This is a genomic window from Streptomyces sp. ISL-94 (assembly GCF_018614075.1).
Lineage (GTDB): Bacteria > Actinomycetota > Actinomycetes > Streptomycetales > Streptomycetaceae > Streptomyces.
In genome coordinates, this window is the sequence record NZ_JAGGOZ010000002.1 from 54,210 (window position 1) to 111,586 (window position 57,377).

52 protein-coding genes and 1 pseudogene (2 of these 53 cut by a window edge) are annotated in these 57,377 nt (G+C 71.7%); 31 read left to right on the forward strand and 22 right to left on the reverse strand.

Features of this window, described 5'->3' with window-relative positions:
* Together J7E94_RS00330 and J7E94_RS00335 are read left to right on the forward strand one after the other, a co-directional pair.
* On the forward strand, positions 1-230 hold the 3' portion of the coding sequence (locus J7E94_RS00330) for an AMP-dependent synthetase/ligase (protein WP_215011151.1). It extends 1,669 nt beyond the left edge of the window; 230 of the gene's 1,899 nt are visible here — the last part of the coding sequence; its start codon lies beyond the left edge, outside the window; the stop codon is at positions 228-230.
* A gap of 454 nt (positions 231-684) precedes the next feature.
* Positions 685-2,070: an alpha/beta hydrolase gene (locus tag J7E94_RS00335; protein ID WP_308344308.1), complete on the forward strand. Its 1,386-nt coding sequence runs from the start codon at positions 685-687 to the stop codon at positions 2,068-2,070.
* A gap of 10 nt (positions 2,071-2,080) precedes the next feature.
* Here J7E94_RS00335 and J7E94_RS00340 read toward each other — a convergent pair whose 3' ends face one another.
* Positions 2,081-3,232 (reverse strand): lipase family protein, encoded by a 1,152-nt coding sequence (locus J7E94_RS00340; RefSeq protein WP_215011156.1) that lies wholly within the window; start codon positions 3,230-3,232, stop codon positions 2,081-2,083.
* A gap of 365 nt (positions 3,233-3,597) precedes the next feature.
* Positions 3,598-4,608, reverse strand: coding sequence for an AraC family transcriptional regulator (locus J7E94_RS00345; RefSeq protein WP_215011158.1), 1,011 nt, complete (start codon positions 4,606-4,608; stop codon positions 3,598-3,600).
* Positions 4,609-4,799: 191 nt separating this feature from the next.
* Here J7E94_RS00345 and J7E94_RS00350 point away from each other — a divergent pair, with 191 nt between their 5' ends.
* Positions 4,800-6,533: a long-chain fatty acid--CoA ligase gene (locus J7E94_RS00350; RefSeq protein WP_215011159.1), complete on the forward strand. Its 1,734-nt coding sequence runs from the start codon at positions 4,800-4,802 to the stop codon at positions 6,531-6,533.
* A 248-nt stretch (positions 6,534-6,781) separates the two neighbouring features.
* Positions 6,782-8,452, forward strand: coding sequence for a lytic murein transglycosylase (locus tag J7E94_RS00355; RefSeq protein ID WP_308344309.1), 1,671 nt, complete (start codon positions 6,782-6,784; stop codon positions 8,450-8,452).
* A 544-nt stretch (positions 8,453-8,996) separates the two neighbouring features.
* On the opposite strand, the gene J7E94_RS00360 is transcribed toward J7E94_RS00355, so the two are convergent.
* The gene (locus J7E94_RS00360) at positions 8,997-9,200 is read right to left on the reverse strand and encodes a cold-shock protein (RefSeq protein WP_030162033.1); all 204 of its coding nucleotides are present in this window, start codon (positions 9,198-9,200) and stop codon (positions 8,997-8,999) included.
* Positions 9,201-9,437: 237 nt separating this feature from the next.
* Between J7E94_RS00360 and J7E94_RS00365 the strand changes: the two genes are divergently transcribed.
* The 4 genes from J7E94_RS00365 to J7E94_RS00380 all read left to right on the forward strand — a co-directional run bounded on the left by J7E94_RS00365 (position 9,438) and on the right by J7E94_RS00380 (position 14,431).
* Complete coding sequence (locus J7E94_RS00365; RefSeq protein ID WP_215011161.1) at positions 9,438-10,301, forward strand: menaquinone biosynthetic enzyme MqnA/MqnD family protein; 864 nt, start codon at positions 9,438-9,440, stop codon at positions 10,299-10,301.
* Between the two features lie 244 nt (positions 10,302-10,545).
* Complete coding sequence (locus J7E94_RS00370; RefSeq protein ID WP_215011163.1) at positions 10,546-12,435, forward strand: serine/threonine-protein kinase; 1,890 nt, start codon at positions 10,546-10,548, stop codon at positions 12,433-12,435.
* Positions 12,436-12,507: 72 nt separating this feature from the next.
* Complete coding sequence (gene mqnC, locus J7E94_RS00375) at positions 12,508-13,707, forward strand: cyclic dehypoxanthinyl futalosine synthase (RefSeq protein ID WP_215011165.1); 1,200 nt, start codon at positions 12,508-12,510, stop codon at positions 13,705-13,707.
* 52 nt (positions 13,708-13,759) lie between these two features.
* Positions 13,760-14,431, forward strand: a complete 672-nt coding sequence (locus J7E94_RS00380) for a hypothetical protein (RefSeq protein WP_215011167.1) — start codon at positions 13,760-13,762, stop codon at positions 14,429-14,431.
* Here J7E94_RS00380 and J7E94_RS35255 read toward each other — a convergent pair.
* Together J7E94_RS35255 and J7E94_RS00390 are read right to left on the reverse strand one after the other, a co-directional pair.
* Positions 14,397-14,783 (reverse strand): helix-turn-helix transcriptional regulator, encoded by a 387-nt coding sequence (locus J7E94_RS35255; RefSeq protein WP_308344310.1) that lies wholly within the window; start codon positions 14,781-14,783, stop codon positions 14,397-14,399. The genes J7E94_RS00380 and J7E94_RS35255 overlap by 35 nt on opposite strands.
* A gap of 53 nt (positions 14,784-14,836) precedes the next feature.
* Positions 14,837-15,778 (reverse strand): DUF3152 domain-containing protein, encoded by a 942-nt coding sequence (locus J7E94_RS00390; RefSeq protein ID WP_251055895.1) that lies wholly within the window; start codon positions 15,776-15,778, stop codon positions 14,837-14,839.
* Positions 15,779-16,021: 243 nt separating this feature from the next.
* On the opposite strand from J7E94_RS00390, the gene J7E94_RS00395 reads away from it, so the two are divergent.
* Complete coding sequence (locus J7E94_RS00395) at positions 16,022-16,714, forward strand: demethylmenaquinone methyltransferase (protein WP_215011169.1); 693 nt, start codon at positions 16,022-16,024, stop codon at positions 16,712-16,714.
* Positions 16,715-16,719: 5 nt separating this feature from the next.
* On the forward strand, positions 16,720-17,631 hold the full coding sequence (locus J7E94_RS00400; protein ID WP_215011171.1) for a glutaminase: 912 nt from the start codon (positions 16,720-16,722) through the stop codon (positions 17,629-17,631).
* A 149-nt stretch (positions 17,632-17,780) separates the two neighbouring features.
* Here J7E94_RS00400 and J7E94_RS00405 read toward each other — a convergent pair whose 3' ends face one another.
* Positions 17,781-18,329: a GNAT family N-acetyltransferase gene (locus tag J7E94_RS00405; protein ID WP_215011172.1), complete on the reverse strand. Its 549-nt coding sequence runs from the start codon at positions 18,327-18,329 to the stop codon at positions 17,781-17,783.
* 105 nt (positions 18,330-18,434) lie between these two features.
* Here J7E94_RS00405 and J7E94_RS00410 point away from each other — a divergent pair, with 105 nt between their 5' ends.
* Positions 18,435-19,718 carry a geranylgeranyl reductase family protein gene (locus J7E94_RS00410; RefSeq protein ID WP_215011174.1) on the forward strand — a complete coding sequence of 428 codons (1,284 nt, stop codon included), beginning with the start codon at positions 18,435-18,437 and terminating at the stop codon, positions 19,716-19,718.
* Between the two features lie 64 nt (positions 19,719-19,782).
* Here the strand turns inward: J7E94_RS00410 and J7E94_RS00415 are convergent, their stop codons facing one another.
* From J7E94_RS00415 to J7E94_RS00445, 7 genes are all read right to left on the reverse strand, one after another.
* A complete protein-coding gene (locus J7E94_RS00415) occupies positions 19,783-20,229 on the reverse strand; it encodes a DNA-binding protein (RefSeq protein WP_215011176.1) in 447 nt (148 codons plus the stop codon).
* Positions 20,226-20,468: a hypothetical protein gene (locus J7E94_RS00420; protein ID WP_215011178.1), complete on the reverse strand. Its 243-nt coding sequence runs from the start codon at positions 20,466-20,468 to the stop codon at positions 20,226-20,228. Before J7E94_RS00420 ends, J7E94_RS00415 begins: the two co-directional genes overlap by 4 nt.
* Before the next feature lie 163 nt (positions 20,469-20,631).
* Positions 20,632-20,907 carry a hypothetical protein gene (locus J7E94_RS00425; protein ID WP_215011179.1) on the reverse strand — a complete coding sequence of 92 codons (276 nt, stop codon included), beginning with the start codon at positions 20,905-20,907 and terminating at the stop codon, positions 20,632-20,634.
* Between the two features lie 51 nt (positions 20,908-20,958).
* The gene (locus J7E94_RS00430; RefSeq protein WP_374224361.1) at positions 20,959-22,176 is read right to left on the reverse strand and encodes an ABC transporter permease; all 1,218 of its coding nucleotides are present in this window, start codon (positions 22,174-22,176) and stop codon (positions 20,959-20,961) included.
* On the reverse strand, positions 22,173-22,841 hold the full coding sequence (locus J7E94_RS00435; protein ID WP_308344322.1) for an ABC transporter ATP-binding protein: 669 nt from the start codon (positions 22,839-22,841) through the stop codon (positions 22,173-22,175). The genes J7E94_RS00430 and J7E94_RS00435 overlap by 4 nt, the downstream gene beginning before the upstream one ends.
* Before the next feature lie 74 nt (positions 22,842-22,915).
* Positions 22,916-24,463 (reverse strand): peptidoglycan-binding protein, encoded by a 1,548-nt coding sequence (locus tag J7E94_RS00440; protein ID WP_308344311.1) that lies wholly within the window; start codon positions 24,461-24,463, stop codon positions 22,916-22,918.
* Positions 24,460-24,945 carry a hypothetical protein gene (locus J7E94_RS00445; RefSeq protein WP_215011183.1) on the reverse strand — a complete coding sequence of 162 codons (486 nt, stop codon included), beginning with the start codon at positions 24,943-24,945 and terminating at the stop codon, positions 24,460-24,462. The genes J7E94_RS00440 and J7E94_RS00445 overlap by 4 nt, the downstream gene beginning before the upstream one ends.
* Before the next feature lie 507 nt (positions 24,946-25,452).
* Between J7E94_RS00445 and J7E94_RS00450 the strand changes: the two genes are divergently transcribed.
* Positions 25,453-26,442, forward strand: coding sequence for a hypothetical protein (locus tag J7E94_RS00450; protein ID WP_215011185.1), 990 nt, complete (start codon positions 25,453-25,455; stop codon positions 26,440-26,442).
* Between the two features lie 121 nt (positions 26,443-26,563).
* On the opposite strand, the gene J7E94_RS00455 is transcribed toward J7E94_RS00450, so the two are convergent.
* Complete coding sequence (locus J7E94_RS00455) at positions 26,564-27,409, reverse strand: C40 family peptidase (RefSeq protein ID WP_215011187.1); 846 nt, start codon at positions 27,407-27,409, stop codon at positions 26,564-26,566.
* Between the two features lie 780 nt (positions 27,410-28,189).
* Between J7E94_RS00455 and J7E94_RS00460 the strand changes: the two genes are divergently transcribed.
* Genes J7E94_RS00460 through nuoN form a run of 14 tightly spaced genes read left to right on the forward strand, consistent with a single transcriptional unit; the run spans position 28,190 to position 44,093 of the window.
* On the forward strand, positions 28,190-28,549 hold the full coding sequence (locus tag J7E94_RS00460; RefSeq protein WP_008738438.1) for an NADH-quinone oxidoreductase subunit A: 360 nt from the start codon (positions 28,190-28,192) through the stop codon (positions 28,547-28,549).
* Between the two features lie 15 nt (positions 28,550-28,564).
* A complete protein-coding gene (locus J7E94_RS00465) occupies positions 28,565-29,119 on the forward strand; it encodes an NADH-quinone oxidoreductase subunit B family protein (RefSeq protein WP_030162005.1) in 555 nt (184 codons plus the stop codon).
* Positions 29,116-29,835, forward strand: a complete 720-nt coding sequence (locus J7E94_RS00470) for an NADH-quinone oxidoreductase subunit C (RefSeq protein WP_215011189.1) — start codon at positions 29,116-29,118, stop codon at positions 29,833-29,835. Before J7E94_RS00465 ends, J7E94_RS00470 begins: the two co-directional genes overlap by 4 nt.
* Positions 29,835-31,160: an NADH-quinone oxidoreductase subunit D gene (locus J7E94_RS00475; protein WP_215011191.1), complete on the forward strand. Its 1,326-nt coding sequence runs from the start codon at positions 29,835-29,837 to the stop codon at positions 31,158-31,160. The genes J7E94_RS00470 and J7E94_RS00475 overlap by 1 nt, the downstream gene beginning before the upstream one ends.
* Positions 31,157-31,906 carry an NADH-quinone oxidoreductase subunit NuoE gene (gene nuoE, locus J7E94_RS00480; protein WP_215011193.1) on the forward strand — a complete coding sequence of 250 codons (750 nt, stop codon included), beginning with the start codon at positions 31,157-31,159 and terminating at the stop codon, positions 31,904-31,906. Before J7E94_RS00475 ends, nuoE begins: the two co-directional genes overlap by 4 nt.
* Positions 31,906-33,282, forward strand: a complete 1,377-nt coding sequence (gene nuoF / locus J7E94_RS00485; protein ID WP_215011195.1) for an NADH-quinone oxidoreductase subunit NuoF — start codon at positions 31,906-31,908, stop codon at positions 33,280-33,282. The genes nuoE and nuoF overlap by 1 nt, the downstream gene beginning before the upstream one ends.
* Entirely contained in the window at positions 33,279-35,795 is a 2,517-nt protein-coding gene (locus tag J7E94_RS00490) for an NADH-quinone oxidoreductase subunit G (protein WP_215011197.1), read from the forward strand. Before nuoF ends, J7E94_RS00490 begins: the two co-directional genes overlap by 4 nt.
* Positions 35,792-37,150, forward strand: coding sequence for an NADH-quinone oxidoreductase subunit NuoH (gene nuoH, locus J7E94_RS00495; protein WP_215011199.1), 1,359 nt, complete (start codon positions 35,792-35,794; stop codon positions 37,148-37,150). The genes J7E94_RS00490 and nuoH overlap by 4 nt, the downstream gene beginning before the upstream one ends.
* A gap of 3 nt (positions 37,151-37,153) precedes the next feature.
* Entirely contained in the window at positions 37,154-37,783 is a 630-nt protein-coding gene (gene nuoI / locus J7E94_RS00500; protein ID WP_215011201.1) for an NADH-quinone oxidoreductase subunit NuoI, read from the forward strand.
* Entirely contained in the window at positions 37,780-38,598 is an 819-nt protein-coding gene (locus J7E94_RS00505; protein ID WP_215011203.1) for an NADH-quinone oxidoreductase subunit J, read from the forward strand. Before nuoI ends, J7E94_RS00505 begins: the two co-directional genes overlap by 4 nt.
* Complete coding sequence (gene nuoK, locus J7E94_RS00510; protein WP_007265827.1) at positions 38,595-38,894, forward strand: NADH-quinone oxidoreductase subunit NuoK; 300 nt, start codon at positions 38,595-38,597, stop codon at positions 38,892-38,894. The genes J7E94_RS00505 and nuoK overlap by 4 nt, the downstream gene beginning before the upstream one ends.
* Before the next feature lie 12 nt (positions 38,895-38,906).
* Positions 38,907-40,847, forward strand: coding sequence for an NADH-quinone oxidoreductase subunit L (nuoL, locus tag J7E94_RS00515; RefSeq protein WP_215011205.1), 1,941 nt, complete (start codon positions 38,907-38,909; stop codon positions 40,845-40,847).
* 1 nt (position 40,848) lies between these two features.
* Positions 40,849-42,441 (forward strand): NADH-quinone oxidoreductase subunit M, encoded by a 1,593-nt coding sequence (locus tag J7E94_RS00520; RefSeq protein WP_215011207.1) that lies wholly within the window; start codon positions 40,849-40,851, stop codon positions 42,439-42,441.
* Positions 42,442-42,446: 5 nt separating this feature from the next.
* The gene (nuoN, locus tag J7E94_RS00525; protein ID WP_215011277.1) at positions 42,447-44,093 is read left to right on the forward strand and encodes an NADH-quinone oxidoreductase subunit NuoN; all 1,647 of its coding nucleotides are present in this window, start codon (positions 42,447-42,449) and stop codon (positions 44,091-44,093) included.
* A gap of 67 nt (positions 44,094-44,160) precedes the next feature.
* On the opposite strand, the gene J7E94_RS00530 is transcribed toward nuoN, so the two are convergent.
* The 4 genes from J7E94_RS00530 to fahA all read right to left on the reverse strand — a co-directional run bounded on the left by J7E94_RS00530 (position 44,161) and on the right by fahA (position 47,067).
* Positions 44,161-44,760 (reverse strand): Uma2 family endonuclease, encoded by a 600-nt coding sequence (locus J7E94_RS00530; protein ID WP_215011209.1) that lies wholly within the window; start codon positions 44,758-44,760, stop codon positions 44,161-44,163.
* Between the two features lie 59 nt (positions 44,761-44,819).
* On the reverse strand, positions 44,820-45,395 hold the full coding sequence (locus J7E94_RS00535; protein ID WP_215011211.1) for a hypothetical protein: 576 nt from the start codon (positions 45,393-45,395) through the stop codon (positions 44,820-44,822).
* A 94-nt stretch (positions 45,396-45,489) separates the two neighbouring features.
* Positions 45,490-45,735: a HEAT repeat domain-containing protein gene (locus tag J7E94_RS00540; RefSeq protein WP_374224362.1), complete on the reverse strand. Its 246-nt coding sequence runs from the start codon at positions 45,733-45,735 to the stop codon at positions 45,490-45,492.
* Between the two features lie 108 nt (positions 45,736-45,843).
* Positions 45,844-47,067: a fumarylacetoacetase gene (gene fahA / locus J7E94_RS00545; protein ID WP_215011213.1), complete on the reverse strand. Its 1,224-nt coding sequence runs from the start codon at positions 47,065-47,067 to the stop codon at positions 45,844-45,846.
* Positions 47,068-47,208: 141 nt separating this feature from the next.
* On the opposite strand from fahA, the gene J7E94_RS00550 reads away from it, so the two are divergent.
* On the forward strand, positions 47,209-48,027 hold the full coding sequence (locus J7E94_RS00550; RefSeq protein ID WP_215011215.1) for an HAD family hydrolase: 819 nt from the start codon (positions 47,209-47,211) through the stop codon (positions 48,025-48,027).
* 285 nt (positions 48,028-48,312) lie between these two features.
* Here J7E94_RS00550 and J7E94_RS00555 read toward each other — a convergent pair.
* A pseudogene (locus tag J7E94_RS00555) lies at positions 48,313-50,329 on the reverse strand (CocE/NonD family hydrolase).
* A gap of 285 nt (positions 50,330-50,614) precedes the next feature.
* Between J7E94_RS00555 and J7E94_RS00560 the strand changes: the two are divergent.
* The 4 genes from J7E94_RS00560 to J7E94_RS00575 all read left to right on the forward strand — a co-directional run bounded on the left by J7E94_RS00560 (position 50,615) and on the right by J7E94_RS00575 (position 53,883).
* Positions 50,615-51,625 carry a polyprenyl synthetase family protein gene (locus J7E94_RS00560; RefSeq protein WP_215011217.1) on the forward strand — a complete coding sequence of 337 codons (1,011 nt, stop codon included), beginning with the start codon at positions 50,615-50,617 and terminating at the stop codon, positions 51,623-51,625.
* A gap of 286 nt (positions 51,626-51,911) precedes the next feature.
* A complete protein-coding gene (locus tag J7E94_RS00565; RefSeq protein WP_215011219.1) occupies positions 51,912-53,123 on the forward strand; it encodes a sigma-E factor regulatory protein RseB domain-containing protein in 1,212 nt (403 codons plus the stop codon).
* Between the two features lie 143 nt (positions 53,124-53,266).
* A complete protein-coding gene (locus J7E94_RS00570; RefSeq protein ID WP_251055898.1) occupies positions 53,267-53,470 on the forward strand; it encodes a ribbon-helix-helix domain-containing protein in 204 nt (67 codons plus the stop codon).
* On the forward strand, positions 53,467-53,883 hold the full coding sequence (locus J7E94_RS00575) for a hypothetical protein (protein WP_251055899.1): 417 nt from the start codon (positions 53,467-53,469) through the stop codon (positions 53,881-53,883). The genes J7E94_RS00570 and J7E94_RS00575 overlap by 4 nt, the downstream gene beginning before the upstream one ends.
* A gap of 12 nt (positions 53,884-53,895) precedes the next feature.
* Here J7E94_RS00575 and J7E94_RS00580 read toward each other — a convergent pair whose 3' ends face one another.
* The 3 genes from J7E94_RS00580 to J7E94_RS00590 all read right to left on the reverse strand — a co-directional run.
* Positions 53,896-55,224, reverse strand: a complete 1,329-nt coding sequence (locus tag J7E94_RS00580; protein WP_215011223.1) for a M28 family peptidase — start codon at positions 55,222-55,224, stop codon at positions 53,896-53,898.
* Between the two features lie 216 nt (positions 55,225-55,440).
* A complete protein-coding gene (rarD, locus tag J7E94_RS00585; RefSeq protein ID WP_215011225.1) occupies positions 55,441-56,385 on the reverse strand; it encodes an EamA family transporter RarD in 945 nt (314 codons plus the stop codon).
* A gap of 244 nt (positions 56,386-56,629) precedes the next feature.
* On the reverse strand, positions 56,630-57,377 hold the 3' portion of the coding sequence (locus tag J7E94_RS00590) for a 2-oxoacid:ferredoxin oxidoreductase subunit beta (RefSeq protein WP_215011227.1). The gene runs 320 nt beyond the window's last position; the window shows 748 of its 1,068 coding nt (coding positions 321-1,068); its start codon lies off the right edge, out of view; it ends in the stop codon at positions 56,630-56,632.

The window sequence follows — 57,377 nt, forward strand, 5'->3', positions numbered from 1 at the left end:
GGGAGCTGGTACGGGACGAGGCGCTGCGCGCGGACCTCCAGCGGGCGGTGGACGAGGCGAACCGGCTGGTCTCGCGGGCCGAGTCGATCCGCAGCTTCACCGTCTTGCCGGGCGATTTCACGGAGGCGCGGGGGCACCTCACGCCGTCGCTGAAGCTCAAGCGGGGCGCGATCCTGCGGGACTGCGCCCAGCAGATCGAGGAGCTGTACGGGGCCCCGCGCGAGCCCTGACCCCGGGCACGGCCCGACCCCTGGGGCTCCGCCCCGGCGAGACCGGATGTGGTGCAGGTGGGTGGGCCTGGCGGCTCAAGGATCGGGGCTCCGCCCCGGACCCTCCCCCAGACTCCGTCCGGGGGGACCCCCACCCCTCGAAACGCCGGCGAGGCTGGAGAGGTGGGCGGGCGGTGGTGCCGGTGCGCGCTTATGGTGGGCTGACTGGTCCGGGGGGTCACCCGAGGAGGGTGCAGTGCCCCGTACCCGTTTCCGCACCGATTCCCGTACCCGTTTCCGCACCGATTCCCGTGCCGGGATGCGCCCCCTTGTGCGTCCCCGTACGCGCTCCCGTGCCGTTGCCGCCGCCTGTGTGCTGGCCCTGGCGGGGCTGGCGGGCGCACCGGTTCCCCGCGCCCCTGCCCCCGCGCCAGACCCCGCGGGGATCCGGTGGGGAGCCTGCCCCGAGAAGCCCGTGCCCGCCGACATGTGGTGCGGGACCGTGGAGGTGCCGCTCGATTACGCCGCCCCGGCCAAGGGCACCGTCACGGTGGCCCTGGCCCGGATACCGGCCACCGACCGCAAGAAGCGCCTGGGCTCGCTCCTGCTGAACTACGGCGGCCCCGGTAGCCCGGGCGTCGCGAACCTGGCCGCCGACCCCAAGCTCTTCGCCGACCTCGGCGAGCGCTACGACCTCGTCGCCTTCGACCCCCGCGGGGTCGGCCACAGCGAGCCCGTCTCCTGCGGCGGCTCCCTGGAGACCGAGACCTACGCCGACGAGGACGCCGCCGCGCAGCTGGCCGCCCTGCGCGCCGTGGCCAGGCGCTGCGAGCTGGCCTCCGGGCCCGTGCTCCGGTACATCGGGACCGTGAACGCCGCCCGCGACCTGGACGTGATGCGCGAGGCCTTGGGCGACCGCAAGCTCAACTACCTCGGCTTCTCCTACGGGACCCGGCTCGGCGCCGTGTACGCCGCCCAGTTCCCCGGCAGGACAGGCCGCATGGTCCTCGACGGCGTGGACACCCTCACGGAGCCGCTGGCCGAGCAGGCGCTCGCGTCGGCGCGCGGCCAGCAGCGGGCGCTGGACAACTTCCTGGCCTGGTGCGCCCACCGGAAGGACTGCGTGTACGGGACCAACACGCGCAGCGCCAGGGAGAGGGTCGAGGCCCTGGTGACGCGGCTCGACGCGGAGCCGCTGATCGGCCACGACGGCTCGTACGTGACCGGGCAGGACGCGGTCGGGGCCATCGGCAGCGCGCTGTACGCGAAGAGAATGTGGCCCGACCTCGCGGACGCGCTGGCGATGGCCGAGCGGGACCACGACCCGGTGGGACTCCTCCAGCTGGGCGGCCCGACCGGCCCCGAGCCCTCCTCCGATGGCGGCCAGGACGCCGCCGGCCCCGGCACCGTACCCGCCGACAACGCCGAGGCCGCCCTCGCCGCCGTGAGCTGCGCCGACGACCCGGACCGGTCCAACGACACGGCCTCTCCGGCGGCCATAGAGAAGGAACTGGCGGACCTGAAGGACGAGTTCCTGAAGGTGTCCGAGATCTTCGGGCCGAGCCGGCTGATGACGGTGCTCGCCTGCTACGGGCGCCCCGCCGGCACCGACTTCATCCGGAAGATCGACCGCCCGGGCGCCCCGCGCATGATGCTGATCGGCACCCGGGGCGACCCGGCGACCCCGTACGAGTGGACGGAGGAGACGGCGAAGCGGCTCGGCTCGGCGGTCGTCGTGGACTACAAGGGCGACGGGCACACCGGCTACGCCTCCTCGCCGTGCGTGCGCGAGTACGCGGACGGCTTCCTGATCGACGGGCGGCTGCCGGCCGGGACGCGGTCCTGCCCGGCCGGCGAGTGAGCGGCCCCTGCTAGCAGTTGGGGCGGGCCGGGCGGTCGGCGAAGCGGTCCGCCAGCCAGTTCCCGGCCTCCAGGGAGTGGGTGATCACGCCGCTGACGTGCTCACCGACCCAGATGGTGTCGAATTCGAGGTTCGCGCCCTTCGCGCACCAGTCGGAGCGCAGCTGTCGGCCCACCCCGTACGGGATCAACTCGTCGCCGAGGGCGTGGTACTGGTACACCGGCGCGGCCGGGGCCGTCCGCCCGAGCCGGCTCTGGTTGAGGCGGGCCTGCCAGTCGGGTTGGGCGAGCGGGTCGCGCGTGGTGAGGTCGGAGATCCGCTTGAAGGAGCCGGCGATGGCGTCGATGGCGACGCAGCCCTCCTTCATACCGTTGACCAGGAGCTTGCCGGCCGGGTTGAGGTAGGAGTCGAGCCCCAGCTCCGGGAAGGCGGCGTCCTGGCCGGCGGCCGCCATGAAGATGAGGCCGGACCCGTAGGAGCCGTTGTTGAACTCGGCGACCTTCATCAGGTCGGCGGGGACACCGCCGGCCGCCGTGCCCTTGACCTTGAGCTCGGGGGCGTACGAGCCCTGCAACTCGGCGGCCCAGCCGGCGGCCTGGCCGCCCTGGGAGTAGCCCATGATGCCGACGGGCGTGTCCGCCGAGAGCCCAGCCTCCGGCAGGCGGGTGGCGGCGCGGGCGGCGTCGAGCATGGCGTGCCCGGCGGAGGGGCCCACGGTGTAGGTGTGGACGCCCGGGGTGCCGAGGCCCTCGTAGTCGGTGACGACCACGGCCCAGCCGCGCAGGGTGAGCTGCTGGATGAGGTTGGCCTCCATGGCGGTGCCGTACGGGAGGTTGTTGCTCGGCGCGCAGGAGTCGCCCATGCCGACGGTGCCGACGGCGTACGTGACGAGGGGGCGGGGGCCGGTGCGGCCGTCCTGCGGGACGATGACGGTGCCGGAGACGGTGTTGGGGGCGCCGTCGGCGGTGGTGGAGCGGTAGTGGATCTTCCAGGCCTTGGTGTTGGTGGGCTGGCCGGGGAGGGGGTGGAAGGCGGAGGGGACGCTGGTGACGATGTCGCCGGCGGCGCCGGTGGCCTCGCCGGCCTGGGCGGAGGCGGCGGGCATCCAGGCGGCGAGGGCCAGGGCGGCCACGGCGGTGAGGGCGGTGCTGCGGATTCGCATGGGCGGCTCTCCCAAAGACGGTCCGGGTGGGGGCAGGTGAGCCGAAGGTAGTGACCGACCGGTCAGAAGGTCGCTGACCGGGCAGCTCACCTTTCCTGACCCCGCAGGCCACCGGGTCCGCCGCGGCGGTCGCCCCCGAGGTCCGCAGGTGCGGCGCCGTCGCCGGGGGCCAGCCCCCGGACCCCCGCGCCTCAATCGCCGGCGGGGCTGGAATGGGCTGCTCTGCGCCGCCACCTTCACCCACGCACTCGGGCGGGCAACCCCAGCCCCGAATCTTGTGCCTGCGCCCACGCACTCAGGCGGGGCACATTCAGCCTCGCCGGCGCTTGAGGCGCGGGGTGCGGGGGCGGAGCCCCAGGGGTTCGCTAGCCGGCGGATGCCCCGCGGTAGGCGCCCGGGGTGGTGCCCGTCCAGCGGCGGAACGCGCGGTGGAAGGCCGTGTCCTCCGAGAAGCCCAGCCGAGCCGCGAGCTCCGCGATCGGCTCGCCGCCTTCCGCCAGCCCCGCGATCGCCGCGTCCCGGCGGACCTGGTCCTTCAGCCGCTGGAAGGACGTCCCCTCCCGCTGGAGCCGTCGCCGCAGCGTCGCCGGGGACACCGCCAGCCGCGCCGCGACCTCGCCGAGCGCCGGCAGCCGCGGCGAGCCCCGCAGGTGCTGCGTGAGGGTCCGGCGGACCTGTTCCGCGACCGTGGTCCCGTACTCCGGCCGCGACAGCAGGTCGAAGGGGGCGCGCCGCAGCATCGCGTCGAGCGCGGCCTCGTCCCGTACGAGCGGAGCCGTCAGCCAGTGCGCGTCGAACGCGGCGCCCGTACGGTCCTCCCCGAAGCGGACCGGGCAGTCGAAGAGGAGGGCGTACTCGTCCTTGTGCGGCGGCGGGGGATAGGAGAACGCGGCGTAGGCGAGCGGGATGCGCCGCCCGACCAGCCAGCTGCTCAACCGGTGCCAGATCGCGAGCACGCACTCGGTGAGGAAGCGCTCCTCGTCCCGCGTGAAGTCGTTCCGCACCGTGAACCGGGCTTCCCCGCCCGCCACTTCCAGCGCCAGCTCCGGTCCCCCCGGGAACAGCCCGTAGAAGGCGGCCGCCCGTTCCGTCGCCGCGCCCAGGTCCCGGCAGCCCAGCGAGGCGTAGCACATCATGGCGAAGGTGCCGGGGCGGCTCGGGACCGCGCCCAGGCCGAGGAACTCGTCCTGCGTGGTCCGGTACAGCGCCCGGAAGAGGCGGGCGAACTGCGCCGGAGTGATTCGCGCCCGGTCGTCGCCCAGCAGCAGCGGCGGGATCTGCGCCTCCTGGAGCAGCGGCACGGTGTCGATCCCGCTGCCGCGGGCCCCCGCGAGCACGGCACGCACATGGTGCACGGTGACCGTCCGCCTCCCCATGGGTCAGACGGTAGCCCTCCGCGCCGCCGCGCGATACGGCTGCGGCGGTCCTCAGGCACGGAGGAGTTGCCGGCCAACAGGCGGCGCCCGGATGAGCGCTGCGGCCAGCACCCCTGACGCTTCCGGTCATGCCGCCGCGCCGCACCGGCTGCCTAGCGTCGGAGGGTCACCAACTCCCTGGAGGGCATGCGATGGACGTCGACGCGCGGCCGAGCACGCTGGCGCGGTTCACCCAGTGGACCGAGGAGCGGTACGGGCCGGAGACGGCCCTGCGGTTCCGGGCGCCCGGCGGCGACTGGCAGACCCGGACGTACGGGGAACTGGGCGCGCAGGTACGGGCCGTCGGGCGCGCGCTGCTCGGGCTGGGGGTCGCCGCCGGGGAGCGGGTGGCCGTACTGGCCGAGACGCGGCCGCAGTGGACGTACACCCACTTCGGGGTGCTGGCGGCCGGCGCGGTCCTCGTGCCCGTGTATCCGACGGCGGGGGACGAGGAGGTCGCCTGGGTGCTGTCCGACTCGGAGGCGGTGGCCGTGGTCTGCGACGACGAGACGCAGGCGGTCCGGGTGGAGGCCCTGCGGGCGAAGCTGCCCATGCTCCGGGCGGTGGTCCTGATGGACGCGCTGCCGGCCCTGCCCCCGGCCCCGGAGGCCGAACTCCTCGCCCGGGCGGCGGCCGTCACCCCCGCCGAGGACGCGTCGATCGTCTACACCTCGGGGACCACGGGCCTGCCCAAGGGCTGCCGCCTCACCCACGGCAACCTGGGCGCCATCCAGGACGCGACCCTCCCGCTGATCAAGGGCGGGCCGGGGGACTCGACGTACCTCTACCTGCCGCTCGCGCACCTGCTGGCCCAGCTGATCCAGTTCACCACGCTGCTGGAGGGCGGGGAGCTCTGCTACTACGGGGGCCGCATCGAGGACGTGCTCGCGGAGCTGGGCACCGTACGGCCCACGCATCTGCCGTCCGTACCACGCCTGTTCGAGAAGCTCCACTCGGTGGTGCTCACGCTGGCGGAGGCGGCGCAGGGCAGCCGCGAGCGGTTCGAGGAGGCCGTACGGCTGGGCGTGCTGGCGGCGGAGGGCCGGCTGCCGGAATCCCTCCGGGGGGAGTACGAGGCCGCGGACAAGGCGCTCTACTCCCTGGTCCGGGGCGCCTTCGGGGGGCGGCTGAAGTGGGCCCTCACCGGTGGCGCGCCGATCGCCCCGGCCACCCTGAACTTCCTGCGGGCGTGCGGGATCTCGGTGTTCGAGGGCTACGGGATGACCGAGTCGGGCGGGGTCATCTCCCTCAACCACCCCGCGGCCGTGCGCCACGGGACGGTGGGCCGGCCCATCGACGGCTGCGAGGTGCGCATCGCCGAGGACGGCGAGGTGCTGGCCCGCGGCCCGATGGTCTTCCCGGGCTACCACGCCAACGCGGCGGCCACGGCGGACGCCCTCGACCCCGACGGCTGGCTCCACACCGGTGACCTGGGCGAGCTGGACGGCGACGGCTACCTCCGCATCACCGGCCGCAAGAAGGAGCTGATCATCACCTCGGCCGGGAAGAACATCACCCCGACGGAGGTCGAGTTCGCCGTCCAGCGCTCCCGCTACGTCTCCCGCGCCGTGCTGATCGGCGACCGCCGCCCGCACCCGGTGGCCCTGATCACCCTGGACGCGGAGGAGATCACCGCCTGGGCGGGGCGCGAGGGCCTCGACCCGGGGCCGGTCCCGGCCGCCCACCCGGCCGTCCGCGCCCTGATCGAGGAGGCGGTGGCGCAGGCCAACGCCACGGTCTCCCGCGCGGCCCGCATCCGCGCCTTCCACATCCTCCCGGAGGACTTCACGATCGACGCGGGCACCCTGACTCCGACCCTGAAGCTGCGCCGCACGGCGGTGGCGCAGCGGTACGCGCGGGAGATCGAGGACCTTTACGGGGGATGAAGCAGCCGGTCACCCTAAAGGCCTGCTTGGGGAGGGGAGTCGGGAAAATCGGGTGTCATGGGGGAAATGGGTGCAGGTGCGTACGTCCTCTGTCCGTTCTGCCACGAGACCGGGTGAAGCCGAGACGAATGGCGGGTCACATCTGCAGGGGGGACGGCAAGTCGCTTCCGAATACCTGATAGACAGTGGATATTCACGGCCCGACCGGCCGTATGCCTTTGGACGGCTCCTGGGGGGATCGCCGCACTGTGAAGCCGCTTCACCGTCACCTCGTCAACACCTCGCGCAAGGTCCTGTGCACAGCCGCCCTCGCGGCCAGCCTGACCACCGCCGCGGTCGTGACCAACCCGTCGACCGCCGACGCGGGGGAGTCCGAACCGACCCCGGACAGCCCGCAGGCCGCCGACCGCGGTGATGCCCGGCTGGATCTGCCCGGCATAGTCGCCGACCCGCCGGCCGCCGGGGCGAGCGCCACGGACGGGGCCAGCGGGATACCCGGCACCGCCCTCGACGCCTACAAGCGTGCCGAGCTGTCGGTGGCCGCCGCGCTCCCCGGCTGCAAACTGCCCTGGCAGCTGCTCGCGGGCATCGGCAGGGTCGAGTCCGTACACGCCACGGGCTACGGGCTCAAGGCCGACGGCTCCACCGAGAAGCCGATCCGCGGGCCCCGCCTCGACGGCAACGGCTTCGCCGAGATCCGCGACACCGACAAGGGCGAGTGGGACGCGGACGCCGAGTACGACCGGGCCATCGGCCCGCTGCAGTTCATCCCCTCCACGTGGAGGACCTGGGGCGCCGACGGCAACGGCGACGGCAAGCGGGACCCGAACAACATCTACGACGCGGCGCTGGGCGCGGGCCTCTACCTGTGCGCGGGCGACCGGGACCTGTCGGTCGCGGCCAAGCTCGACTCGGCGATCCTCAGCTACAACAACTCCCGCGAGTACGTGAACACCGTGCTCGGCTACATGCGGCAGTACCAGGCCGGCGGCGTCACCGAGGTGCCGAACCCGCCCGCGGGCGACTACCCGACCCAGCCGCCGGGCACCCTGCCGACGCCGCACCCCCAGCCGCAGCCGCAGACCCCGAGGCCGACGCCGACTCCCACCCCGACGCCCACGCCTACGCCGACTCCCACCCCGACCCCGACCCCGACCCCGACGCCGGCCGCGCACCTGGCCGAACTGACGCTGCTCGGCGGCTCAGGGCTCACGGCCGAGACGGGGGCGGACTTCACGGAGGCCGCGAAGGTGAAGGCGGCGCTCAGCGACGGCAAGCCCGCCGTCGGGCAGGAGGTCGTCTTCACGGTCGAGGAGGACACCACCGGCGGCACCGGCTTCGGCACGTCCGCGGAGAAGTCCGTGGCGGTCAAGGCGGGTGCCGACGGTACCGCGGCCGCGCCCAAGCTCAAGGCGGGCGCCCAGGCGGGCACCTTCACCCTGCGGGTCTCGGCGTACGACAAGTACGGCCACTTCACGGTGAAGTTCACGGGCAAGGTCACCGCCAAGCCGGTCGCGGACAAGCTGGCCCGCCCGGACGGCGCGAAGCCGCTGGAGGCGGTCGCCGGTAAGGGCATCGAGGGCGTCGCGGTCCTCGCCACGGTCGGCGGCAAGGCCGTCGAGGGCACGGAGACCGTCGCCGAGCTGGTCGTACAGGACAAGGACGGCACGTGGATCCCGGTGGACCCGGCGACCGCGAAGGGCCCGTACTTCAAGGACGAGACCGGCAAGAAGATCTTCAGCCTGACGCTCCCCAAGACGGGCGCCGACGGCAAGATCGTCCTCCCGGTGCTCTTCACCGACGCGGACCTGCCCGCGGGGACCTACTCCCTGCGCCTGACCACCCCTCAAAAGGTGACCCTGACCCTGGACATCAAGATCACCGCCCCCCAGCCGATCCCGGCCCCCACCCAGCCGTAGCCCCCCGCCGCCAAGGCGGCGGGCCCCCACCCAGCCGTTGCCCACCCGCCGCCAAAGCGGCGGGCCCCCACCCAGCCGTTGCCCACCCGCCGCCAAAGCGCGGGCCCTCACCCGGCCGTTGCCCACCCGCCGCCAAGGCGCGGGGCCCCGCAGGCCGGGCCCCGCAGGGAGGCCGGCAGGCGAGGGCCCGCAGGCCGGAGCCCGCCGGCGCTGGCCCACTGACCGGGCCCGGCAGGGAGGCCGGCAGGCGAGGGCCCGCAGGCCGGAGCCCGCCGGCGCTGGCCCACTGACCGGGCCCGGCAGGGAGGCCGGCAGGCGGGGCCCCGCGGGCCGGAGCCCGCCGGCGCGGGGCCCACTGGCCGGGCCCGTCCGTGTGGAACGCAGCCGCCCCGGGCACCGTGTCAACGGTGCCCGGGGCGGCCGCGTTCCTCCGCCACCCCACCCGGGAGGGAAAAGGCAGGAGCCCTGCCGCTCCGCTCGCGCAGAGGTGACAGGGCTCCTTGGGTACTGCTATTCCAACCGCGATTTAGGTTGGCCCAGGCGACTAGGCCGGGGTGACGTTCTCCGCCTGCGGGCCCTTCGGACCCTGCGTGACGTCGAAGTTCACCATCTGGTTCTCCTCGAGGGAGCGGAAGCCAGAGGCGTTGATCGCGGAGTAGTGGACGAAGACATCCGGGCCGCCGCCGTCCTGGGCGATGAAGCCGAAGCCCTTTTCAGCGTTGAACCACTTCACGGTTCCGGTAGCCATGAGCCCTCCTATGGGCCAAAGGGTCGCCCTGCTCCAGAACCTGCTAAGAAGTCTGAAAACTACAAAAGCCTGCGGGTCACATTCTCCGCAGGCCTCGTACTGCAAGGGAAACCAAACTGCAACTTGCGACGAGCCTAGCACGCACCCTGCGGCCGAGACCAGAGGGAAAGATCACGTCACTCGGACGTTTGAGACCCGCCGGAAGGCTGACGGTGACCCGGGGGCTAGTCTCGCGATGTGGACGTCTATCGCAGCCGGCCCCGCGTCGGCCACATCCAGTTCCTGAACTGCCTGCCCCTCTACTGGGGCCTGGCCCGCACCGGCACGCTGCTGGACCTGGAGCTGACCAAGGACAGCCCCGAGAAGCTGAGCGAAAGCCTCGTCCAGGGCGACCTCGACATCGCCCCGATCACCCTTGTCGAGTACCTCCGCAACGCCGACCAGCTCGTCGCCTTCCCCGACCTCGCCGTCGGCTGCGACGGCCCCGTGATGTCCTGCGTCATCGTCTCGCAGCTGCCGCTGGAGAAGCTCGACGGCGCCCGCGTCGCCCTCGGTTCGACCTCCCGTACGTCCGTACGCCTCGCCCAGCTGCTGCTTTCCGAGCGGTACGGGGTCCAGCCCGACTACTACACCTGCCCGCCCGACCTCGGCCTGATGATGCAGGAGGCGGACGCGGCCGTGCTGATCGGCGACGCCGCGCTGCGCGCCTCCCTCCACGACGCCCCCCGGCTCGGCCTGGCCGTGCACGACCTGGGGCAGATGTGGAAGGAGTGGACCGGGCTGCCGTTCGTCTTCGCCGTCTGGGCCGCCCGCAAGGACTACCTGGCCCGCGAGCCCCACGTCGTGCGCGAGGTCCACGAGGCCTTCCTCGCCTCCCGGGACCTCTCCCTCGAAGAGGTGTCCAAGGTCGCCGAGCAGGCGGCCCGCTGGGAGGCCTTCGACGCGAAGCTGCTGGAGCGGTACTTCACGACGCTCGACTTCCGCTTCGGTCCGGACCAGCTTGCCGGAGTGAGGGAATTCGCCCGCCTTACGGGACCGACGACCGGATATGCGGAGGACGTCGACGTACAGCTCCTGGAAGCGGCGACCGCGGAGTACTGACGGGCTTTCCCGGGTGATGGTCGCGGGACGACTCCGGCGGCCGGGACGGCGGGTGCGGGCGTTTGCCGGGGATTACCCTCCTTTCGCATTCCGGTCGCCCGGCGCGGAATGCGAAAGGAATGCCGGGCGGGGGCGGTGGGGCGGCAGCGGTAAGCGATCTCCCGGCCTTCCGGCCCGGCCCGCCCGCGCACCCCCTAAGGTGCTGCTTGACCGGACCGGACAAGCTCGGGGGATAGGGGACGCGATGCAGCCGCTCGAAGCCGGCGAACCGCGGACCATCGGCGCGTACCGGCTGCTCGGCCGGCTCGGCGCCGGTGGGATGGGCCGGGTCTACCTGGGGCGCAGCGCGGGCGGCCGGACCGTCGCCGTCAAGATCGTGCACCCGCACTTCGCGGCCGACGAGGAGTTCCGGGCCCGGTTCCGCCGCGAGGTGGAGGCCGCCCGGCGGGTGGGCGGCGAGTGGACCGCGCCCGTGCTCGACGCGGACCCCGAGGCTCCGGTGCCGTGGGTGGCCACCGGATACGTGGCGGGCCCCTCCCTGGACCGGGCGCTGGCCGCGCACGGGCCGCTGCCCGAGGCGTCGGTACGGGCCATCGGCGCGGGTCTGGCGCGCGCACTGGTGGCCGTGCACGGGCTGGGCCTCGTACACCGGGACGTGAAGCCGTCCAACGTGATGCTGACCCTCGACGGGCCCCGGCTGATCGACTTCGGGATCGCGCGGGCCTGGGGGTCCCCCCGGACGGAGTCTGGGGGAGGGACCGCCTCGCTCACCTCCACCGGGGTCTCCGTCGGGTCGCCGGGCTACATGTCCCCCGAGCAGATCCTCGGCAAGGGGATCACCGGTGCGGCCGACGTGTTCTCGCTCGGGGCCGTACTGGCCTTCGCGGCGACGGGGCGGCCGCCCTTCACCGGGGACAACTCGGCGACCCTCCTCTACAAGGTCGTCCACGAGCCGCCCGAGCTGGGCGCGGTCCCGGCCGGCGAGCTGCGCGAGCTGATCGGGTCCTGCCTGGCCAAGACGGCCGCCGACCGCCCGGCCCCGCAGGCCGTCGCCGCGGCCCTCGGCGGAGCCCTGGGCGCGCCCGGCTGGCTGCCGGCGCCCCTGGTCGAGGAGGCCAGCCGCGCGGCGGTGGCCCTGCTCGACCTGGACGCCGGCCCCGTCGAGGAGGCGCCCGCGGAAGCCCCCTCGGGGCCGGTTCCGTTCACGTCCGCCTCGTACGGGGGTCCCGCGGGGGCCGGCTTCGGGTCGCCCGACGCCTCCTACGGAAGCCAGGGCCAGGCCGGCCCGTACGGCTCCTTCGGTGCGGCCGCCGGTGTGTACGGGACCCCGGCCGGGACGACGGGCGGCGGGGGCGCCGACGCCGGGCCCTCCGCGCCGGGCGGCCCGGGGTTCGGGTCGCCGGATCCCGCGTACGGGCCGGCCGCCGCGGCCGGCCGCACCGGGGGCCCGTACGGCCCCTACGGGTCTCCCACCGAGACCGCCGGAGGTGTGCCCGGGCCCCGGACCGCCCCCGACGGACGGCAGGTCACCGTCAGCGCGGCCGGGCGGCGGTTCAGCTGCACCCTCGTGCTCGCCGCGGCGGCCGTGCTGGCCGCCGTGTCCGGCGGGCTGTACGGGACGGGGCTGCTGCCCGGCCAGGGAGACCGGCACCGGGACACGGCCGACGCCGGCCCGCGCCCCTCCGCCTCGACGGCGCAGCCGGGGACCACCCCCGGGCCCACCGCGTCCAAGGCCGCGCCGAGCGCGAGCACCGCACCTCCCGCGGGAACCCGTACCGACGTGCCCAGGGAACTCATCGGCACCTGGAAGGGCACCGTCACCACCGCCCGGCTCGGCGTCGCCACCGAGTTCGAGATCACCATCAAGGGCGGCAAGGTCGGCGAGGTGGTCGCCCGGGACAAGTCGGTCCTGGCCGTGCTCGGCACCGACTGCAGCGGCGACTGGAAGCTCGCCTCCGCCACCGACCGCTCGCTCGTCCTGGACACCGCGGGCGGTCCCAATCCGGCCCCCGGCGTCTGTTCCAACGGGTCCGCCGACGAGCGCTTCACCCTCAACCCCAACGGCACCCTGCACTACAAGTCGGGCGACAACCCGGCCGGAAACCCCGAGGGAGACCTCACCCGCAGCCCGTGAAAGCCCGCCGGACCCCCTGGCGTAGGCTGGATCGGTCCGGACCTTGACACACCGCCGAAGGGTGACGCACCGGTGACCGACCAGGCCGCTCTCCAGTCAGTCCTCGACCGCGCCGCCGCAGGAGGCCGGATCACCAAGGAAGAGGCGCTCGCCCTCTACCGCCACGCGCCCCTGCACGCGCTCGGCCAGGCCGCCGACGCGGTGCGCCGCCGCCGCTACGCCGGCACCGAGCACATCGCCACGTACATCATCGAGCGGAACATCAACTACACGAACGTGTGCGTCACGGCGTGCAAGTTCTGCGCCTTCTACGCGGCCCCCAAGGACACGAAGAAGGGCTGGTCCCGCGACCTCGACGACATCCTGCGCCGCTGCGCGGAGACCGTGGAGCTCGGCGGCACGCAGATCATGTTCCAGGGCGGGCACCACCCGGACTACGGCGTCGAGTACTACGAGCACCACTTCTCCGCCATCAAGAAGGCGTTCCCGCAGCTGGTCATCCACTCCCTCGGCGCGTCCGAGGTCGAGCACATGGCCCGCATCTCGGGCGTCTCGGCGCAGGAGGCCATCCAGCGCATCCACGCCGCCGGCCTCGACTCCTTCGCGGGCGCCGGCGCCGAACTGCTGCCGGAGCGACCGCGCAAGGCGATCGCCCCGCTCAAGGAGTCCGGCGAGCGCTGGCTGGAGATCATGGAGATCGCCCACGAGCTGGGCGTGGAGTCCACCTCCACCATGCTCATGGGCACCGGCGAGACCAACGCCGAGCGCATCGAGCACATCGCGATGATCCGGGACACGCAGGACCGTACGGGCGGCTTCCGCGCCTTCATCCCGTACACCTACCAGCCCGAGAACAACCACCTCAAGGGCCGCACCCAGGCGACGATCTTCGAGTACCTGCGCATGATCGCGATCGCGCGCCTCTTCCTCGACAACATCGCGCACGTCCAGGGCTCCTGGCTCACCGTCGGCAAGGAGGCGGGCCAGCTCTCGCTGCACTACGGCGCGGACGACCTCGGCTCGATCATGCTGGAGGAGAACGTCGTCTCCTCGGCCGGTGCCAAGCACCGCTCCAACCGCCAGGAGATCATCGACCTGATCCGCAAGGCGGGCCGCACCCCGGCGCAGCGCGCGACCACGTACGAGCACCTGCTGGTGCACGACGACCCGGCGAACGACCCCGTCGACGACCGCGTCGTCTCGCACATCTCCTCCACCGCCATCGAGGGCGGCACCGCGCACCCCGAGCTGAAGCTCATCTCCTCGAACTGACGCACCGACGCCTGAGGAAACGACGGACCGAAGAACTGCCGACCTGCCGCCGATGCTGACGCTGCACACCGCCGAACTCCTCGTCCCCGGGCCGGGCGCCGCCCCCCTGCCCGGGGGAGCGGTCCTCGTCGAGGGCGACCGGATCGCCCGCGTGGGGCCGTTCGCGGACATCGCCGCGGACTGCCCGCACGCGCGGGCCCGCCGCTGGCCCGGGGTCCTCACCCCGGGGCTGCTGGTGCGCGGCGGGGACGCGCTGCTGGAGCGGACGTACTACCCCGACGACCCGTACGAGGTCACCGAGCTCGGCGCCGACCCGATCAGCGGGGCAGCGGAGCTGGAGGCGCTGAAGATGACCGAGGCGCGGTGGGGCAACAGCGCCCGGCGGGGCACCCAGAAGCTCCTCGCCCGCGGGGTGGTGGCGGTCACCGGCCGCTTCACGATCCCGGCGGTGCGCACGGCGGTGGTCCGCTCGGGCCTCACCGTCCTGCCCCCGGCGGCCTCGACGCCGACCCCCTCCCTGGACCCTCCCCCAGACTTCGTCCGGGGGGACCCCCATGCCGGGCGGGACGCGGCCGAGCAGGCCTTCTACGGAGTCCTGGAACCGGGCGCCCCGGCCCGCTTCGCGGTCTTCGCCGCGGAGGATCCGCAGGCGCTGCTGGCGCGGGGTGCGACCAGCTGTGTGGCCACCGTCATCGGGGGCCGGCTGCTGCACCGCCGCCGCTGACGGAGGCGTCCTCGCGGGTGGAGGTGCCTTCGCGGGTGGAGGTGCCTTCGCGGGCGGGGGCGTCCCCGAGGGTGAGGGCGTCCCCGCGGGCGAGGGCGGCGAGCAGGCAGACCTGGAGGCGGCTGACCCCGCCCAGCTTCGCCCGGATGTTGACCACGTGGAACTTGACCGTACTGACGGACAGTTGCAGCTCGGCGGCGAGTTCCGCGTTGGAGGCTCCGGTGGCCAGGCACAGGAACACCGCGGACTCCTGCTCGGTGAGCTGGGCCTGCTGCGGCACGTCCGCGCCGTCGGAGCCGGACGCGTCGTAGGAGGGGAACCACGCGGGGACGCTGAAGCTGACGACGCGCACGGTTTCCACTCCTCGGCCCCCGGCCGGCCCATCCGGTGGGCCGGCTCTCCCGGTTATGGGACGCGCGGGCCGGACAGATAAGTTCCGTTCGCGTCGAACGGCCAGGCGTTCGCCGTGCAGCCGAGCAGCCCCTTGATCTGCTGCATCATCGCGGGCGCGGGCTTGCCCGGGCCGGGGCAGGTCTCGTGGTCGCGGCCTATCTCATGCCCCACCTCGTGGTTGACGATCAGCGCCCGGTACTCCTCCACCGGCCCGCTGAACTGCGGCGATCCCTCCTGCCAGCGCTTGAGGTTGACCACGACGGTATGCCCGGCACGGCAGTTGGTCTCGCCGATCAGTTCCGGGGTGACCACCTCGCACAGGCGGTCGGTGGTCGTGGGCGTCGCGATCTTCACGGTGAAGTCCACCGGCTGGCCCGGTCCCGCGAGCTGGAAGGCGTACGCCGGGTCCCTGGTCCAGCCGCGGGGGTCCGCGAGGATCGCCTCGACGGAGCGGGCGGCGGAGTCCGGGTCCACCCCGCTGCCCTCCTCGACCTCGATCCGCCAGCGGCGTACGGTCCCCTTGCCCTGGGGGCTGCCGGAGGCGGCGGAGGCCTTGAAGGTGCCGGGCCCGGAGAGCGGGACGGGTGCCGCGGGCGTACCGGAGCCGCTGGGGGAGGGGGTGGGCGAGCCGGGGGCCGGCGGGGAGGGCGCGGGGGCGGAACGGGCCGGAGCGGGGGACCGCTTGCCGCCCTGCGGGGCCGCGTCGGAGCCCCCGGACGGCTGCCCGTCCTGCGGCTGGTCCGGCTGGACCGCCGTCCGGCCGGCCGCCGCGGTGGCGGTCTCGTCCCCCGGCGCCAGCGCGTACGCGGTCGCCGAGACGGCGGCGAGCGCCGCCGAGCCGAGGATGATCGTGCGCCGCAGCCGCTTGCGCCGCTCGGCCCGGCGCCGGGCGCGCGGACTGAGGCGGGAGCGGCCGGTGGAATGGCCTGCCGGCATCGTGAGCCCTCTGTTCATGGCGGCCGCCACAGATCCGGCTGGTCAGGCCCATGATCCGGCGGGTGACCGTCACCGGGCCGCACCCGCCCCAGTCAACGCGCCCGGGTACCGGGGAGGCAACTGTCCTTCGGGCCAGTACCTCGCCGGTACCCCGGGCCGGGCCGGTACGCCGGGGTGGCGAAGCGGCCTGAGAGGATGGGTCCGCACTCCCAGATCCGCCAGACCGCCAGATCCGCATCGCACACCGAGGGGCGAACGCCAGTGACCCGCGCTTCCCTGGACAAGCAGCCGCACGAAGTCGCCTCCATGTTCGACGGGGTCGCGGCGAACTACGACCTCACCAACGACGTCCTCTCCCTCGGCCAGGCCCGGCTCTGGCGCAAGGAGGTCGCCAAGGCGGTCGGCGCGCGCCCCGGACAGCACGTCCTCGACCTGGCCGCGGGGACCGCGACCTCCTCGCTGCCCTTCGCCGCCACCGGCGCGTACGTCGTCCCCTGCGACTTCTCCCTCGGCATGCTGAGGGAGGGAAAGAAGAAGCACCCCTGGCTCCCGCTGACGGCCGGCGACGCGACGAAGCTGCCGTTCAAGGACGACGTCTTCGACACCGTGACGATCTCCTTCGGGCTGCGCAACGTCCAGGACACCGACGCCGCCCTGCGCGAGCTGTACCGGGTGACCAAGCCCGGCGGCCGGGTCGTCATCTGCGAGTTCTCGCAGCCGACGTGGGCCCCCTTCCGGACCGTGTACACGGAGTACCTGATGCGGGCCCTGCCGCCCGTGGCCCGCGCGGTCTCCTCCAACCCCGACGCGTACGTGTACCTCGCCGAGTCCATCCGCGAGTGGCCGGACCAGCCCGCGCTGGCCGCGCTGCTCCAGAAGGCCGGCTGGGGGAAGGTCGCCTGGCGCAACCTGAGCGGCGGCATCGTGGCGCTGCACCGCGGCACGAAGCAGTAGCCCCGGTGGACTACCAGACGCTGCTGGAGCAGGTCGCGGAGGACATCGCCCCGCTGATCGGCAGCGGCACGCCCGCCGAGTACATCCCGGCGCTCGCGTCCGTGGAGCCGCGGCGGTTCGGGATGGCCATCGTCGACCTCGACGGCAACGTCTTCGGGGTGGGGGACTGGCGGGTCCCGTTCTCCACCCAGTCCATCACCAAGGTCTTCGCGTTGGCGCTCGCGCTGGCGGAGGGCGGGAACAGCCTGTGGGAGCGGGTGGGCCGGGAGCCGTCCGGCAACCCGTTCAACTCGCTGGTGCAGCTGGAGTACGAGAACGGCATCCCGCGCAACCCGTTCATCAACGCGGGGGCGCTCGTCGTCACCGACCGGCTCCAGACGCTGACGGGTGACGCGAGCAGCGAGGTGCTGAGGTTCCTGCAGGAGGAGAGCGGGAACCCGGACGTCGGCTTCGACGCCGAGGTCGCGGCCTCCGAGCACGAGCACGGCGACCGGAACGCCGCCGTCGCCCACTTCATGGCCTCGTACGGGAACATCGACAATCCGGTGCCGGCGCTGCTGGACCACTACTTCTGGCAGTGCTCGATCGAGATGAGCTGCGCCGACCTGGCCCGGGCCGCCCGGTTCCTGGCGCGCCACGGGCTGCGGGCGGACGGGTCGCGGCTGCTGACGCGCAGCGAGGCGAAGCAGATCAATGCGGTGATGCTGACGTGCGGGACGTACGACGCGGCGGGCGAATTCGCCTACCGGGTGGGCCTGCCCGGCAAGAGCGGGGTCGGGGGCGGGATCGTCGCGGTCGTCCCGGGCCAGTGCACGCTCGCGGTGTGGAGCCCGGGCCTGGACAGCCAGGGCAACTCCGTCGCGGGTGTCGCGGCCCTGGACCGCTTCACGACCCTGACGGGCCTGTCCGTCTTCTGACGCGGCGCTCGCCCGTCTCGGCCCTGGAGGGCCAGGCCTCTTTGACGTGCCGCTCGCCCGTCTCGCCCCTGGCCCAGCCCCGCCGGCGTTTGAGGCGCGCCGTGCGGGGCGGGGCCCCGGGGCTTGGGGGCGTGCCGGTTCGGGGGCCGTCAGGCCGGGGGCTCCGGGGTGAGGGTGAGTTCGTAGCGGCGGCCGTGGCGGCGGCCTCCCGGGAGGGGAAAGCGTTCCGCCAGGGCCATGCCGAGACGTTCCGCCACCGCGATCGAGCGCGCATTGGCATCGTCGATCATCGCCACCACCCGCGGAACTCCGGCCTCCCTCACCCGGTCAAGCGTGGCCAGCGCAGCGGCATACGCGTAGCCCCGCCCCCACGCCGGCCGCCCCAGCCGCCAGCCGATCTCGATCTCACCGACCGGCCCCCACGCCTTCTCCCGGGGCCAGGGCTGGGCCCCGGTGAAGCCGATCACCGCGCCCTCCCCGTCCAGCAGCGTCCACAGGCAGTAGCCGAGCTGCGCGTCGTGCATGCGCTGCCGCGCGGTGAGCTCCTCGTACACGGCCGGTTCGGCCGGACCGCCGAGGAACTCCATGACGTCGGGGTCGTCGAAGACGTGGTGCCAGGCGCGCGCGTCCTCGTCGGTGGGCACGCGGAGCTGTACCACGGGAAGCGGCCGGGCCGGCCGGGTCGGCGAGGTGGTCATGGGGGCAGCCCTTCGGATCGTGATCTCTCTCGCTGCATAGACTGCACATGTCCGGTGCCCATGGGCACCCTTTATCGAGTTATCGAGCCTTCGGGAGACCCCGCCGTGACCGAGCCCCTCTCCGAACACTCCGCGGACGTGATCGTCGTCGGGGCCGGGCCCGCCGGCTCGACCACCGCGTACTACCTCGCCAAGGCAGGATTGGACGTCCTGCTCCTGGAGAAGACGGCCTTCCCCCGCGAGAAGGTCTGCGGTGACGGCCTCACGCCCCGCGCCACCAAGCAGCTGGTGGCGATGGGCATCGACATCTCCGAAGAGGCCGGCTGGCTCCGCAACAAGGGTCTGCGCATCATCGGCGGCGGGCAGCGGCTCCAGCTGGACTGGCCGGAACTCGCCTCCTACCCGGACTACGGACTCGTCCGCAAGCGCGACGACTTCGACGAGACCCTGGCCCGCCAGGCGCAGAAGGCCGGCGCCCGGCTCTACGAGCGCTGCAACGTGGGCGAGCCCGTACGCGACCCCCGCACCGGACACATCACCGGCGTGCAGGCGAAGCTCGGCGAGGAGAAGACCCCGGTCACCTTCAGCGCCCCGCTCGTGGTCGCCGCCGACGGCAACTCCTCCCGGCTGTCCCTGGCGATGGGCCTGCACCGGCGCGAGGACCGCCCGATGGGCGTCGCCGTCCGTACGTACTTCACCTCTCCCCGCCACGACGACGACTACCTGGAGTCCTGGCTGGAGCTGTGGGACCGGCGCGGCCCCCAGGACCGGCTGCTGCCCGGCTACGGCTGGATCTTCGGCATGGGCGACGGCACGTCCAACGTCGGCCTCGGCATCCTCAACTCCTCCTCCGCCTTCAGGGAGCTGGACTGGCGCGAGGTCCTCAAGGCCTGGTGCGCGTCCATGCCGGAGGACTGGGGCTACACTCCCGAGAACATGACGCAGCCGATCCGCGGCGCGGCCCTGCCGATGGCCTTCAACCGGCAGCCGCACTACACCAAGGGCCTGCTGCTGGTGGGTGACGCGGGCGGCCTGGTCAACCCGTTCAACGGCGAGGGAATCGCCTACGCGATGGAATCCGGCCAGATCGCGGCCGACGTCATCGTGCAGGCACACGCCCGGGCCACCCCGGCGCAGCGCGAACTGGCCCTGCACAGCTACCCGAAGGTCCTCAAGGAGACCTACGGCGGCTACTACACGCTGGGCCGCGCCTTCGTGAAGCTGATCGGGAACCCGAAGGTCATGAAGATCGCCACGCAGCGCGGTCTGAGCCACCCGGTGCTGATGCGGTTCACGCTGAAGATGCTGGCCAACCTGACCGACCCGACGGGCGGCGACGCGATGGACCGCATCATCAACGGCCTCTCGAAGGTGGCACCCCGAGCCTGATTGTTCAAGGCTGGGCCGCCCGGAGCACGGCTGGGCGGCCCAGCGCACGTCGTCGGACGAGCCGTCAGACGTTGACGATCTTCACTTTCGGCGAGCCGGGAAGCTCCTCGGCGGCTTTGCACAGCGCCGGGATGTGTGACGTGTCGGACGTGACGAGCAGGACCGGGGGTGTGCAGAGCGCGGCCGTGGCCACCCCGAGTGCGTCCACGAGGCATTCGTGCCCGTCAAGGCCCGAGACGTCCAGCAGCTTTTCCGCGGCGTCTATCACCGCGTCGTTTACCGGCTTCACGTCGAACCGGGACAGCAGGAACTGGAGCCGTTTGGCGGCCTCCCCGCTTCGGCGCACCTCCAAGGGCGTCAGGGCGGACAGCGCCACTCGTCGGCCGCTCTGCTGGGCGACCTCGATGCGCGCACGCATCTTCTCGTCGCCGTCGACGTGCAGTGAAAGCCCCTGGGCGTCGAGGACGAGCGTGCCTTCACTCTTGGCCTTGATCTTGAGCCGCTTGCTCACCACTCTTGTTCCGCCTGCCGCCGCGCTTCGGCGGAGACGCTCCCGAATGCCTTGCGGTCGGCTGCCACGACCTCGCGGAGCTTGGCCGCGGCGAGCCACTCCTCCAGGGCTTCGGCCACAACGGAGGAGAAGCCGTTCTTGCCGGTGCGCTCTTCAACTTCCTTGATCAACGATTGCGCCAGCGACACGGATCTCTTGCCGGCCCGCTCGGTGGCCTGGTGTGCGACGTGGCTGCTCATACCTAAAACGTAACACCGCCGGTAGGAAAAATCTCGTGGGAGGAGTGATGCGCGTAGTTGTCGCCGGCCCGCCAGACCTGGGGCGGGGTGCCCCGTGAATCACCTCTACCCCGGTGGAACCAAGGTGGCCCCGAAGGCCGGACGCGGGCCTGACGGAGCGTGCCTACTCCGCGGGCCGGACCGGGTCTTCCCCGGGCCGGCCCGTTTCGGGGTCCGCGCCGTGGACCGTCCGCACGCACCGGGCCATCAGGACCAGCCCGCACATCAGCAGCACCCCGGAGGCGCCCCAGCCGAAGCCCAGGGTGAGCGGGTGGCCCGGCTTCTGCCAGGGGCGGGCGGTGGTCAGCAGCCAGCCGCCGACCGCCAGGAGACAGAGCCCGAGCGCGGCCGGAACGGCGGTCGAACCGCCGGTGCCGTGGTACTCGTACGGCTTGCTCACGGACCACCACCTCCAGGGTCGGGCTGCGGCTGACGGTCAGGCGCGCAGCCGCTATCTTCGCAGGGCCTCGGCCGGTTCGATACGGGCTGCCCGCCAGGCGGGATGGAGCCCGGCCAGCAGCCCGGTGAGCAGTCCGGCGAGCGGGGCCGCGGCGACGGTGGCCGGGTGGATCACCGGGGTCCAGTCGCGGGCGAGGGAGACGGCGACCACGGTCAGCTCGCCCAGGGACGTGCCGACCAGCCCGCCGAGCGCGCCCAGCGTCGCGGACTCGGTGAGGAACTGGGCGGAGATGTGCCGGCCCCGGGCGCCGAGGGCCCGGCGCAACCCGATCTCGGCGGTCCGCTCCAGCACGGCGACCAGGGTGGTGTTCGCGATCCCGACGGCGCCGATGACCAGGCAGATCCCGGCGAGCAGCAGGAAGAGCGCGCTCAGGTCGGAGGTCACGCCGGAGCGCAGCAGCCGCGGGTCGGGGGGCGGTACGGCCTTGAGGTACTCGGGATGGTCGGGGCGCAGCGCGAGCGGGGCGAGGTCGGCGACCTGGCGGGCGGCGCCGAGTTCGGCGGCGATCAGCATGCTCGCGGCCGCCGGCGGGGGCGGCCCCCACAGCTCCTCGGCGGTGGCCCGGGGCACGAGCACGGACAGCAGGTTCTCCGGCTTGCGCTCGACGTCGGCGATGATGCCGGCGACCGTGAAGGGCTCCTCGCCGATGTAGAGGGCGGGCCGGGTGGCCAGGGTGGTGATGCCGAGCCGGTCGGCGACGCCGCTGCCGATGAGCACGACGCGCCCGCGGCTCCGCTCGGCGAAGTCGTCGTAGAGCCGCCCCTCCTGGAGGGTGGGCACGAGCGCGGCGACGGCCCCGGGGGAGGCGGCGACGACGGTGATGCCGGAGGCGGCGTTGCCGCCGCCCGAGGGCAGGGCGCCGACCGTCGTCGTCGAGTCCAGCCGTACGGTCCACATGACCCCGGCGCTGCGGATGCCCGCGACCTGGCGCAGCCGCTGTTCGGCGTCGGCCGGGAAGCCGGGACCGGCGAACTCGTATCGACGGCCGGCGATGTCCTCGACGGTCACCTCGGTGGCGGTCAGGACGTTGAACCGGCCGTCGATCTGCGAGGAGATGGTGGCGGTCAGGCCGAGGACGGCCACGAAACTGCCGACGCCGAGCACCGTCCCGAGCGCCGTGAGCACGGCCCGGCCGGGGCGGCGGAGCATGCCCGCGACGGCCTCGGCCAGCGCGTCGCGTACCGACAGCCGGGTGGGGTCCACCCTCACGCGGTCACCTGCTCGCGCAGCAGGCCGTCGCGGACGGTGAGGGTCCGGCGGCCCCGCGCGGCGACCTCGGTGTCGTGGGTGATCACCATGACGGTCATCCCGGCGGCGTGCAGTTCGTCCAGCAGGGCCAGCACGGAGGCGGCGTTGGCGGAGTCGAGATTGCCGGTCGGCTCGTCGCACAGCAGCAGCGAGGGCCGGCCGACGAGGGCGCGGGCGATGGCCACGCGCTGGCACTCGCCCCCGGAGAGGCGGCCGGGAACGGCGGTCTCCCGGTGGCTGAGGCCGACCTGTTCGAGGGCCGCGCGGGCCCGCGTGAGGCGCTCCGCGCGGGGGACCGAGGTGTAGAGCATGGCGAGGGCGACGTTCTCCAGGGCGGAGCGGTGGGGCAGGAGGTGGAAGGACTGGAAGACGAAGCCGATGCGGCGGCCGCGCAGGGCGGTCCGGTCGCGGTCGCGGAGGCCGGCGGTGTCGATGCCGTCGAGGAGGTAGTGGCCGCAGGTGGGGGAGTCGAGGAGCCCGGCGACGTTCAGGAAGGTGGACTTCCCGGAGCCGGAGGGGCCCACGATGGTGACGAACTCGCCGCGCTGCACGATCAGTTCGCTCGGCTTGAGGGCTTCCACGGGGGGCGGTCCGGGATAGGTGAGTGCGACCCCGCGGAACTCGATGACGGGGGCGCCGGGCTGGGTGGGCGTGACAGCTTCGGGGCGGTTGCGGTTGCGGCGGCGGCGGCGGGGGAACCTCACCTGGCGGTCCCCTTCCGGGCGACGCCGATGACAACCCGGGTGCCGGCGGCGAGGGCGTCGGCCTGGACCGGCGTCACGGCCACGTAGCCGTCGCCGCTGGTGCCGGTGCGCACCTCGATGCGCCGCTGCGTGCCGTCGGCGGCCACGGCGGTGACGACCGTACGGCCGTCCGCGCCGGCGGAGACGGCGGTGACCGGGACGACGAGGGCCTCGCCGTCGGTGGAAGCGGACTCGATGGTCAGCCGTACGTCCTGCCCGGCGAAACCGGCGGGCAGCGACTGGTCGGCGCGGACCACCATCCGGTAGCCGAGATCGGCGCCGCCGCTCTTGCTCTGGGCGCCGCCGCCCTGGCCGCCGCCCTGGCCGCCCCCCTGGCCGTTCTGGTCGGGCTGCGCTCCGGCCGGCGGGCCGGACGACCGCTCGGTGGCGACCAGTGCGACCTTGCCCCGGGCATCGGTGCCGGCGACCTCGGAGGAGACCGTCACCGCCATCCCGGCGCGCAGCAGCTGCTTCTTGTCGTCCTTCAGGTAGGCCTCGACGACGAGTTCCCCGGAGGACAGGGTGAGGACCGCCCCGGACACGGGGCCGCCCACGCGGCCGCCGACCGCGCCGACGCGGGCGGGGAAGGCCCCGAGGAACACGGTCTCGGCGGCCGGCAGCATCGGCCCGTCGGCGGTCTCGGCCGCCGCCAGCTTCTCCCGGGCACCGCCGAGCGCCTGGCGGGCGCGGCTGACAGCCCGGCCGGAATCGCCGGAGCCGCCCTCGGCGGTCTTCGCGCCGCCGGGTGCTGTGGTGGCGCCGGGGGCGGCGGTGGCGCCGGGCGCCGTCGCCCGGCCCGCGCCGGCGTTCTCGGCGTCCTCGAGGGCCCACTCGGCCGACCGTACGGCCTCCCGGGCGGCCTTGAGGGCCTCGCCGCCGTCCGCCACCGCGGGCAGCGGGTCGTACCCGATGGCCCGGTAGCGGGCGGCGAGCGCGGCCTTGGTGCCCGGGCCGAAGTAACCCTTGCGGTCCGAGCCGGTGCCGTGCCCGAGCTCCCGCAGTGCCTGCTGCAACTGCGCGACGTCGTCGCCGGTGGCACCCGGCTTGAGGTCGCGGTAGACGGGCAGGGTCCCCTTCAGGGCGAACACCGGCCGCCCGGACACCTCGGCCAGCAGCTGCCCGGCGGCGACGGCGTCCCCCGCCTTGAGCGGCAGCTTGGTCACGACGGGCGTGCCGGCGCCCTCGCCGGAGCGGGGCTGCGGGGACACCTCGACGCTCTGGCCGGCGACCACCGTCCCGCGCATCACCACGGTCTCCGCGAGCACCCGCCGCTCGACCTCCGCGGTCAGCGGCCCCTGCGCGGGCGGCCCGGTCTCGGCGGCCACCTGCGCGGGCGACTTCACCACCGCGGTGGCCAGCAGCCCGCCGACGGCCATGAGCACAGCCCCGCCCACGACGCCGAGCACCACGCGCCGGCCCCGGGCGAGCCCGCTCCGGTCCACCTCGGTGGCGGAGGCCGGCTCTGTGCTCCGTACGTCTTCCACGACGTCTCGCAGCTCGCTCACCCGCCGAGCACGCTGTCGTCGCCGGAACCCTTTTCCTGCCGGCACTTGCGGACCGCGTCGTAGTGCTTGGTCCTGAGCTCGGCCGACTGCTCCGAGGTCACGGCCCCGTCGGCGTACGTGCCGGTCGCCGGATCAGGATCCGGGTACCAGGAGACGCTCTCGGCGCGCAGGCACTGGGCCTCCTCTCGGGCGGCGGCCGGCACCTTGGGGTCGATCTTCGGGGGAGAGGGCCGGGGCGGGGCCTTGTCCTCGCACGCCTGCGCGGCGGCGGGGAGGTTGTCGTGCGGCTCGTCCTTGTCGACGCGGGGTGCACCGGAGCCGGTGCGGACGATCGCCACGCCGTGCTCCTTGAGGCAGTCGTAGGAGGCGATCTCCTCGGTGGTGGGCGGCGGGCTGCCGCTCGCCGACGGCTCTTTGCCGCCAGAGCACGCGCCGAGCGCGAGAGCCAGGGCGAGGGCTATGACAGGCACGTGCTTGCGCATGAAGGGCGCTTCCCTCGGGGGTGGGGATCTGGGTGACGGCGCCGCAGAGGGAGATGCCGTGCGAACGCGATGTGTGATCCTAGGGTGGGCTCACCGGGCGAACAAGCCCTGTCCCGCAGGAGACTTGACCATACGTCAGCTGGGATTTGGCCTCGTGTCCGGAACTGCATGCACTTAACTCCAGCTGAACCCCGGATCATTGGCGTTGCCTGCCTGTTGTCGCTTCCTATGGCGAGGAATGTGCGAATGGACAAGCAGGCCCCGTCCCCTTCGGCCGGAGGCCGGGGGTCTGTTTCAGCTCGCGAGCCCACTCATCGCTCCGGCCGGCATTTCGTCAGGGCTTCGACATGCTCGCGCTTGAGCGCGGACCACTGCTCGGGCGTGCCCTTGGCCTGGTCGATCTCGGCGGTGACCGGGTCCGGGTCCGGATACCAGGAGATGCCCTCGGCCCGCAGGCAGGCGGACTCCTTCCTCTCTTGGTCCCCGCCACCGCATCCCGTCAGTGAAATGCACAGGAGAAGCAGCCGGGCCAAATTCCGTACTTGCGCCCGCCGCCGGTCCGCCGCCGCGGCTGCCGTCCTGCTGACGGCCGTGTTCCTGGCCGGCTGCTCCGGTACTGGCGACGCCCAGGGCGGGGAGCCGAAGCTCGGGCCCGTCGAGGTCGATCCGGCGACGGCCACGCTGTCCTTGCCCAGGGACGCGCACACGGGCACCGAGGCCGAGCGGATCCGGATGGGCCAGGTCCAGCAGACCCTGGTCTTCCGGTGCATGGCCCGGTACGGGTTCACCTACGAGGGTGTGAAGTCGGCCGAGGCCGGTGGCGGCGGGGCCGAGGACCGGCACGAATATCTCTTCGGCCTGGCCGATCCGGCGTTCGCGGCGGCCCACGGGTACGACAAGTCGGCCGGCGGGGGAACGCCGTCCAAGCCCCCGGCACCGCAGCTGAGCGACAGCGCGTATGTCGTCATGAACGGCGAGCAGCCGGGTTCTCAGGGCGGGAAGATCCCCGACGCCAAGACCGAGGAGGAGGCCGCGCAGGTGGACAGCGGCCTGACGGCGGCCGGGCAGAAGGTGCCGGCCGGCGGGTGCGGGCGGGAGGGGTACCGGAAGCTGTACGCCCCGACCAAGGACAGTGTGGACCTGCTCTTCACCTTCGGGCTGGCCTCGGAGGCGCACGACCGCTCCAAGCAGGACTCACGGGTCGTCAAGGTGCTGAAGCAATGGTCGGCTTGTATGGACAAATCAGGATACAGCGGGATCGATACGCCGTATGACGTCGTCGAGAAGCTGGGCCTGGAGGGCGACAGGAGCGGCCCCAAGGCCGTCACCGCCGCCAACGCCGATGTCGCGTGCAAGCGCGAGGTGGACCTCGTCGGGATCTGGGCCGCCGTCGAGAAGGCGTACCAGGAGCGGCTCGTGGAGGAGCACGCGGAAACGCTCGCCCTCTACAAGAAGCAGCGCGAGGCCCGCTTCAAGCTGGCGGCCGGTCTGGCCTGAGACGCCTGAGACGCCTGAGACGTAGGCCGAGGCAGGCCAGGTATGCCGAAGGGGCCGGTACTCCGCCGCCGAGCGGGGGGAGTACCGGCCCCTTCGTGGCGCTCAAGAGCGCACGGACGGCTCAGAGGACGCGCACGGCGCCCGTCGGCTTGTCGTAGCTCAGGCTGCGCTCGACGATGCCCGTGCTGGGGTTCTGCGCGCCGACGAACTTGCCGCCGCCGACGTAGATGGCGACGTGGTACGCGCTCCCGCGGGAGCCCCAGTACAGGATGTCGCCCGGCTGCAGGGCGCTCAGGGAGACCGAGGTGCCGGCGGACGACTGCGCCTGGGACATGCGCGGCAGGGAGATGCCGGCCTGCCGGTAGGCGGCCTGGACGAGGCCGGAGCAGTCGAACGAGGACGGGCCGGTGCCGCCCATGACGTACGCCTTGCCGACCTGCGCGCGGGCGAAGTTCACGATGGCCGCGGCGGAGCCGGTGGCCGGGGCGGCCACGGAGGCGCCGGAGCCGTCGCTGGAGGTCGAGCCGGAGGACGACTTGGTCGACAGGGAGGCGCGGGCGCTGGAGCGGTTGGCGCGGTCGGCCTCGGCCTTGCGGGCCGCCTCCTCCTGGGCCTTCTTCTCGGTGTCGGCCTTCTCCTGGGCGTCTTCCTTCGCCTTCTTCGCCTCGGCGGCGGCGCCGGTGCGGGCGCTCTCCTCCTGGGCGGTCAGTTCGCCCTCGACGGCGGCCGCGCGGGTGTTCTCGGCGGCCGTGGTGACGGCGGAGGAGACCTCGGCGGCCAGGTCCAGGTTGAGGACCGGCATTTCGAGCGTCGTCTCGGCCACGGGCTCGGCGGACGGGGACGCGCTCGCGGTGCCGGCCATGGCGAGGGTGCTGAGGACGCCACCGGCAACTCCGGCGCGGACCGCGAGCTTCGAGGCGCTGCGGCGGGGCTTCCGGTGGCTGGGTATGTGAGCGGTGTGGGACATGAGTACAACCGCTATCAGGGGGCAGCGGTGTCCTTCAAGAAACGTGGTCTGCGCCACAGTTGTGCGCGAAGGCCGCGAACCGGGCGCGTCGCGCCTCGTATTGACGCCGTAACGGGCGAAACGGACACGCCGTCACAAGGCTGTGATCACGGGGTTTCCGCAATAAGTCCCAATTGATCCGCGGCCTACCATCCCTCCGCACAGATGGCCAAGCCCTCTTTCACTGCGGCGAATCGCGAGTGGCGCAGGTCACAGGAGAGTCACGCTGTGCGGGCGCTGTGCCCCGGTCGTGACCTTGCTGTGAACTCGCCACCGGGATTCGTGAACGGATGCACACGGATGAGCCCCTCCCGACCTCTTGTATGCCCCGTGTCCACCTCCGTACCCGCGGCCTCCCCCGACCGGGCGGCGCCGATCCCTTTATCACCCCGGCGCCAGCGTCGCCAATTTGCCTGCAAGGGCCACGGTTTGATAGGGCAACACCCCTTCTACCTGCGGTAACGAGGTCGGATGTCACCTTTGGTGATCATGTGGATGCTTCACGTATGAAGATCACCACTCATCGGACTTCATGATCATTCGCCAGGTGGTGGAGATCACAAACTCGTTGTTGCAACCCGTGTCGCAGATCACAGAGGAGCGGGCATAAGATGCGCAGCAGACCGGCTTGTGAACTGCCTCACATGCGAGCGCTCGATCAAAAGCGCGATCTTCGCGAGGCGGGGCATGCGGTGCCGGCGGCGGTCCAACGGTCAAGGACGACTGGAAGGAGCGAGGAGCGTGAATGCGTACGCGCCCATCCTCGTGCTCGGCGCCCTCGGCGCAGGGTTTGCGATCTTCTCCGTGGTCATGGCCACGCTGATCGGTCCAAAACGGTACAACCGGGCGAAGCTTGAGGCATACGAGTGCGGTATCGAGCCCACTCCGGTTCCGGCCGGCGGCGGCCGCTTCCCCATCAAGTACTACCTGACGGCGATGCTCTTCATCGTCTTCGACATCGAGGTTGTCTTCCTCTACCCCTGGGCCGTCACCTTCGACTCCCTGGGGATCTTCGGGCTCGTCGAGATGCTGCTCTTCGTGCTCACCGTCTTCGTCGCCTACGCCTACGTGTGGCGCCGCGGCGGCCTGGAATGGGACTGAGGGGCTGAATTTTCCATGGGACTGGAAGAGAAGCTGCCGAGCGGCTTTCTGCTGACCACCGTCGAACAGGCCGCGGGCTGGGTGCGCAAGTCATCCGTCTTCCCCGCGACCTTCGGCCTCGCCTGCTGCGCCATCGAGATGATGACCACCGGAGCGGGCCGGTACGACCTGGCCCGCTTCGGCATGGAGGTCTTCCGCGGTTCCCCGCGCCAGGCCGACCTGATGATCGTGGCCGGCCGGGTCAGCCAGAAGATGGCGCCGGTGCTGCGGCAGGTGTACGACCAGATGCCCGCTCCCAAATGGGTCATCTCCATGGGGGTTTGCGCATCTTCAGGCGGAATGTTCAATAACTACGCGATCGTCCAGGGCGTCGACCACATCGTCCCGGTGGACATCTACCTCCCCGGCTGCCCGCCCCGCCCCGAGATGCTGATGGACGCGATCCTCAAGCTCCACCAGAAGATCCAGGGCGGCAAGCTCGGCGTGAACCGGGAAGAGGCGGCCCGTGAGGCGGAGGAGGCGGCCCTCAAGGCCCTCCCCACGATCGAGATGAAGGGGCTGCTCCGGTGAGCGAGACCCAAGAGCCGGAGAACGGCAGCAACGTCCCGGCCGCCCGCGAGAGCGGCCCCGAGGTCATCGGCGTCCGCAAGGGCATGTTCGGCGCCGCGAACGGCGGCGACACCAGCGGCTACGGCGGCCTGGTCCGCACGGTGGTCCTGCCCGGAGCGACGAGCCGCCCGTACGGCTCCTACTTCGACGAGGTCGTCGACGAGCTCGAAGGCGCCCTGGAGGAGCAGGGCCTGGTCCCGGAGAACGCGATCGAGAAGGTCGTCGTCGACCGGGCGGAGCTGACCCTCCACATCGCGCGCGAGCACCTCGCCCTCGTCGCGAAGACCCTGCGCGACGACCCGGCCCTGCGCTTCGAGCTCTGCACCGGCGTCAGCGGGGTGCACTTCCCCGGGGACAAGGGCCGCGAGCTGCACGCCGTCTACCACCTGCGCTCGCTCACCCACGGCCGGATCGTGCGGCTGGAGGTGTCCGTACCGGACCGCGACCCGCACGTCCCCTCGCTCGTCTCCGTCTACCCCACCAACGACTGGCACGAGCGCGAGACGTACGACTTCTTCGGCCTGGTCTTCGACGGGCACCCGGCCCTCACCCGGATCATGATGCCGGACGACTGGCAGGGCTTCCCGCAGCGCAAGGACTACCCGCTCGGCGGCATCCCCGTCGAGTACAAGGGCGCCCAGATCCCGGCTCCCGACCAGCGGAGGTCGTACAGCTGATGTCCACGTCAAACCACGCCTCCTTCCGGGAGACCACCGAAGGCCCCGTCTACACCGTCACCGGCGGCGACTGGGACGAGATCGTCCAGTCCGCGGCCAAGGCGGACGACGAGCGCATCGTCGTCAACATGGGCCCCCAGCACCCGTCCACCCACGGCGTGCTCCGCCTGATCCTGGAGATCGACGGCGAGACGGTCACCGAGGCCCGCTGCGGCATCGGCTACCTCCACACCGGCATCGAGAAGAACCTCGAGTACCGGAACTGGACGCAGGGCACCACCTTCGTCACGCGCATGGACTACCTGACGCCGTTCTTCAACGAGACGGCGTACTGCCTCGGCGTCGAGAAGCTCCTCGGCATCACCGACCAGATCCCGGACCGCGCCACCGTCATCCGCGTCCTGCTGATGGAGCTCAACCGGATCTCCTCCCACTTGGTGGCCATCGCCACCGGAGGCATGGAGCTGGGCGCGACCACGATCATGATCTACGGCTTCCGCGACCGCGAGCTGGTCCTCGACATCTTCGAGCTGATCACCGGCCTGCGCATGAACCACGCGTTCGTCCGCCCCGGCGGCCTCGCGCAGGACCTGCCCCCGGGCGCCGTGGACCAGCTCCGCGAGTTCGTCAAGACCATGAAGAGGAACCTGCCGGAGTACGACAAGCTCGCCACCGGCAACCCGATCTTCAAGGCGCGCATGCAGGACGTCGGCTACCTCGACCTCACGGGCTGCATGGCGCTGGGCGCCACCGGCCCGATCCTGCGCTCCGCCGGCCTGCCGCACGACCTGCGCAAGTCGGACCCGTACTGCGGCTACGAAACCTATGAGTTCGACGTCCCCACCACCGACACCTGCGACTCCTACGGGCGGTTCCTGATCCGCCTGGAGGAAATGCGCCAGTCGCTGCGGATCGTCGAGCAGTGCCTGGAGCGGCTGGAGCCGGGCCCGGTGATGGTCGCCGACAAGAAGATCGCCTGGCCGGCGCAGCTGGCGATGGGCCCGGACGGCCTCGGCAACTCGCTCGACCACATCAGGAACATCATGGGCACCTCCATGGAGGCCCTCATCCACCACTTCAAGCTGGTGACCGAAGGCTTCCGGGTACCGGCCGGGCAGGCGTACGCGGCGGTCGAGTCGCCCAGGGGCGAACTCGGCGTCCACGTCGTCTCCGACGGCGGCACCCGCCCCTACCGGGTCCACTTCCGCGACCCGTCCTTCACCAACCTCCAGGCCATGGCCGCGATGTGCGAGGGCGGCCAGGTCGCCGACGTCATCGTCGCCGTCGCCTCCATCGACCCCGTGATGGGAGGCGTCGACCGATGACCGACATCTCATTGGGCATGCCGCAGCTTCCCGCCCCCGACTTCCCGGCCGAGGTACGCGAGCGGCTGGAAGCGGACGCGAAGGAAGTCATCGCCCGCTACCCCGACAGCAGGTCCGCGCTGCTGCCGCTGCTGCACCTGTGCCAGTCGGAGGAGGGCTACGTCTCGCGCACCGGCATCCGCTTCTGCGCCGATGTGCTGGGCCTGACCACCGCCGAGGTCACGGCGGTCTCGACCTTCTACACGATGTACCGGCGCAAGCCCTCCGGTGACTACCAGGTCGGCGTCTGTACGAACACCCTGTGCGCGGTCATGGGCGGCGACGCCATCTTCGAGGAGCTCAAGGAGCACCTCGGGGTCGGCAACAACGAGACCACCCCCGACGGCAAGGTCACCCTCGAGCACATCGAGTGCAACGCGGCCTGCGACTTCGCCCCCGTGGTGATGGTGAACTGGGAGTTCTTCGACAACCAGACCCCCGAGTCCGCCAAGGCCATGGTGGACGACCTGCTGGCCGGCCGCCCCGTCGAGCCGACCCGGGGCGCGCCGCTGTGCACCTACAAGAAAACCGCCCGGATCCTGGCCGGTTTCCCCGACGAGCGCGAGGGCGCGGTCGAGGCGAGCGGCGGGGCGGGCCCCGCCTCCCTGATCGGCCTGCGCATCGCCCGTGGCGAGTCCCCGAACACCACCATCGTGCACCCGCGTGCCGAGGCGCGCGGTGACACCACCACCGAGGGAGGGGAGTGATGTCCGTGTCCTCCAAGGAAAATTATGGGGGTACCTCCCAGCCGGAGGCTGGGGGAGGCACGAGCCCGGAGAAGCTCCTCGCACCCGTCCTGTCGGCGTTCTGGGACGAGCCCGAGTCGTGGACGCTGGAGACCTACCGGCGCCACGAGGGCTACGAGGGCCTGCGCAAGGCCCTCGCGATGACCCCGGACGACCTCATCGCCTACGTGAAGGACTCCGGTCTGCGCGGGCGCGGCGGCGCGGGCTTCCCCACCGGAATGAAGTGGCAGTTCATCCCGCAGGGCGACGGAAAGCCGCACTACCTCGTCGTGAACGCGGACGAGTCGGAACCGGGAACCTGCAAGGACATCCCCCTTCTCTTCGCCAACCCGCACTCCCTCATCGAGGGAATGATCATCGCCTGCTACGCGATCCGCTCGCAGCACGCCTTCATCTACCTGCGCGGCGAGGTCGTACCGGTCCTGCGGCGCCTGCACCTGGCGGTCCGTGAGGCGTACGAGGCCGGCTACCTCGGGAAGGACATTCTGGGGAGCGGGCTCGACCTCGACATCACGGTGCACGCGGGAGCGGGCGCGTACATCTGCGGCGAGGAGACGGCGCTGCTCGACTCCCTCGAAGGCCGGCGCGGTCAGCCCCGGCTGCGTCCCCCTTTCCCTGCCGTCGAGGGGCTCTACGCGTGCCCCACTGTCGTCAACAACGTCGAGTCCATCGCCTCGGTTCCCGCGATCCTGAACAAGGGCAAGGACTGGTTCAAGGCGATGGGGACCGAGAAGTCCCCCGGCTTCACGCTGTATTCGCTCTCCGGGCACGTCGCCGGACCCGGCCAGTACGAGGCCCCGCTCGGCATCACCCTGCGCCAGCTGCTCGACATGAGCGGCGGGATGCGCCCCGGGCACCGGCTGAAGTTCTGGACCCCGGGCGGCTCCTCCACCCCGATGTTCACCGACGAGCACCTGGACGTCCCCCTCGACTACGAGGGGGTGGGCGCCGCCGGCTCGATGCTCGGCACCAAGGCCCTCCAGTGCTTCGACGAGACCACCTGCGTGGTGCGGGCCGTGACCCGGTGGACCGAGTTCTACGCCCACGAGTCCTGCGGCAAGTGCACGCCCTGCCGCGAAGGCACGTACTGGCTGGTCCAGCTGCTCCGCGACATCGAGGCCGGCAAGGGCGTCATGTTCGACCTCGACAAGCTGAACGACATCGCCGACAACATCAACGGCAAGTCCTTCTGTGCGCTCGGCGACGGCGCGGCCAGCCCGATCTTCTCCTCGCTCAAGTACTTCCGCGAGGAGTACGAGCAGCACATCACCGGGAAGGGCTGCCCCTTCGACCCCAAGAAGTCGACCCTCTGGGCTGACACGGAGGTGACCGCATGACCGTCGCCACGAACGCTCCCGCCGGTGGCGGCGAAGCGGCCGGATCGCACGAGAACGCCGAAAACACAGTGGCCCTGACCATCGACGGCATCGAGCTGTCGGTCCCCAAGGGCACCCTCGTCATCCGGGCCGCCGAGCAGCTCGGCATCGAGATCCCCCGGTTCTGCGACCACCCCCTCCTCTCTCCGGCCGGGGCCTGCCGCCAGTGCATCGTCGAGGTCGAGGGCCAGCGCAAGCCGATGGCCTCCTGCACCATCACCTGCACCGACGGCATGGTCGTCAAGACACAGCTGACCTCCGAGGTCGCCGACAAGGCCCAGCGCGGGGTGATGGAGCTGCTGCTCATCAACCACCCGCTGGACTGCCCGGTCTGCGACAAGGGCGGCGAGTGCCCCCTGCAGAACCAGGCGATGTCACACGGCAACGCCGAATCGCGTTTCGAGGGCAAGAAGCGCACCTACGAGAAGCCGGTCCCGATCTCCCCCCAGGTGCTGCTGGACCGCGAGCGGTGCGTGCTGTGCGCACGCTGCACCCGCTTCTCCAACGAGATCGCCGGCGACCCGATGATCGAGCTGCTGGAGCGCGGCGCGCTCCAGCAGGTGGGCATCGGCGAGGGCGACCCCTTCGAGTCGTACTTCTCCGGCAACACCATCCAGATCTGCCCCGTCGGCGCCCTCACCTCGGCCGCCTACCGGTTCCGCTCCCGCCCCTTCGACCTCGTCTCCTCCCCGAGCGTGTGCGAGCACTGCGCGGGCGGCTGCGCGACCCGGACCGACCACCGCCGCGGCAAGGTGCTGCGCCGGCTGGCCGCCGAGGACCCGGAGGTCAACGAGGAGTGGGTCTGCGACAAGGGCCGTTTCGGGTTCCGCTACGCGCAGCAGCGGGACCGGCTCACCACCCCGCTGGTCCGCAGTGCCGCCGGGGTCCTGGAGCCCGCGAGCTGGCCCGAGGCCCTGGAGGCCGCCGCGAACGGGCTGGCCGCCGCACGGGGCCGGGCCGGGGTGCTCACGGGCGGCCGGCTCACCGTGGAGGACGCCTACGCGTACGCCAAGTTCGCCCGGGTGGTGCTCGACACCAACGACATCGACTTCCGGGCCCGCGTGCACAGCGCGGAGGAGACCGAGTTCCTGGCCGCCACCGTGGCCGGCACCGGCAAGGACCTCGACGGCGCGGGGGTCACGTACACCTCCCTGGAGGCGGCGCCGACCGTACTCCTCGTCGGCATCGAGGCGGAGGAGGAGGCCCCCGGGGTCTTCCTGCGGCTGCGCAAGGCCCACCGCAAGCACAAGCAGCGGACCTTCGCCCTCGCTCCCTTCGCCACCCGCGGCCTGGAGAAGGCGGGCGGCACCCTGCTGGCCGCCGCGCCCGGCACCGAGCCCGACTGGCTCGACGCCCTGGCCTCCCGTACCGGACTGGAGGCGGGCGGCGCCGTCGCCGCCGAGGCGCTGCGCGAGCCCGGCGCCGTCATCGTCGTCGGGGAGCGGCTCGCCGCAGTGCCGGGCGCGCTGACCGCCGCCGTACGGGCCGCCGCCGCGACGGGCGCGAAGCTGGTGTGGATCCCGCGCCGGGCCGGGGAGCGGGCCGCCGTCGAGGCGGGTGCGCTGCCGTCCCTGCTGCCGGGCGGCCGCCCGGCCACCGACCCGCGGGCCCGCAGCGAGGTCGCGACCGCCTGGGGCCTGGACGAACTCCCGCACCGCTATGGCCGCGACACCGGCCAGATCGTCGAGGCCGCCGCCACGCGCGAACTGTCCGCCCTGCTGGTGGCGGGCGTCGAGGTCGCGGACCTGCCGGACCCGGCCCGCGCGCGGACCGCCCTCCAGGAGGCCTTCGTGGTCTCCCTGGAACTGCGGCCCGGCGAAGTCACCGACCACGCCGACGTGGTGTTCCCCGTCGCCGCCGTGGCCGAGAAGGCGGGCGCCTTCATCAACTGGGAGGGCCGGGTCCGGCCGTTCGAGGCCGCGCTCAAGCCCGACCAGATGACCCGCCGGCTCGCCCCGGCCGACGCCCGCGTGCTGCACATGCTGGCCGACGCCGCAGACCGGCCGATCGCACTGCCCGACGTACACGCCGTACGCCGGGAGCTGGAGCGGCTCGGGCCCTGGGAGGGTGAGCTCGCGACCGAGCAGTCCACCGACCCGGTGCCGGTGCCCCGCCCCGGCGCGGGCGAGGCGGTCCTCGCGGGCCACCGGCTCCTCCTCGACCGGGGCAGGCTCCAGGAGGGCGACGAGGCCCTGGCCGGCACCCGGCACGAGGCCACGGCCCGCCTGTCGGCCGCCACGGCCGCCGAGACGGGCGTCAAGAACGGGGACGTCCTCGCGGTCACCGGCCCGGCCGGCTCCGTGGAACTCCCGCTCCGGATCACCGAGATGCCCGACCGCGTGGTCTGGCTCCCGCTGAACTCCACGGGCTCCGGCGTCCTCGCCGACACCGGTGCCCGCCCGGGCACCCTCGTCCGGATCGGCCCGGCCGCCCTGGCCGGCGCCGACGGCACCACTGCGGAGGTGGGCGCGTGAACGCGGTACAGCTTGCCGCCGAGGACCTCTCCCTGTTCGGCAGGGACGTCTGGTGGCTCGTCGTCATCAAGGCGGTCTTCTGCTTCGCCTTCCTGATGGTGACCGTGCTCTTCTCCATCGTGTGGGAGCGCAAGGTCGTCGCCTGGATGCAGCTGCGCATCGGCCCCAACCGGCACGGCCCCTGGGGCATGCTCCAGTCGCTCGCCGACGGTGTGAAGCTGATGCTGAAGGAAGACGTCATCGTCAAGCGGGCCGACAAGGTGGTGTACGTCCTGGCCCCGATCATCGCGGCGATCCCGGCCTTCATGGCCATCGCGGTGATCCCCTTCGGGCCCTCCGGCAACGAGGTCTCGATCTTCGGCCAGCGCACCACCATGCAGCTCACCGACCTGCCCATCGCGATGCTCTACATCCTCGCGGTGGCCTCGGTCGGCATCTACGGCATCGTCCTGGCGGGCTGGTCCTCCGGCTCGACCTACCCGCTCCTCGGCGGCCTGCGCTCCTGCGCGCAGATGATCTCCTACGAGATCGCGATGGGCGCCGCCTTCGCCTCCGTCTTCCTCTACTCCGGGTCGATGTCGACCTCGGCGATCGTGGAAGCCCAGGCGGACCGCTGGTACATCGTCCTGCTGCCGGTCTCCTTCATCATCTACGTCATCACGATGGTCGGCGAGACGAACCGCGCCCCCTTCGACATGCCGGAGTCCGAGGGCGACCTGGTCGGCGGCTTCAACACCGAGTACTCCTCCATCAAGTTCGCGCTGTTCATGCTCGCCGAGTACGTCAACATGGTCACCGTCTCGGCGGTCTCGGTCACCCTCTTCCTGGGCGGCTGGCGGGCCCCGGCGCCGATCTCCACGTACTGGGAGGGCGCGAACCACGGCTGGTGGCCGATGCTCTGGTTCGTCATCAAGGTCCAGCTGCTCCTCTTCTTCTTCATCTGGCTGCGCGGCACGCTGCCGCGGGTGCGCTACGACCAGCTGATGAAGCTCGGCTGGAAGGTCCTGATCCCGGTCTCCGTGGTCTGGCTGATGCTGGTCGCCACCGTCCGCGCGCTGCGCAACGAGCGGTACGACTTCAGCGAGATCGTCCTGTACGTCGGCGGGGCCGTCGTGGCGATCCTGCTCCTCTCCTTCGTCGCGGACCTCTTCCGCGACAAGCGCGAGAAGGCCGCCGCCGAGGAGGCCGGCAAGGCCGCGGCGGCCGAGCCCTTCGACCCGCTGGCGGGCGGATTCCCCGTACCGCCCAAGCCCGGCCAGCACCTGGCACCCGTACCGCGCCGACGGCCCCGCAGTGAGCGGGAGCTGATTGTCAGTGGCGGGACGAATACTGACAGTGACCGAGAGGAGGCTTGAGAGATGTCTGACGCTGACCAGAGCGAGAAGTGGCAGAACCCGGTGGCGGGCTTCGGCGTGACCTTCAAGGCCATGTTCAAGAAGCGCCTCACCGAGCAGTACCCGGAGCAGCAGAAGACGACCGCCCCGCGCTTCCATGGACGGCATCAGCTCAACCGGCACCCGGACGGTCTGGAGAAGTGCATCGGGTGCGAACTGTGCGCCTGGGCCTGTCCCGCCGACGCCATCTACGTGGAGGGCGCGGACAACGCCGAGGAGGAGCGCTACTCCCCGGGCGAGCGGTACGGCCGGGTCTACCAGATCAACTACGCCCGCTGCATCCTGTGCGGGCTGTGCGTCGAGGCGTGCCCGACGAGGGCGCTGACCATGACGAACGAGTTCGAACTGGCGGACTCCAGCCGCGAATCGCTGATCTACACCAAGGAGCAGCTGCTCGCCGGCCTCACCGAGGGCATGGTCGAGGCACCGCACTCGATGTTCCCCGGCACCGACGAACAGGACTACTACCGCGGACTGGTGACGGGGGCCGCCCCCGGCACGGTCCGGCAGGTGGCAGCTTCCAAGGGCGAGGTGCCGCAGAGTGACGTGGCCCAGGGCGAGGCCGCCGGAGTCTCCGAGGAGGTGGAGGCGTGAGCGCCCTCGCAGCAGCCACCCTGACCTCCACGGGCGAGGCCGTCCAGTTCTGGGTCCTCGGCACGGTCGCCGTCATCGGCGCGCTGGCCACGATCCTGATGAAGAAGGCCGTGCACAGCGCCCTCAGCCTGGCCGGGACGATGATCATCCTGGCGGTCTTCTACCTCGCCAACGGGGCGTACTTCCTGGGCGTCGTCCAGGTGGTCGTCTACACCGGCGCGATCATGATGCTCTTCCTCTTCGTGGTCATGCTCGTCGGCGTCACCGCCGCCGACTCCCTGAAGGAGACCATCAAGGGCCAGCGCTGGCTGGCCGTCCTGTGCGGGCTCGGCTTCGGCATCCTGCTCATCGCCGGCATCGGCAACGCCCACCTCACCCACTTCAACGGGCTCGGCCGGATCAACTCCGCCGGACACGTCGAGGGCCTGGCCCAGCTGATCTTCACCAAGTACGTCTTCGCCTTCGAGATCACCGGCGCGCTGCTGATCACCGCGGCCGTCGGCGCGATGGTGCTCACCCACCGCGAGCGCACCGAGCGGGCCGCCACCCAGCGCGAGCTGGCGGAGCGGCGCGTACGGGAGGGCGTGCAGCTCCCGCCGCTGCCCGCGCCCGGCGTCTACGCCCGGCACAACGCGGTCGATGTGGCCGGCCTGCTGCCGGACGGCACCCCGTCCGAGCTCACGGTCAACAAGACGCTGCGCGCCCGCGGTCAGATCCGGGACGTCTCCAGTGAGGCGCTCTCCGACCTGAAGGCACTGGAGCAGCGTTCCTCGGAGCGCCTCGGCCGCGACTCCCGTGAGGAGGCCTCGAAGTGAATCCCGTCAACTACCTGTACCTGGCGGCCCTGCTGTTCACCATCGGCGCGGCCGGAGTGCTGATCCGGAAGAACGCGATCGTGCTGTTCATGTGCGTCGAGCTGATGCTCAACGCCTGCAACCTCGCCTTCGTCACCTTCTCCCGGATGCACGGCAACCTCGACGGCCAGATCATCGCGTTCTTCACGATGGTCGTCGCCGCCGCGGAGGTCGTGGTCGGCCTGGCGATCATCGTGTCGCTGTTCCGTACCCGCCACTCGGCCTCGGTCGACGACGCCAGCCTGATGAAGCTGTAAGGGGCGTTCACAGTGGAGAACCTGATTGCGCTGCTGGTGGCAGCGCCCCTGCTCGGAGCGGCGGTGCTGCTGTGCGGCGGCCGGCGCCTCGACACGTCCGGCCACTGGATCGGCACCCTGCTCGCGGCCGTCTCCTTCGGCATCGGCGCGGCCCTGTTCGCCGACATGCTGGGGCGCGGGGCCGAGGACCGGGCCCTGCACCAGCGGCTGTTCAGCTGGGTGCCGGTGGAGGGCTTCCAGGCGGACATCGCCTTCCAGCTCGACCAGCTGTCGATGACCTTCGTCCTGCTGATCTCCGGGGTGGGCACGCTCATCCACGTGTACTCGATCGGGTACATGGAGCACGACGAGCGCCGCCGCCGCTTCTTCGGCTACCTCAACCTGTTCGTCGCGGCGATGCTCCTGCTGGTCGTCGCCGACAACTACCTGCTGCTGTACTTCGGCTGGGAGGGCGTGGGCCTCGCCTCCTACCTCCTGATCGGCTTCTGGCAGCACAAGCCCAGCGCGGCCACCGCCGCGAAGAAAGCCTTCCTGGTCAACCGGGTCGGCGACATGGGCCTGTCGATCGCGATCATGCTGATGTTCACCACCTTCGGGACCTTCGCCTTCGAGCCGGTGCTCGCGTCGGTCGGCAAGACATCCGAAGGCACGCTGACGGCGATCGGCCTGATGCTGCTGCTGGCCGCCTGCGGCAAGTCGGCGCAGGTGCCGCTGCAGTCCTGGCTCGGTGACGCGATGGAGGGCCCGACCCCGGTCTCGGCCCTGATCCACGCGGCGACGATGGTGACGGCGGGCGTGTACCTGATCGTCCGCTCGGGCGCCATCTTCAACGGGGCGCCCGACGCGCAGCTGGCGGTCACCGTCGTGGGCGCGGTCACGCTGCTCTTCGGTGCGATCGTCGGTTGCGCGAAGGACGACATCAAGAAGGCCCTCGCCGGGTCGACGATGTCGCAGATCGGCTACATGTTCCTGGCCGCGGGCCTCGGCCCGGTCGGCTACGTCTTCGCGATCATGCACCTGGTCACGCATGGCTTCTTCAAGGCCGGCCTCTTCCTCGGCGCGGGTTCCGTGATGCACGGGATGAACGACGAGGTGGACATGCGCAAGTACGGCGGGCTGCGGAAGTACATGCCGGTCACCTTCGCCACCTTCGGCCTCGGCTACCTGGCCATCATCGGCTTCCCGGGCCTTTCCGGCTTCTTCTCCAAGGACCGGATCATCGAGGCAGCCTTCGCGAAGGGCGGCACCGAGGGCTGGATCCTGGGCGGAGTGGCCCTGCTGGGCGCGGCCATCACCGCGTTCTACATGACCCGCGTCATGCTCCTCACCTTCTTCGGCGAGAAGCGCTGGCAGCCCGCCCCCGACGCGGACGCGGTGCCCAGCGCCGAGCCGGCCACCGAGCACGTGGCCGGACAAATGCCGCACCCGCACGAGTCCCCGAAGTCGATGACCATCCCGATGATCGTGCTGGCCTTCGGGTCCGTGTTCGCGGGCGGGTTCTTCGGGATCGGCGACCGGTTCCTGAAGTGGCTGGAGCCCGTCACCGGGCACGAGCACGGCCACCCGCCGGTCAGCGCCATGACGGTGACGCTGTCGACCATGGTCGTCCTCGCCGTCGGCGCCGCCATCGCCTGGGCGATGTACGGCCGCAGGCCCGTACCGGTCGTCGCCCCGCGCGGCTCGCTCCTCACCCGGGCGGCCCGGCGGGACCTCCTCCAGGACGACTTCAACCACGTCGTGCTCGTGCGCGGCGGGGAGCACCTGACCCGCTCGCTCGTGTACCTGGACCACAGCCTCGTCGACGGAGTGGTCAACGGGACGGCCGCCTCGGTCGGCGGGCTGTCGGGCCGGCTGCGCAAGCTGCAGAACGGCTACGCCCGCAGCTACGCGGTCTCGATGTTCGGGGGCACGGCGATCCTGATCGCCGCGACCCTGCTGATGAGGGCGGTGTGACATGTCCTTTCCCCTGCTGACGGTGACGGCCGCGGTGCCCGCGGCCGGTGCGATCCTCACGGCGGCCGTCCCGGCCGCCCGCCGGACCGCCGCCAAGTGGCTCGCGCTGCTCTTCTCGCTGGCGACACTGGCCCTGGCCGTGCTCGTCGCGGTCCGCTTCGAGCCGGGTGGCGACCGCTACCAGCTCACCGAATCCCGCGCCTGGATCGCCGACTTCGGCGTCCGCTACGAGCTCGGCGTGGACGGCATCGGGGTGGCGCTCATCGCGTTGACCGCGCTGCTGATCCCCTTCGTGATCGGGGCCGGCTGGCACGACGCCGACCCGCTGGAGACGTCCTCGTCCCGGTGGCGGCCGACGCAGGGCTTCTTCGCCCTGATCCTGCTGGTCGAGGCGATGGTGATCATCTCCTTCGAGGCCACCGACGTCTTCCTCTTCTACATCTTCTTCGAAGCCATGCTCATCCCGATGTACTTCCTCATCGGCGGCTTCGGGGACCGGGCACACTCCGGGTCGGACGAGAACGCGGCCGCGCAGCGCTCGTACGCGGCGGTCAAGTTCCTCCTCTACAACCTGGTCGGCGGCCTGATCATGCTGGCCGCGGTCATCGGGCTCTACGTGGTCGCCGGGAACTTCTCGCTCCAGGAGATCGCCGATGCCCGCGCAGCGGGCACGCTGGACATGGCGACCAACACCGAGCGGCTGCTCTTCCTCGGCTTCTTCTTCGCCTTCGCGGTGAAGGCCCCGCTGTGGCCGCTGCACACCTGGCTGCCGAACGCGATGGGCGAGGCCACCGCCCCGGTCGCGGTCCTGATCACCGCGGTCGTCGACAAGGTCGGCACCTTCGCAATGCTCCGCTTCTGCCTCGGGCTCTTCCCCGAGGCGAGCAAGTGGGCCACGCCGGTGATCCTGGTCCTGGCCCTGATCAGCATCGTCTACGGCGCGCTGGTCGCGGTCGGGCAGCGCGACATCAAGCGGCTGGTCGCCTACGCCTCGATCTCGCACTTCGGCTTCATCATCCTGGGCATCTTCGCGATGACCTCCCAGGGGCAGTCCGGGGCGACGCTCTACATGGTCAACCACGGGATCTCGACCGCCGCGCTGATGCTGGTGGCCGGCTTCCTGATCTCGCGGCGCGGCTCGCGGCTCATCGCCGACTACGGCGGCGTCCAGAAGGTGGCCCCGGTCCTCGCCGGCACCTTCCTGATCGGCGGCCTCGCCACCCTCTCACTGCCGGGGCTCGCCCCCTTCGTCAGTGAATTCCTGGTCCTGGTGGGCACCTTCGCCCGGTACCCGGTCGTCGGCATCATCGCCACCATCGGCATCGTGCTGGCCGCGCTCTACACCCTGGTGCTCTACCAGCGCACGATGACCGGCCCCGTGAAGGAGGAGGTCCGCACCATGCCGGACCTGCGCCTGCGGGAGGTGCTGGTGGTCGCCCCGCTGATCGCGCTGCTGATCGGGCTGGGCGTGTACCCGAAGGTGCTGACCGACATCGTCAACCCGGCGGTGGAGCACACCATGTCGGACGTGAAGCAGACGGACCCCAAGCCCGAGGTCGACGTCGAAGCCAAGAACGGGGAGGCGGCGAAGTGAGCACGATGACTGCTGCCCACAGCCTGTGGACACTCGCGGCCGCCGCACCGGTCGACCGCATCCCGGCACCGAAGATCGAGTACGCACAGCTCGCGCCCACGCTGATCGTGGTGGGCGCGGCGGTCCTCGGAGTCCTCGTCGAGGCCTTCGTACCGCGCAAGTTCCGTTACTACGTCCAGGTGTTCCTCGCAGTCGCCGCGCTGGCCTCGGCCTTCGCGGCGGTCGTCGGACTCGCGGCCGGCGGGTACGGGTCGACCAAGGCCCACATCGCGGCGATGGGCGCCATCGCCGTCGACGGCCCGGCGCTGTTCCTGCAGGGCACCATCCTGCTGGCCTCGATCGTCGCGGTCTTCACCTTCGCCGAGCGGCGGCTCGACCCGGCGGCCCACGGCAACCGGGTGGACTCCTTCGCCGCGCAGGCGGCCTCCGTGCCGGGCAGCGAGAGCGAGAAGGCCGCCGTCAAGGCGGGTTTCGCCACCACCGAGGTCTTCCCGCTGGTCCTGTTCGCGATCTCCGGGATGCTGATCTTCCCGGCGGCCGACGACCTGCTGACCCTGTTCATCGCGCTGGAGGTCTTCTCCCTCCCGCTGTACCTGCTCTGCGCCGTCGCCCGCCGCCAGCGGCTGATGTCACAGGAGGCCGCGGTGAAGTACTTCCTGCTGGGCGCCTTCTCCTCCGCCTTCCTCCTCTTCGGCATCGCGCTGCTCTACGGGTACGCGGGCTCGGTCTCGTACGCGGTCATCGCCGACGTGGTCGACGGCACGGTCGCGAGGATCGACCCGGCGCTGGCCTCCACCATGGGCAACGACGCGCTGCTGCTGATCGGCGGCGCGCTGATCCTGATGGGCCTGCTCTTCAAGGTCGGCGCGGTCCCCTTCCACATGTGGACCCCGGACGTCTACCAGGGCGCCCCGACCCCGGTCACCGGCTTCATGGCGGCGGCGACGAAGGTGGCCGCCTTCGGTGCGCTGCTGCGGCTGCTCTACGTGGTCCTGCCGGGGCTGCGGTGGGACTGGCGGCCGGTGATGTGGGCGGTGGCGATCGTCACGATGCTGGCGGGCGCGGTGATCGCCGTGACCCAGACGGACGTCAAGCGGCTGCTGGCGTACTCCTCGATCGCGCACGCGGGCTTCATCCTGGCCGGTGTGATCGCGACCTCGGCGGAGGGCGTCAAGTCCGTCCTCTTCTACCTGGGCGCGTACTCCTTCGTGACGATCGGCGCCTTCGCGGTGGTCACGCTGGTGCGGGACGCCGGCGGCGAGGCCACGCACCTGTCCAAGTGGGCCGGTCTGGGGCGCCGTTCGCCGCTGACGGCGGCGGTGTTCGCCGTCTTCCTGCTGGCCTTCGCGGGCATCCCGCTGACCTCCGGCTTCGCCGGCAAGTTCGCGGTCTTCAAGGCGGCGGCGGAGGGCGGCGCCGGGGCGCTGGTCGTGGTCGGTGTCATCTCGTCCGCGATCGCCGCGTTCTTCTACATCCGGGTGATCGTCCTGATGTTCTTCAGCGAGCCGAAGGCCGACGGCCCGACGGTGGCCGTCCCCTCGCCGCTGACGATGACCACCATCGCGGTGGGCGTCGCGGTCACGCTGGTCCTGGGTGTGGCTCCGCAGTACTTCCTGGACCTGGCGGGGCAGGCGAGCACGTTCGTCCGCTGACCGGTCCGCAGCACGGGCGAGGCCCGGCCCCTTCGACAGGGGGCCGGGCCCTTCGCCGTCTGCGGGGCTATTCGGGTCGCCGCCGCGTCGGCATGATCGTGGTGAGGTCCAGGTCGACGGGGAACGGGACGTCGACCTTCAGCCGGTTGTGGAAGATACCCGAGGCGACGTAGGTGCCGGTGACCGGTTCGCGTTCGAATACGTACACGACGGCCCGGCCGTCCTGGTTCTCGACACGCCAGTAGTGCGGGATCCCGGCCCGGGCGTACTTGACCGGCTTGGTCTCCCGGTCGCGGGTGACCGACTCGGGAGACGTGACCTCGACCGCGAGCAGGACCGCCTCGGCAGCGAACCTTGTCTGTGCCAGGTCGGTGAGCACGTCCTCACGGCACACGATGACATCGGGCTCGGGCCGGTTGAGCCGGTCGATGTCGATGGTGAACTCCCGGAGGACTTCCAGGCCGTCCGGGACCACCGCCTCGAGTTGCCGCTCGAAAAAGCTGATCGCTCGTGCATGGAAGAGGGTCTGCGGACTCACGAAAACCAGGCTCCCGTCGATCAGCTCCGTGTGAGGAGGCAGATTCGGAAGCGTGTCCAGGTCGTCGGCAGTCCAGCCGCCCGCGGGCGGGATCGGCCAGCTGTGTTCCGGGTTCATCAGTGCTCCCATGAGCCGGAGTCTCGCGAGTCCGACCAGCGTAGCGCCGGGGATTCCCGGGAAAGTCGCTCTTATGGGTGAGTCATATGCCCGGGGCACTTGATTGCCGTGTTCCAGTTGTGGAAGGGTCCCGCCGGGTTGTCCTTGTAGGCCCACATGTGGAGGTCGAAGTGGACCGGCATGCCCGGTTCGTGGCCCGGCATCGGGCCGTCGAAGGGGAGGCCGAACATCGTGGGGCGGCCGGCCTGGGTGGTCAGGTTCTGGTCCGGGTCGGAGACCATCCACTCCACGGCGTAGAGCTTGCGGCCGCCGCCCGGGCCCTCCTCCGGGCCGTAGATCAGGGCCGTCGGCTTCGTCGGGTCCGTTGAGCCCCAGCGCGACCAGTTCATGTAGTGGTAGCCCATCGCGCCGGGGCCCCGCTTGTTGGTCAGGCACACATCCGTGCGGGCGTAGCCGTCCTTGACGGCCGCGCTCTCGTCCGCGTACTTCGCCGTCACCCGGTAGGCCGTCGCCACGTCGAGCATCGCCTGACGGTCGGTCGGATCGGGCGCCGGGCCGTCCACGGCCCGGGCCGCGGGGAGGGCGGCGAGGGCTATGGACGCGGCGGCGGCGCAGGTCAAGGCAGCCTTGAGGGGACGGGGGGACATGGGGGGCTCCTGCCGTTCGAGGGCTTTCGTCCACCATCCCGGGGCGGCCCGGCCCCTGCACGCGGCACGCCCCCAAACGGGGGCCGGACACCGCCTAGGCGCGGGACGCGTACGCGCGGACGTCCGCGTCCGGGTCGGTGACCGCCGAGGCGAGGGCGGCGCGGGCCTCCTCGGTGGCGCGGTGGGCCGGCAGGGCGAGGACCGCCGCCTTGCGGACGTCCGCGTTGGCGTCGGCCAGGGCGCCGGCCAGCGGCGGTACGGCCGTCTGCGGCGCGGCGGCCGACAGCGCGGCCGCCGCGCCCGCCCGGACCTGCCAGGCCGGATCAGCCAGCCCCCTCACGGCGGCGCGGGCGTACGGGGCGGGGCAGACGGCGCGCGGGCAAGGCTGTGACCTGCGGTTTCGGCGGGGCGACGGAAAGATCCGCCACCCCGCCGACCAAAGGGTGGACTACCTGGATCCCACGATGCGGCCGGTGACCTCGCCGAGGCCCACGCGGGTGCCGTCGGCCCCGGGGGCCCACGCGGTGAGGGTGACGGTGTCCCCGTCCTCCAGGAAGGTGCGCTTGCCGTCGGCGAGTTCGATGGCGTCGCGGCCGTTCCAGGTGAGCTCCAGCAGCGAGCCGCGCTGGCCGGTCTCGGGGCCGCTGACGGTGCCGGAGCCGTACACGTCACCCGTGCGCAGGGAGGCGCCGTTGACGGTCATGTGCGCGAGCTGCTGCGCCGCGGTCCAGTACATGGAGGCGAACGGCGGCTGCGCCACCTCCTGGCCGTTGATGGAGACGGTGATGCGCAGGTCGAAGCCGCCGGGGCGGTCGACGGCGGAGTCGTCCAGGTAGGGCAGGAGGGGGAAGTCCCGGACCGGCGGGGCGACCCGGGCGGCGTCCAGGGCCTCCAGCGGGGTCACCCAGGCGGAGACGGAGGTGGCGAAGGACTTGCCGAGGAAGGGGCCGAGCGGCACGTACTCCCAGGCCTGGATGTCGCGCGCCGACCAGTCGTTGAGGAGGAAGAGCCCGAAGACGTGGTCCTCGAAGTCGCCCAGCGCCACCGGGCGGCCCAGCTCGGAGGGCGTGCCGACGACGAAGCCGACCTCGGCCTCGATGTCGAGCTTCACGGACGGGCCGAAGACGGGCGCGGGGTCGGTGGGCGCCTTGCGCTGCCCGCAGGGCCGTACGACGTCGGTCCCGGAGACCACGATCGTGCCGGACCGGCCGTGGTAACCGATGGGCAGGTGCTTCCAGTTGGGCGTGAGCGCGTCCCCGTCCGGCCGGAAGATCCGCCCGACGTTGGTGGCGTGGTGCTCGCTCGCGTAGAAGTCGACGTAGTCGGCGACCTCGTACGGCAGGTGCAGGGTGACGGCGTCCAGCGGCGTGAGGTGCGGCTCCACCGTGGGGCGGTGGCCGGGGTCGGTGACCCAGGCGGTCAGCGCGCGGCGCACGTCGCGCCAGGCGGTGCGCCCGGCGGCGAGCAGCGGATTGAGCGAGGACTGCCCGAGCAGCCCGGCGTACGGGGACCCGAGCGCGATGGCAGCGGCCCCCGCGTCGAGGACGTGTCCGCCGATCCGCACACCGATCCGGCGGCGGCCGTCCTGCGCGGTCGAGAAGACGCCGTACGGGAGGTTGTGCGGCCCGAACGGGTCGCCCTCGGGGACATCGAGGGGGCTCTGCTGGGGCATGGGGTACTGCCTCGCTTTCGACGCGGCCCGGGGGTGTCCCGGGGGCTGGTTGACACGTTACGTGGCAGGTGGGGCCTGCGGGAGGCCGGATTCGGGCGCTATTTGTAGGACTTGTCCAAGGGGGTCCGTATCCTTGGCGCCGTGACTTCCGCCCCGCCTCCGGCCCTCCCCTACGCCTTGATCGCCACTGACCTGGACGGGACTCTGCTGCGCGCCGGTGACACCGTCTCCGCCCGCTCGTACGCGGCGCTCGCCACGGCCCGCGCGGCCGGCGCCCAGCACATCATCGTCACCGGCCGTCCCGTTCCGCAGGTCCGGCACGTCCTGGAGGACCTCGGCTACACGGGGCTCGCGGTGTGCGGGCAGGGCGCGCAGGTGTACGACGCGGCGCGCGGGCGCCTGCTGCACTCCGTGTCCATGGACCGGGGGCTGGCCGAGGTGGCCCTCGGCAAGATCGAGGCGGAGATCGGCGAGGTCTACGCGGCGGTCAACCAGGAGGGGATCGACGCGGAGATGCTGATGGGCCCGGGCTACCGGATGTGGCACCCGCACCTGCCGACGGTGCGGGTGCCGAGCCGGTCGGACCTGTGGTCGGCCCCGATCAACAAGGTGCTGCTCCAGCATCCGCGGCTGGACGACGACGAGCTGACGCGGGTGGCGCGGGCGGTGGTCGGGGACCTCGTCAACGTGACGATGGCGGGGGAGCACACGGTGGAACTCCAGCCGCCGGGGATCGACAAGGCCAGCGGTCTCGTGCGGGCCGCGTCCGCGCTTGGGGTGCCGGCGTCCGGGACGATCGCCTTCGGCGACATGCCGAACGACATCCCGATGTTCGCCTGGGCGGCCCACGGGGTGGCGATGGCGAACGCCCACCGCGAGCTGGTGGCTGTCGCCGACGAGGTGACCCTGTCCAACGAGGCGGACGGCATCGCGGTGGTCCTGGAGCGGCTGTTCGCCTGACCGCCGCCTTCCCGGGGCTCCGCCCCGGACCCCGCGCCTCAAACGCCGGCGAGGCTGGATGTGGCTGACCTCCCCTGCCAAGTACTGCCGAGCGGGCTTCTGTGACCCGCACCCGGGCGTCTACGCCGGACAAACCCAGCCCCGCCGGCGTTTGAGGCGCGGGGTGCGGGGCGGAGCCCCGGATCTTTGGCCCGCACCCGGGCGTCTGCGCCGGGCACATGCAGCCCCGCCGGCGTTTGAGGCGCGGGGTCTGGGGCGGAGCCCCAGGGCCGCCCGCCAGGGCGGCTAACCCGCCGTGCGCGGGAGGCGGCGTTCCCACGTGCGGTGGAAGACCACCTCGGCCCCCTCCCGGCAGACGACCTCGTTCGACGTCATGAAGCCGCCCTCGTCGCACGAGATCTCGGAGCGGGTCTCGATCCGCGCGTCCCAGCCCAGCTCGGGCCGGTGCAGCCGGATCCGCCACTCCGACCGGGCCCGGGCCGACAGCGGGTCCGCGTCCTGGATCTCGTACGACTCGGTGCCGTCCTCGCCCCACTCCAGCCCGTCCGGATACACCCGCGAGCCCCGCGAGCCCCCGTACCGCGGGGCCACCTCCAGCCGCCACGTCCCGCGCGCGACATCCCGTACGACCACCCGCTCCGGACGCGGTTCGTCCAGCGTCTCCGGGAAGACCACCCCCAGCGGTTCCGACTGCTCCGGAGCCTCGAAGATGATCCCCTCGTCCGAGGGGGACGGCGCCCGCACCGGCAGGGTCAGCTCGCTGCCCGCAGGGTCCAGGGTCCAGCCCGCCTCCGAGCCGGCCCGCGGCCAGATCCACGGCCAGTAGGCGGAGGACAGGGCCAGCCGGATGCGGTGGCCCGGCGCGAAGGCGTGGCCGATGCCGTTCAGCTCGAAGGTGACGTCCTCGTACGAGCCCACCGGCCACGGCACCGCCCGGTCCCGCCCCTCCCGGGCGGAGAGGTTCAGCGCGCCCCGCGTCACCAGCGTCGACGACCCGTCCGGGGCCACATCGCACAGCCGGGCCACGACCTGCCCGTACGGCACGTCCAGCCGCAGCCGCACGGTCACCGAGGGCCGCCCCAGGATCTCCACCGGCTCCCCCTGCGCCACCGGGAACTCGAAGCAGGCCGACTTCGCGTCCTCCTCCCGCTGGTCCGGCGGCAGGTCCGCTTCGTTGCCGAAGGGGAAGAACCGCCCCGCGTCGAGCCCGGTGTGCTGCGGGGAGGCGACGGCCACCGGCGCGCCCTGGAGCCCGTACACGACGGGGATGACCGACGCCGAGGGCCAGGCCTTGTCCCCGACCCACCGGCCCGGCAGCTCCTGGTACACCGTCGCAGGCGGGTGGGAGTCGCTGATCCAGGAGCGGAGCAGCGGTTCGTCCATCACGCCGTTGTCCACGCCCTTGAGCCAGTGGTCCCACCAGCGCAGGGTCTCCTGGAGGAAGCCGATCGCCGGCCCCGGCGGCAGCCCGCGGTCCGGGTACTGGTGGGACCAGGGTCCGATCAGCCCCCGCACCCGGGCGGGCGGCAGGTGCTCCACCAGCCGCAGCACGGTGTCCCGGTAGGGGTCGTGCCAGCCGCCCACCGCGAGCACCGCCGCACCGATCGCCGCGTAGTCCTCGCAGACGCTGCCGTGGCGCCAGTAGCCGTCGCGGGTCTGGTGCGACAGCCACGTGTGGACCAGGGGTTCCACGGCGTCCAGCCGGTCCAGCCAGCCACTGCTGCCGCCAGCGCTCGCCCGCGTACAGCGGGTCCGGCGGGCGCGAGGCGTAGGCCAGCATGGCGGCCGCCCACGCGTGCATGTCCACGGCCAGCACCGAGCCGCCCATGTAGTGCACGTCGTTGTCGTACCGGTCGTCGCTGGAGCAGACGGTGACGACCGCCTTCAGCGGCTCGGGGGCCAGCGCGGCGATCTGGAGGCTGTTGAAGCCGCCCCAGGAGATCCCGAACATCCCCACCGAGCCCGTGCACCACGGCTGCGCGGCCAGCCACCGCACCACCGCGACCCCGTCGGCGAGCTCGCGGGCGTCGTACTCGTCGCCGGGCAGGCCGCCGCTGCACCCGTGGCCGCGTACGTCCACCCGAACGGAGGCGTAGCCGTGCCCCGCGTACCAGGGGTGGCGCTGCCAGTCGCGGGGCGCGGTCCCGTCGGTGAGCCGGTACGGGAGGTACTCCAGCAGCGCCGGCACGGGCTCGTCGGTCACCGGGCGCCAGACGCGGGCGTACAGCTCGACGCCGTCGGCCAGCGGGATCCGGACATCCTCGCGGGTGGTCTCGTACGGGAAATCGGTGCGAATGATCATCGGAATCCGTTCGCCAATCGCCTGAGGCCTCAGTGGACGGGGTGCCTGGTGCGCCGATCGGCGGGTTCCTCCGCATCGGTCACAGTTCTGGACAAAGCGCATTCTCCGGTCGTTTCGGCTCCTGGAGAACATACCGGTGCGCTTCGGGCGATGCGTGGGTGGCGACCGGACAGGCGCTCTCGGTGATCGAAAACAGACCCGATACGCTGGCTTGAGTGATGGCAGCGACACATCGACAATCCAGGTGATCGTCAGCGTGATCGTCAGCAGACAGGAGTACCCCTCGTGACCGTCGTCGGGCCGTTCGGACTGAGCGTGCGGGACCAGGCTCTTGAGACCGATGTCCAGGCCGGACTGGCCGCCGTCGAGGCGGGTCTGCTGGAAGCCACCAAGAGCGAAGTCCCCTTCATCACCGATGCCGCACAGCACCTGGTGCGTGCCGGAGGAAAGCGGTTCCGGCCGCTGCTGGTGATGCTCGCGTCCCGATTCGGCGATCCGCACGCGCCCGGAATCGTGCCCTCCGCCGTGGTGGTGGAGCTCACGCACCTGGCGACCCTCTACCACGACGACGTCATGGACGAGGCGGACGTCCGCCGCGGAGTGGCCAGCGCCAACGCCCGCTGGGGCAACTCGGTGGCCGTCCTGACGGGTGACTTCCTCTTCGCCCGCGCCTCGCACATCCTGGCCGACCTCGGACCCGAGGCCGTACGCATCCAGGCCGAGGCCTTCGAGCGGCTGGTGACCGGCCAGATCCTGGAGACGGCCGGCCCGCGCGACGGCCGCGACCCGGTCGCGCACTACCTCGACGTCATCGCCGGCAAGACCGGCTCGCTGATCGCCGTCTCCGGCCGCTTCGGCGCGCTGATGGCCGGCGCCGACGAGTCGGTCGTCGACATCCTGACCCAGTACGGCGAGCGGCTCGGCACCGCCTTCCAGCTCGCCGACGACGTCCTGGACATCGCCTCCGACGCGCACGAGTCCGGCAAGACCCCGGGCACCGACCTGCGCGAGGGCATCCCCACCCTGCCCGTGCTGCGGCTGCGCGAGATGGCCGCCCGCGACGGGCGGGCGGAGGACCTGGAGCTCGTGGCGCTCCTGGACGGCGACCTGACGGACGACGCCCGCCACGCCGAGGTGCTGACCCGGCTGCGCGCCCACCCCGCCCTGGAGCAGGCCCGCCGCGACACGATCCGCTACGCCGAGGACGCGCGGGCCACGCTCGCGCCGCTGCCGGAGTGCTTCGCGAAGTCGGCTCTGGAGGAGCTGTGCGACGCGGTGGTGCACCGGGCCGGCTGACGCCGCGTCCGGTACGGCCGCTGCGATGGCCGTTGTGACGGCCTCTGCCACCGCTGCCGCCTCTGCCCCACACGACTATGGAACGGGCCCTTCCGCCCCTCGACCCCTAGGGGGCGGGGCAGGAGGGCCCGTTCCGTGTCATCCCACGGTCGTACGCGCAGTTGCTTCCGCGGGCTGACGCCCGCGCGCCGCCGATTTGGTCAGATGGAGTCATCAACCCCACCAGATCGGGTGAGCGCGGCGACACGGGGGTCGCCGCCGTCGACACAGAGGGCAGGGCACTGACATGGCAGCGAACACGAAGACTTCTCGCAAGGTCGCCCGGTACGCCGTACCGCTCGCGGTGGCAGGTGTGGCCGCGGCGACCGTCGCGATGGTCCCGGCCTTCGCCAACGCCGGCGGACCCGACCTGCCGAAGGTGTCGGCGCAGCAGCTGATCGAGAAGATCGCGGCCTCGGACGTACAGGAGCTGTCCGGCACGGCCCGGATCAGCACCGACCTGGGCCTGCCCAAGATCGCGACCGGCCTGCTCGGCGGCGGTGGCGTCGCGACCGGCTCCGCCAATCCGGAGGAGAAGGTGGCGCAGCTGGCGTCCGGTACGCACACCTTCCGTGTCGCCGCCGACGGCCCGGACCGACAGAAGCTCACCTTCCTGGACGGCAAGGACGAGTACAGCCTCGTCCACAACGGCGACGACGTGTGGGGCTACGCCTCCAAGTCGAACGAGGTCTTCCACGAGAAGAACGCGGGACAGGGCGAGCACAAGGCGGACGACCGGCTCGCCGCCTCGCCGCAGCAGCTGGCCCAGGACGTCCTGAAGGCCGCCGGCCCGACTACGGACGTCAGCGTCGGCGATACCGCGCAGGTGGCCGGGCGGGACGCCTACCAGCTGGTGCTCAAGCCCAAGCAGAGCGGTTCCACGGTCGGTTCGGTCCAGATCGCGGTGGACGCCAAGAACGGCGTGCCGCTGCGCGTGCAGCTGCTCTCCTCCCAGGGCGGCAAGCCGATCGTGGACGCGGGCTTCACCAAGGTGGAGTTCGCCAAGCCGTCCGCCGACACCTTCGCCTTCACCCCGCCCAAGGGCGCGAAGGTGACCGAGGGCGCTGACGGCGTCGGCGAGAAGGGCAAGGAGCACGGCAAGGGCAAGGAAGCGGAGCACTGGCAGGCTCTGGAGTCCTTCCCGGGCCTGGGCGGCCTGACGGCCGGAGCCGACGGCAAGGGCGAGGTCAAGGTGCTCGGCGAGGGATGGGCCACGGTCGCGCAGCTCGACACGGGCGCGGGCAAGGGCCTCAAGGATCTGGAGAGCGACAAGAACGCCCCGAAGGAGGCCAAGCAGTTCCTGAGCTCGCTCGGGGACAAGGTCACCGGGAAGTTCGGCGAAGGCCGGGTCCTGTCGACCCGCCTGGTCAACGCCCTGGTCACCGACGACGGCAAGGTCTACGTCGGCGCGGTCACCAAGGAGCAGCTGGTGAAGACGGCCGACGCCGCCGCGAAGTAGCCAGGACGTAGCCAGGACGTAGCCGTGAAGTAGCCGCAATACCGGCGCAATCGGCACACAAGGGTGGCCCGGGACCTGTGTCCCGAGCCACCCTTCTGTCGTTCCCCGCCTGTGTACAGCACCCCCGCTGTACGGTGGATGCCATGTCGAGACACGTCACCATCCGCCTGGACGAAGAGTTCCACGAACGCCTGAAGGCGCGCGCGGCGGCGCTGGGGACGACGGTCACCGCACTGATCACCGAGGTCACGGAACGCGAACTGGACGACGACCGGAAGAACTTTCTGTCCGGCATCGAGGAGTTCGCCGACCACTGGGGCTACTTCCAGGAGCGGTTCGGCAATTGAAGATCACCATGGAGTGGGCCTGGACCGCTCTGGCCCACCATCTCCCGTCCGATCCCGCCGTATGGGACCCCTCCGGGGTGGCCGCCGCGGTCGCCCGACACCAGAACGACCTCGTCCTGGTGCCCGAACAGCCCGCCCCGGACACCGCGTGGCGGGCCGCCGCGTTTCTGCACACCCTCGCGGTGTGCCCGGCGCTGGAATCCCCGATGAACGAGTTCTACGCGGCCGCCGCGACCCGCTCGTACCTGCGCGTGGCCGGGGCCAAGCAGCTGCCCTCGCCGGAGGTGCTCGGCGATCTGGTCGAGGCGGCAAAGCTGGGCCGCGCGGACATCGGGGCGGTGGCCGAGGAGCTGCGCGCCCGGATACAGGAGCCGCAGCCTGCCTCGCTGCGGGGCGGCAGCGAGGACACGTAGCGGCCGCGCCGGCTAGAAGGTGATCTTCCAGCTGTTGATGTAGCCGGTGTCCTGCCCGGCCACGTCCTTGACCTGGAGCTTCCAGATTCCGTTGGCCACCTCGCTGGACGCGTTGACCGTGTACGAGGCGATGACGTTGTCGGCCGAGTCCGAGCTGGAGGAGTTCTTCAGCCGGTACGCCGTGCCGTCGGGGGCCAGCAGGTCGATCACCAGGTCACCGCGGTAGGTGTGGACGATGTTCACGTCGACCTTGGTGGTGGCGGGTGCGTTGCCCGTGACCCCGGAGACCGTGATCGGCGAGGTCACCGCGGCGGCCGGGGAGTCCGGGATGCTCACGTCCGTGGTGTTCTCGAAGGACGGGCCCGGCGGGACCGGCGTGGCCGCCCCGAGGTTCCAGATCGCGTACGCGATGGCGTCGGAACTGCGGTCCAGGGACGTGTCGTTGAGGTTCGACAGGCTGTCGCAGGAGGAGTGGTAGCAGGAGTCGAAGGGCTGGCCGGAGGTGCCGCCCCACTTCTGCGCCTGGGCCGCCGTCTTGGTGTAGTCGGCGCCGGAGAACAGGCCGCCTACCGGGATGCCGGCGTTCTTGAAGGGGGCGTGGTCGGAGCGGCCGTCGCCCTCCGTCTCGATCTCGGTGGCTATGCCGAGGCCCGCGTAGTAGTTCTTGAAGGTCTGCTCGATCACCGGGTCGTCGTCGTAGACGAAGTAGCCCGGGTTCGGCGAGCCGATCATGTCGAAGTTCATGTAGCCGGAGATCTTCGCCTTCTCGGCGGCCGGCAGGTTGTTGACGTAGTACTTCGAGCCGACCAGGCCCAGCTCCTCCGCCCCCCACCAGCCGAAGCGCAGGTGCTTCGTCGGCTGGAGGCCCGCCCGGGACACGGCGAGCGCGGCCTCCAGGACCGCCGCGCTGCCGGACCCGTTGTCGTTGATGCCCGCGCCGCCCGTGACCGAGTCCAGGTGCGAGCCGGACATCAGGACCGAGTTCGGGTCGCCGCCCGGCCAGTCGGCGATCAGGTTGTAGCCGGTCGCGCTGTTGTACGTGAAGGTCTGCAGCGTGGTGGTGAAACCGGCCGCGTCGAGCTTGGCCTTCACGTAGTCGATCGAGGCCTTGTAGCCGGTCCTGCCGTGGGCCCGGTTGCCGCCGTTGTTGGCGGCGATCGTCGAGAGCTGAGACAGGTGGGCCTTGACGTTGGCCAGCGGGATGTCGGGCGGCGTCGGCGCCGCAGCGGCCGCGGGGGCCGCGGCGGGGGAGGCGAGTGCGGCGGGAGTGGTGGCGGCGAACAGGCCGGCGACCGCGAAAGCGGTCACGGCAGCGAGGTGCCGGGAGACGGACAGGCTCATGTGGGGGGCTCCGGGATTCCGCGGGGATGTGACGGAACGAGTGGGGATAGAGCAGGTGAGCGTTAGCGCGTCTGTGCGAGCTTGATGTTCAGCGAGAATGTGACGCTCCGTCAAGAGTGCAATTCGGTCAAGCCTGTTCGGAAAACGGACGATCCCCGCTACGGAAGTTCCGTAGCGGGGATCGTGGAAGTCGGGTGCGCGCCTGTGGCGCCGCCCTTACGCGGGCTCGCGGGCCGGCGCCCCGACCGCGGGGGCCGGCACGTCGAGCCGGGACCGGGACCGCCGCGCCGTACGCAGCGCGTCCCAGGTCAGGAGGGCGAGCGCGGCCCAGACCAGGGAGAAGCCGGCCCAGCGCTCGGGCGGCATGGCCTCGTGGAAGTAGAGGACGCCGAGCCCGAACTGGAACACCGGGGCCATGTACTGGAGCAGCCCGAGGGTGGACAGCGGGACCCGGATCGCCGCCGCCCCGAAGAACACCAGCGGGATCGCGGTGACGAGCCCGGTCGCCGCCAGCAGCAGCGCGTGGCCGAGGCCGTGCGCGGCGAAACTGGACTGGCCCCGCGCGCCCAGCCAGAGCAGGTAGCCGAAGGCGGGCAGGAACAGCACGGCGGTCTCGGCAGTCAGCGACTCCAGCCCGCCCATGTTGAGCTTCTTCTTGATCAGTCCGTACGTCGCGAAGGAGCAGGCCAGGATCAGCGAGATCCACGGCGGCCGACCGTAGCCGATGGCGAGCACCAGAACGGCGATGAAGCTGATGGCGACCGCCGCCCACTGCACGCGGCGCAGCCGCTCACCCAGTACCAGCACGCCGATCGCGATGCTGACCAGCGGGTTGATGAAGTAGCCGAGGCTCGCCTCGACGACGTGGCCGTTGTTGACGGACCAGATGTACAGGCCCCAGTTCACGCTGATCACCGAGGCGGCCAGCGCGGTCAGCCCCAGCTTGCGGGGCTGGCGCACCAGCTCCCGTATCCAGCCCCAGCGGCGCAGCGCGAGCAGCGCCAGCCCCACCACGGCCAGGGACCACACCATGCGGTGGGCGAGGATCTCGACGGCCCCGGAGGGCATGAGCAGCGGCCAGAAGAGCGGGACGAGCCCCCACAGTCCGTATGCGCCGAATCCGTAGAGCAAACCCGTGCGCTGCTCGTTCTCCGCCTTCACGGGGCCTCCTGTACGACATCCAGCCAACCTCCATGACGGTAGCGCCGCAGGAGCCGGATGTCATGCCCGTCGGCTGGAGATACTCATGACATCCTCCGGGGCTTGCGCGACGGGGCTCAGGCGAGCGCGGTGGCGATCGCCTCGGAGACCGGGGTTGGATGTGTGTGCCGCCGTGAAGGGATGGGATGCACCGAAGCCCGGATCCGCTGGGGATCCGGGCTTCGGGGGAGCGGTGTCGTGCCGGTCAGCCGACGACGGTCCATGTGTCGTTGCCATGAAGGAGGGCGCCGAGGTCGCCCTTGCCCTTCTGGTCGATGGCGGTGTCGAGCTGGTCGGCCATCAGCGTGTCGTAGACGGGCCGCTCGACGCTGCGGAAGACCCCGATCGGGGTCTGGCGCAGGGTGTCGGGGTCGGCCAGGCGGGACAGTGCGAAGGCGGTGGTGGGGCCGGCGGCGTGCGCGTCGTGGACCAGGATCCGCGACTCGTTCTCCGCAGTGACTTCGACGACCTCCAGGTCGCCGGTGGCGGGGTTGCGGACGACGCCCTTGTGGAGGCCGGCCCCGAAGCGGATCGGCCGGCCGTGCTCCAGCCGGATCACGGCCTCCTGGGCCTGCTCGTTGTCCTTGAGGACTTCGAAGGCGCCGTCGTTGAAGATGTTGCAGTTCTGGTAGATCTCCACCAGCGCGGTGCCCTGGTGGTCGGCTGCCTGGCGCAGTACCTCGGTGAGGTGCTTGCGGTCGGAGTCGACGGTGCGGGCCACGAAGGAGGCCTCCGCTCCGATCGCGAGCGAGACCGGGTTGAAGGGCGCGTCCAGCGAGCCCATCGGGGTCGACTTGGTGATCTTGCCGAGCTCGGAGGTGGGCGAGTACTGGCCCTTGGTCAGGCCGTAGATCCGGTTGTTGAACAGCAGGATCTTGAGGTTGACGTTGCGGCGCAGGGCGTGGATGAGGTGGTTGCCGCCGATGGACAGCGCGTCGCCGTCACCCGTCACG

Excerpts from the sequence above, each read along its gene's own strand:
- J7E94_RS00350 (WP_215011159.1), top strand. The coding sequence starts at position 4,800 with ATGGACGTCGACGCGCGGCCGAGCACGCTGGCGCGGTTCACCCAGTGG.
- J7E94_RS00465 (WP_030162005.1), top strand. The coding sequence starts at position 28,565 with ATGGGACTGGAAGAGAAGCTGCCGAGCGGCTTTCTGCTGACCACCGTC.
- J7E94_RS00405 (WP_215011172.1), bottom strand. The coding sequence starts at position 18,329 with ATGACCACCTCGCCGACCCGGCCGGCCCGGCCGCTTCCCGTGGTACAG.
- J7E94_RS00580 (WP_215011223.1), bottom strand. The coding sequence starts at position 55,224 with ATGAGCCTGTCCGTCTCCCGGCACCTCGCTGCCGTGACCGCTTTCGCG.
- J7E94_RS00445 (WP_215011183.1), bottom strand. The coding sequence starts at position 24,945 with ATGCGCAAGCACGTGCCTGTCATAGCCCTCGCCCTGGCTCTCGCGCTC.
- J7E94_RS00520 (WP_215011207.1), top strand. The coding sequence starts at position 40,849 with ATGTCCTTTCCCCTGCTGACGGTGACGGCCGCGGTGCCCGCGGCCGGT.
- J7E94_RS00565 (WP_215011219.1), top strand. The coding sequence starts at position 51,912 with ATGGCAGCGAACACGAAGACTTCTCGCAAGGTCGCCCGGTACGCCGTA.
- fahA (WP_215011213.1), bottom strand. The coding sequence starts at position 47,067 with ATGCCCCAGCAGAGCCCCCTCGATGTCCCCGAGGGCGACCCGTTCGGG.
- J7E94_RS00570 (WP_251055898.1), top strand. The coding sequence starts at position 53,267 with ATGTCGAGACACGTCACCATCCGCCTGGACGAAGAGTTCCACGAACGC.
- J7E94_RS00450 (WP_215011185.1), top strand. The coding sequence starts at position 25,453 with ATGCACAGGAGAAGCAGCCGGGCCAAATTCCGTACTTGCGCCCGCCGC.
- J7E94_RS00390 (WP_251055895.1), bottom strand. The coding sequence starts at position 15,778 with ATGAACAGAGGGCTCACGATGCCGGCAGGCCATTCCACCGGCCGCTCC.
- J7E94_RS00530 (WP_215011209.1), bottom strand. The coding sequence starts at position 44,760 with ATGGGAGCACTGATGAACCCGGAACACAGCTGGCCGATCCCGCCCGCG.
- nuoN (WP_215011277.1), top strand. The coding sequence starts at position 42,447 with ATGACTGCTGCCCACAGCCTGTGGACACTCGCGGCCGCCGCACCGGTC.
- J7E94_RS00535 (WP_215011211.1), bottom strand. The coding sequence starts at position 45,395 with ATGTCCCCCCGTCCCCTCAAGGCTGCCTTGACCTGCGCCGCCGCCGCG.
- nuoE (WP_215011193.1), top strand. The coding sequence starts at position 31,157 with ATGACCGACATCTCATTGGGCATGCCGCAGCTTCCCGCCCCCGACTTC.
- J7E94_RS00345 (WP_215011158.1), bottom strand. The coding sequence starts at position 4,608 with ATGGGGAGGCGGACGGTCACCGTGCACCATGTGCGTGCCGTGCTCGCG.
- J7E94_RS00380 (WP_215011167.1), top strand. The coding sequence starts at position 13,760 with ATGCTGACGCTGCACACCGCCGAACTCCTCGTCCCCGGGCCGGGCGCC.
- J7E94_RS00490 (WP_215011197.1), top strand. The coding sequence starts at position 33,279 with ATGACCGTCGCCACGAACGCTCCCGCCGGTGGCGGCGAAGCGGCCGGA.
- J7E94_RS00420 (WP_215011178.1), bottom strand. The coding sequence starts at position 20,468 with ATGAGCAGCCACGTCGCACACCAGGCCACCGAGCGGGCCGGCAAGAGA.
- J7E94_RS00370 (WP_215011163.1), top strand. The coding sequence starts at position 10,546 with ATGCAGCCGCTCGAAGCCGGCGAACCGCGGACCATCGGCGCGTACCGG.
- J7E94_RS00340 (WP_215011156.1), bottom strand. The coding sequence starts at position 3,232 with ATGCGAATCCGCAGCACCGCCCTCACCGCCGTGGCCGCCCTGGCCCTC.
- J7E94_RS00455 (WP_215011187.1), bottom strand. The coding sequence starts at position 27,409 with ATGTCCCACACCGCTCACATACCCAGCCACCGGAAGCCCCGCCGCAGC.
- nuoF (WP_215011195.1), top strand. The coding sequence starts at position 31,906 with ATGTCCGTGTCCTCCAAGGAAAATTATGGGGGTACCTCCCAGCCGGAG.
- nuoI (WP_215011201.1), top strand. The coding sequence starts at position 37,154 with ATGTCTGACGCTGACCAGAGCGAGAAGTGGCAGAACCCGGTGGCGGGC.
- J7E94_RS00360 (WP_030162033.1), bottom strand. The coding sequence starts at position 9,200 with ATGGCTACCGGAACCGTGAAGTGGTTCAACGCTGAAAAGGGCTTCGGC.
- J7E94_RS00475 (WP_215011191.1), top strand. The coding sequence starts at position 29,835 with ATGTCCACGTCAAACCACGCCTCCTTCCGGGAGACCACCGAAGGCCCC.